Genomic DNA, 57,671 nt, shown 5'->3' on the forward strand with positions numbered 1-57,671 from the left:
TTTACCTCAAAAACGATAGGTTTTCGGTAGCAAAACGATAGGTTTAAAAATAACGGGTTTAGTCATTAAGCCGGATGTATCTAAATGTGATTGCTAATATTTTTAATATCAGACACTTATTTATTCTTTTTGCAGGCGTTCATTGAAAATGGACACTCCCTTTGAAAAAAAGAGGCTTTTTTTAGTACAAAAAGAGGCTCTTTTTGCATCAAAAACATACTCTTTTTGAGTAGAAAACATATCCTTTATTTTGGGGAGTAAAAAATTGGCAAAAATAGACATTAGCACGGAAGACCTTCTTGAAGTAACGACGTCTACCGTTGACGCAGAACCGGAAAAGCCCAAAGAACCTATAGAACAACAAGAACCATAGGCATCTTCCCCTTTCGGTTTTGAACTGATAGAATAAGAAAAATAGTATGCCTTTTAAAGGCATACTATTTTGATATTAATAATCCTTGCCACACCGGACTGCGCGAGCGACATATTTCCAGTAATCCGAACCGGCTTGCATATCAACAGAAGTACTTGTTATACATCTTTCCATCGTAGCACCTACTATATCAATACCATCTTTTTGCCATTGATAGCTTAAAAGAGTACCTGTAGCTAATAAACCAACTTGACTTGAGCGGGCACTTGGGGATAAAACCGACTGCAGGCCTTTTCGTATCCCGAGTACAGTCGGTACGCTTCGGGAAGTCAGGTAATACGGAGTTGATTCAACGAATCTCCTGCCAATTTTAGGGGAAATACTTCCGAAAAGTCATGTCGGAAAGCCACTCGTACCGGCGCGCGTCATTCATTTTGCCAACCGCCGCCGAGCGCCTTGTAGAGCTGCACTAACGCCAGATGTTCATCGCGGACGGCATTGCTCAATCCCGTCCGGGCATCGAAATAGCGGCGCTGGGCATCCAATACATTGATATAATTGATACTTCCCGCACGGTATTGAAGATTCGCCAGTTCGACATATTTCCGCGCCGCCTCGCACAAATCGGATTTCAGCCGAGCGGTTTCGCGGACACTGCGATAAGTCACGATGGCGTCATCCGCCTCCTTAAATACTTCCAAAACCTTTTGTTCATACCCCAACCGCGCCTGTTCATAGGCCGCCACGGCAGCCCGATAAGTCGCTTTTTTGCGCCCGAATCCGAATATCGGCGCCGTGAGCGTGCCTACGGTATAAGAGAACGGCGAACGCAACAATCCTTTCAGGTCATCGTTCTCCCAACCTCCCGTCAAGCTGAGCACTAATCGCGGGAACCGATCGGCATAGGCAATGCCGGCATCGGCCAATGCTGTTCGCAATCGTGCCTCGGAAGCCTGCAAATCGGGGCGTCGCTGCAACAAAACCGACGGAAGCCCCACCGGCAAATCCTCGGAGCGGATTTCGCCGATATTCATCTTTCCGCGAATCACCTGCCAATCGGGATAGCCGCCCATAAGCAGCGAAATGGCGTTCTCCGTAATCTCAATTCGCCGTTCAAGCTCGGGAATCAGCGCTGCCGTCGTCGCATATTCCACCTGTGCCTGCTGGTAGACCGTTTCCGAAGTCAGTCCGCCCTCAAAGCGGAGTTTGGCCTGCGCGATTCCTTCGCGTCGTGTTTCAAGCGTCTGCCGGACAATCGAAAGCTCGTCGTCGAGCGCCACGAGCCGGAAATAGGCCGAAGCCGTCTCCGCAACGAGTAGCATGCGCATGGCACGCTCGTCTTCCACTGAAGCCGCATAGGCAGCCTCCCCCTTGCGTTTGGCCCAACGAAGCCTGCCCCACAAGTCGGCTTCCCAACTGAGCGTGGCTTTCAAATCGAACTCCGGGTCGCGCAACGATGCTTTGCCGTCATAATCGTTCGTTTCATAATCGGCGAGCGCGGTTGCAGCCAAGGAAGGCAGGCGGTTGGCCTTATTCACGCGATAAAGCTGCCGCATCTGCTCCACACGGGCGGCAGCCGACCGGATATTCTTATTATCGGTCAGTGTGCGTTTGAGAATCCGGCAAAGCGTCGTATCGCCGTAAAACTCCCACCAGGCCAAATCGGCTATGGTCAGCGAATCGGCATATCCGGCAATCGTTTCGGGCAGATTCAACTCCGGCGGCCGGCAATGTTTCACGGTCGAACAAGAATACGACAAAACAGCCGCCATGACACACAAACAGATATAAATATACTTCATCGTTTCTGCCGGTTTTTAATTTTATAAATCCATACGAAGAAAAAAGGCACAAAGACGATGCCCACCGTGATGGCCACCAGCATGCCGAAAAAGACGCCCGTTCCGATTCCCTGCCGGCTGGCAGAACCGGGGCCGGAGGCCACCACCAGCGGCAGCAGGCCCAGAATGAAAGCCAGCGAAGTCATAACAATCGGGCGGAAGCGCAAGTGCGCCGCCGTGAGAGCTGCCGAAACCGTATCGTGACCTTTTTCCACCTCCTCCTTGGCGAACTCAACAATCAGAATAGCGTTTTTAGCCACCAGTCCCACTAACATCACCAGCCCGATTTGGAAATAGATATTATTCTCCAATCCGCACAGCCAGATGCCTAAATAAGCCCCGATTCCTGCAACCGGAAGCGAAAGAATAACGGCGATGGGAACCGTCCAGCTCTCATATTGGGCGGCGAGGAAAAGAAAGACGAAGAGAAACGCCAAGGTCAATACCACACCCGTCTGCCCTCCTTCGTGCTTCTCCTGATAAGAAAGCCCGCTCCACTCTACGCCGATGTTACTTGGCAGATGATTGCGGGCGATACGCTCCAATACGGCCATCGCCTGCCCCGAACTGTACCCGTGGGCTGCGGCACCCGTAACAGTCGCCGAATTGAACATATTGAAACGCTTGATGGTTCCTGCACCTGTCGTATATTGGGTAGAACCCAGTGACGTGATGGGAATCATGGCGCCGCCCGTACCCCGCACGAAAAAGAGATTAAGATTGTCGCGCTGCATGCGATAAGGTGCCTCGGCCTGAATATAAACGCGATAAATGCGGTTGAACAGATTGAAATCATTGACATAAATCGAGCCCGTAAAAGCTTTCATCGTCGAAAAAATATCCGACATCGCTACGCCCTGCAAGCGGGCCTTGTCCCGGTCGACATCGAAATAAAGCTGCGGAATATCGCTCTGCATCGAAGAGGCTACGCCCTCCAGCTCCGGACAGCGGGCGGCATAAAACAACAACGAATCGACAGCCCGGCGCAAATCGTCGAAAGTGGCGTCGCCGCGTGCTTCGAGAATCATCTCGAAACCGCCCGACGGGCCTAGTCCGGGAATCACGGCAGGGGTCGAAAGATAGACTTTGCTTTCCGGGTACTCCGCCAACTCGTCCCGGATTCGCTGCATCACCGTCGCGAGGTCCTCGGTACGCCGTTCGTCCCACGGTTTCAGAATCACCGTCAGCGAACTGCGCGATTGGTTGGTGCCTACGCGCGGACTCGAGCCCGTTACATTGAGCACGTATTCCACATCGGGGTCATTCGTCAGAAAAGCCATCGCCCGGTCCGTTACCGCGCGGGTCCGCTCCAGCGATGCCCCTTCGGGAAGCTCCAGCTCCACCGTAAAATAACCCTGGTCCTCCTGCGGCATAAAACTCTGCGGCAGCAGCCGGTTCATCAGCCAAATGCCGGCCAGTACGACGCCGAACAAGGCAAACATACGGCGCGACTTGCCAAGCGCACAAACAATCATACGACCGTAAAACTTATTGCCGCGCGCCAGAGCAAGGTCAATCCGGCGGAAAAAACGGTTCTTGCGGTCGTGCGACGGACGCAGAAAGAGCGAGCACATCACCGGACTCAACGTAAGAGCCACGACAGTGGAAATGATGACCGACACGGCGATTGTAATCGTAAACTGACGATAGAGTTGTCCCGTGATGCCGCCGAGGAAGCTGACCGGCACAAAAACGGCACACAGCACGAGCGACATGGCGACCAGCGCACCGCTCAATCCCTGCATCGCCTTTTTGGTCGCCTCGTAAGGCGCCAGCCCTTCCTGCTCCATAATACGATCGACATTCTCGACCACCACGATGGCATCGTCAACCACAATACCGATAGCGAGAATCAGACCCAACAACGTCAGCATATTGAGCGAAAAACCGCAGATAAGCATCACGCCGAACGTACCGATGAGCGAAATAGGCACGGCAATAATCGGAATCAACGTAGCCCGCCAGCTCTGCAACGAGAGATAGACGACCAAAATCACCAGCAGCAACGCCTCGAACAGTGTGCGGTAGACATGGTGGATTGACGCGGAAATATACTCGGTCATATCGAACGGAATATCATACGTGATACCCTCCGGAAAATTCCGGCTGATTTCTTCCATTGTTTCCTTGACGGCCTCGGCCACCTCGATGGCATTGGCACCCGGCAGCATATTGATATTCATCACGGCGGCATTCCCCCCGTTGATACCGCTCTCGGTCGTGTAGGACGAAGCCTCGAGCGAAATGCGCGCCACGTCTTTCAGGCGGATAATGGAGCCGTCGGGATTGGCGCGGACGACAATCTGCTCAAACTCGCCGACCGACGACAAACGTCCTTGCGCTGTGATGGGAACCGTGATGTCTACCCCCTCCGCCGGAGCCTGCCCCAGTACGCCGGCGGCCGACTCGCGGTTCTGGTCTCGCAATACGGACTGCAAATCCTTGACCGTAAGGCCGAAATTCGCCAGCTTGTCGGGCTGCACCCATATCTGCATGGCATAATAGCGGCTGCCGACGTTCGACACCCGGCCGACACCCGGCACGCGGCGCAACATATCCAGCACATTGAGCGTTGCATAATTCGACAGATAGATTTCATCAAACTTGGGGTCGGACGACCGGAGCGTGATAGTAAGCAGTTTGCTCGAAGCCTGCTTTTCAACGGAAAGTCCGTTTTGCACAACCTCCACCGGCAGCCGCGATTCGGCGCGCTTCAGGCGGTTCTGTATATCCACGGCCGCCAAATCGGGATCAGTCGCGATATCAAACGTAACGGACGCCGTAAAGCCTCCCGAATTGGAACTCGACGACTGCATATAAATCATCCCCGGCGTACCGTTCAGCTCCTGTTCGATGGGAGTCGCCACGGCCTGCGTTACAGTCTGCGCATCGGCTCCGGGATAAGAGGCCGAAATAGTCACCACGGGCGGCACAATCTGCGGATACTGGTCAATGGGCAACATCGCCAGACCGATACTGCCGACAATGACGATGATGACGGAAAGAACCGTTGAAAAAACCGGTCTGTCTATGAAGAAATCCGATTTCATAACTTACTTCTTTTCATTTGCGGGAACATTATCATCGATTGGTCGCACCGGCCGCACTTTCATGCCGTGTTGCAACTTGTGGAATCCTTCAACGACAATCCGTTCATCGTGGGCCAATCCGCGCTCCACGACCGTGCGGTTGTTCAACTCCGGCCCGGTCTCGATAAAACGCCGCTCCACGATACTGTCCGGACGCACCACATAGATATAGGCACCTCCTTTCTCGATGACCAGCGACTTGGTAGGAACAACCACGGCGTCTTCGCGCACGTCGAGCAGCAACCGCACCTTGGTGAACTGGCCGGGCAACAGAATATGGTCGGGATTGGGCATCTCGGCACGCACGGAGAACGTTCCCGTCTGCGGATCGACCTGCGGATCGGCAAAATCAACCAGTCCGCGGAACGGATACTTCGAGCCGTCGGCCAGCGTAACCGTAATATAGGGATCCCATTTACGGGTGGAATCGCGATGGCCGAAATTGACATTGCGTGCCTTGGCGCGCAAATAATCGAGCGCCGTCATGCTGAAATCGACACGCACCGTGTCGCTCTTGACAACCGTCGCCAGAAGCGACTTGCCGCCGGGACCGACCAGCGTACCGATATCGACGCTTCGCTCGGAGATATACCCCGAAATGGGCGAACGCACGTCGGTATAGCCCAACGTCATCTCCGCCTGTGTAAGGTCGGCCTCGTTGACCACGACATCGGCCGCAGCACTCTCGTAAATGGCTATGGCGTTGTCCAAATCGAGCTGCGAAGCAGCGTTCTGTTCATAAAGCGGACGGATACGGTTCAAATCGCGTTGGGCTTTCAGCGCCTGTGCCTTGGCCTTATTAAGCGAAGCCTTGGCGCGATTGACCCGGGCATGATAAAGTTTCGGGTCGATGACAAACAACGACTGCCCCCGTTTGACATAAGTTCCCTCGGCAAAAAGCATCCTTTCAAGGTAACCCTCCACACGGGCACGGATTTCAACAATCTGCTGGGCACGGATACGCCCCACATAATCTCCGTAAAGGCTCACGTCATCCGTAGCGACCGGCTCGACGGCAACGGTCGGCAGAAAAGGCGGAAGCGGCCGGGGACGAAGCCACCAAAAAAGAAGACCGGCAACAATGACCCCGATCGTTCCGATCACCATCCATTCCCGCCGCCCGAGCTTTATGCGGGGACGCGGAATACGGCTCGCGGCATCTTTCAGAAGCGCGATATTCAACTGTTTCAAATCGGGTTTCATCATTGGGTAAATTATTATTAGATAAAACTAAAATATTTCTAAATAAGCTGTCGATTACGGCACTCCTCTCTGCCACAACAGGACAAATATAGACAAAAAAAGTTCAAAAAGTAGAAAAGGTTCAAAAGTTCAAACCTTTAGAGAGTGAAGTGATTGTAAGTATAACAAGAGCAACTACTCTCTTTCGCTGGTGTTACATATAATGAATTACGTATAAAATAGCCTTCATCAATGCTATATTTATTCTGTAAAAATCTGTCAGAATCCAGGTGAAATGGTTATAGAGTGCTTCTCGAAGCACGTTATAAGCGCTTTATAGAATTGAAATAGCATTAATAGGAGATAAATAGTTGAAATCTGTACGGGCACCTAAAGGAATCCATGCGGGAATATTGCTGAAAGGACTTAACTATGGCGGTATATATTTTCTAAGACGATACCGGATATGACTGTCATGAAATTTGCGGATAATTTTGTATCTTTGTTCCAAAGATTTTATACCCTGAAGTTTATTTCTTCTCTGAAACCTGCAATATCGAACATCCTATGGATTCTAAAGTTATTTGTAATGTCCGGATTCTAACCATGAATGCCGGAATGGAGATAATAGAGAACGGCTATGTCCGGATAAAGAACGGCAAAATCGAATCCATTGGGCCGATGGACGGACTTCGGATAGAAAATGCGTCCGGAAAAGTGGAAGACCTGAGCGGCATGTTGGTTATGCCGGGTTTTGTCAACACCCATACCCATGTGCCGATGACCTTGTTGCGCGGGTATGCCGACGACTTGCCTTTGCACCGGTGGCTGACGGAATACATTTTCCCGGCGGAAGTCCGGTCGATGACGCCCGAGCATGTGAGGATAGCGGCCCGTCTGGCTTTTGTGGAAATGATCAAATCGGGAACGACCTGTTTCAACGACATGTATTTCTTTGAGGACGTGATAGCCGAAGAGGCGAAAGCGGCGGGAATACGGGGAGTGATGAACGAATCGCTGATAGACTTCCCGACGGTCAGTTTTAAATCGGTGGAGGAGGGTTTGGCTCGGAGCGAACGGCTGATCCGGGACTGGGAAGGGGATGCGCTCATCCATCCTTCCGTCACGGTTCATGCGCCGTATACCTGTTCGAAAGATACCTTGCTGAAAGCGAAACGCTTGGCGGATAAAGAATCCGTTCTGTTGCAGATACATGTGGCGGAAACACGGAAAGAGGTGGAGGACATAAAAGCACGGACCGGAATGCCTCCTGCGGAATATCTTTACTCCATCGGCCTGTTGGACAGCAACGTCATAGCAGCCCATTGCGTCTGGCTGAATGAAAAAGAAGCGGAACTGTTGGCCAAAACGGGAACCTCCGTCGGTCATTGCCCCAAAAGCAACCTGAAACTGGCGAGTGGAATAGCCGATACGGACGCTTACATGAAAGCGGGGATAACTGTGGGCATCGGAACGGATGGCGCTGCCAGCAACAATACGCTGGATATGGTGGAAGAAATGCGCTTTGCCGCACTATTGCCCAAAGTGGTGCATTACGATCCCGAAGCGGTGAATGCGGCGATGGCGTTGCGAATGGCGACAATCGACGGAGCAAAAGCCCTGGGACTGGGCGATATTATCGGTTCGCTTGAGGTCGGGAAACGTGCCGACCTGATAGCCGTAAACATGAATGCAAGCAACATTCAGCCGGTGTATAACGAATATTCGGCAGTAGTCTATGCCATGAACAGCAAGAACATCCGCTCTTCCATGGTAAACGGTGAATGGGTTATGTATAACCGGCAGATTCTTCACATAGACAAAGAGCAGACGATAGAAAATTTAAAAAATATCACACTGAAAAATAACGAATAAAATTTAATTTTGCACGAATTAAAAAAAAGTAACTATGAAAAAATCGATGATTCTTGGGTTGATATTGAGTGTATTATCCGTGTTTGTGTATGGAGAGGAAGAAGTAAAAAAAGATTCCAGTTGGACACTGGGGGGAATGGCGGCTCTGAATTTATCTCAGATCAATCTGAGCAATTGGGCTGCCGGAGGTGAAAATGCCGTAGGATTCGACGTATCTTTTGCTTACAGTGCGGATTACAAAAAGAACAAACACTTGTGGCAGAATCGTTTGGAATTGGCTTACGGTCTGAACCAGACGGAAACGGACGGTACAAAGAAGACCAATGACAAGATTTATTTTTCATCTAATTACGGGTATGAGTTGGCGAAAAATTTGTATTTCAGTAGCATGGTGAATTTCAATTCACAGTTTGCCAAAGGATACGATTATAAGACGGAACCGAGGGAATTGATATCCCGGTTTATGTCTCCGGGCTATCTGATGGGTGGTATCGGTTTGACGTGGAACCCCAAGAAATATTTTACGGCGACCTTCTCGGCTCTTTCCTGGAGAGGAACATTTGTTACCAGTGATGAACTGTCCGAACAGGGGGCATACGGCGTTACTCCCGGCAAGCACTTGTTCTCTGAAATGGGTGGTAACCTGAAACTGGAAGTGAACTATGAATTTCTGAAAAATATGACGATTTATTCCCGTGCGGATTTCTTTTCCAATTATCTGGAAGATACTAAGAATATTGATGTCCGTTGGGATGTGACGTTGAATATGAAAGTGAACAAATGGTTCTCTGCCAATATTTCAACCAATATGATTTATGACAATGATACCAAAATTGCTCAGAAAGACGGAAGCAAGGGACCTCGTCTGCAATTCAAAGAGGTTTTGGGAATAGGATTTCAGGTTAATTTTTAAGCAACTAAAAAGGACATGATAGAGAAGCAGAACTACGGAGGTCTGGAACAGGAATTTATCGATTATAAAAATGCAAGTATTGTTGTGTTGCCTGTTCCTTATGATGGTACGAGCACTTGGCTGAAAGGCGCAGATAAGGGACCGGAAGCTATTCTGGAGGCTTCCGCCAACATGGAGCTCTATGATATAGAAACCGACTCCGAAGTATATACGAAAGGAATTGCGACACTGGACCCGGTGATGGAAAACGCTTCTCCCGAAGCGATGTCCGATGCCGTGGAAATGAAAGTGGACGCCATATTGAACGATAAGAAATTTCCGGTAATTTTAGGGGGTGAGCACTCCGTAAGTATCGGTGTTTTCCGGGCTTTTGCCAAACATTACGAGAATTATTCCATCTTGCAATTGGATGCCCATTCGGATATGAGGGATTCTTACGAGGGTTCGGATCACAACCACGCTTGCGTGATGGCACGTGCCAAAGAGATGGCGACGGTGGCCCAGGTAGGGATACGCAGTTCCTGTATCGAAGAAAAACACAACATCGATCCCGACCGCATTTTTTATGCCCATGAAATCAAGGAATCGTCCAACTGGATGTATGACGTTTCGGAAAAATTGAAAGACGATGTTTACATTACGATAGACTTGGACGTATTCGACCCCGCTTACATGCCTTCTACCGGAACGCCCGAACCGGATGGTCTGAACTACCGGGAAGTCATTAATTTCCTGAAACTGATAAACGAACGTCACAACATCATCGGACTGGACGTCGTGGAACTCTGTCCGAACGACGTCAACAAAGCGCCTGATTTCCTTGCTTCCAAACTGATCTATCAGATCCTGAGCATGAAATTCTGCAACGCCTGACCCGAATAAAACAGATTGAGTCAGTAAGGTCCTCATAATTGTACCTTACATCGTTTAAATATAAAAATGGAAAAGAAAGATTTATTAAAAGACACGATCAAACACATCGACATCAAGTCTTACGACTCTACCCCGTTGATTGACGCTATGCGCGATATGTCATTCACCTCAAGAGATACGGCTCGCGCTGCGGATATTCTTTTGAAAATGGTGAAAGAGAAAGAGTGTACTAATATTCTTACCATTGCCGGAAGTACGAGTGCTGCCGGATGTATGCAGGTTTATGTGGATATGGTCCGCAATAAAATGGTGGATGTGGTGGTTTCTACCGGAGCATCAATCATTGACATGGACTTGTTCGAAGCCTTGGGATTCAAACACTACAAAGGACGTCAGGATATACCCGATATGCAGTTGAGGGATTTATATATCGATCGTATTTATGATACCTTTATCGACGAAGAAGAACTTCAGAAGTGCGACCATACGACTTACGAGATTGCCAATTCCCTGGAACCGCGCCCCTATTCTTCTCGAGAATTTATTTGGGAAATCGGTAAATGGCTGACGAAACATTCTGTAAAAAAAGACAGTTTGATACAGACCTGCTATGAATGTGGGGTGCCCATCTTCTGTCCTGCATTTTCCGATTGTAGTGCCGGATTCGGTATCGGCAAACACCAGTGGGAGCATCCCGACAAACATGTGTCCATCGACTCCGTGAAGGACTTTATTGAACTGACCATGATTAAAATGAATGCCCCGACGACGGGATTGTTCATGATTGGAGGAGGCACGCCGAAAAACTTTGCACAGGACACGGTCGTTTGTGCAGAAATATTGGGGCATGAAGTTCCGATGCACAAATATGCCGTACAGATTACGGTTGCAGACGTGCGTGACGGTGCTTGTTCATCTTCAACATTGAAAGAAGCCTGCTCCTGGGGAAAAGTGGATGTTACTTACGAACAGATGGTATATGCTGAAGGAACGACGGTAATTCCGTTGATTGCTAGCTATGTTTATCATACCAACGAGTGGAAAAACCGTGAATATAAAAATTGGGTGAAACTATTTGAAAAGAAATAAGTCTTTACTTCAATTCATATAAAAAGAGGTCTGTTTACAGACCTCTTTTTCATTTTATGTGTTTTGCAGATAATTAGAAATAACTAAGAAATACTTCCCATAAACGGGGATTCATAAAAAGCGGGAATATAAAGCCGTATATGGCTCCGAAAAAGTGTGCATTGTGGTTGATGTTGTCGCCTCCTCTTTTGGCCATGTATTGGCAATATATCAGATAAATGATACCAAATACAATACCGGGGACCGGAAGGGCGGCAAACAGCAGGATTTTATCCCACGGATTCAGAAATATGGATGTGAATAGAATCGCGGATACGGCACCGGAAGCCCCGATAGAGCGGTACCATTCGGCATACCGATATTTAATAAAGTCCGGAATGGAGGCTACAACCATGGCACCGAAATAGAGCAGAAGATAGTTTACCGTACCCCAACCTGTAGCTTCAAATACGTTTTCGATATAAGTGCCGAATGACCAATAGGTAAACATATTTACGAAAAGGTGTGTGGTATCGGCATGGACAAAGCCGTGTGTAATAATCCGGTACCATTCGTGGCGGTGGATAACCCGATATGGGTTTAAGGCCAGTTTTTCAAATAGTTCCCGGTTATTGAAACAGACAAAAGAAATAAGAACTGTTACGGTAATGATTGTGTATGTTATCATGGTCGGATGTCTGGGTTAGATTGTGTTTATTCCAAGTATGTGTAACCGTAAAGTCCGGAGCGATAATTGGAAAGAAATTCACGTCCTTCTGCTGCGGAGATGATACCCTTTTTGACGGAAGTGGTTACCCATACTTCCACTGTCCGAGCCATCTTTTTCGGGCTGAACTGGACGTAATCCAATACATCCGCTACGGTTTCGCCTTCAATGACTTTATCTATAACATATTCATTTCCTTTCACTTTAATGTGAACGGCGTTGGTGTCCCCGAACAGATTATGCAGGTCTCCGAGAATTTCTTGGTAGGCACCGACTAAAAAGACGCCGAAGTAATAAGGTTCTTTGTTGTTTAATTCATGTACCGGCAGGTAGTATGAAAAATTCCGTGTAGAGATAAAATTATCGATTTTCCCGTCAGAATCACACGTGATATCTTGTATGGTCGCGGATTTCGTCGGCTGTTCGTTTAATCGGGAGATGGGGATTATCGGAAATATCTGGTCAATCGCCCAAGAGTCTGGCAGAGACTGGAACAGGGAGAAATTGCAGAAGTATTTATCCGGTAACATTTTGGCGATTTTCTTCAATTCGTCCGGAGCATGCTTGGTAGTTTCCGCCATAGCATATACTTCGCGGGCTACGGACCAGAACAGGCGCTCCACTTGTGCCCGGGTACGAAGGTCGATTAACCCCAAGTTGAATAACCCCAATGCGTCTTCCCGGCATTGCACTGCATCGTGCCACGTTTCCAGCAACCGGGGCTGATTAAGATTATTCCAAAGGTCATAAAGTTCTTTCACCAGTTCGTGTGCGTCTTCTTTTATCTCTTCGGAGTCATCGAATGCCGGCAAATGGGTGCTTGCCAATGCTTCAAATACGAGTACCGAATGATGGGCAGTCAATGAGCGTCCCGATTCGGTGATAATATTAGGCTGGCTAAGGTGGTTTTTTTCACAGGCATCGACAATGGAAGATACCGCATCGTTTACATATTCCTGAATGGAGTAGTTCATGCTGTTGCCGGAAGTCGCGGAACGGGTACCGTCATAATCAACACCCAGTCCCCCCCCGATATCAACAAAGTTGATGCTGTATCCCATATTCTGTAATTGAACATAGAATTGGGAGGCTTCTTTCAGAGCCGTTTTGATTCGTCGTATATTGGTTACCTGACTGCCTATATGGAAATGTATCAATTGAAGGCAGTCCTTCATTTTGTAGTTCTCTAAAATATCCAGAGCTTCCAGCAGTTCGCTTGAATTTACACCGAATTTGCTGACATCGCCACCCGACTCTTCCCATTTTCCGCTTCCGGAGCTGGCTAATTTTATCCGGATGCCGATATTGGGGCGGATATTCATTTTTCGGGCTAATTTGGCGATATTGCGAAGCTCCATGAGTTTCTCGACGACCAGATAAATGCGTCGTCCCATTTTTTGGGCCAACAATGCCAATTCGATGTAGCTTTCGTCTTTGTAGCCGTTGCAGATAATCATGGCTTCGTCATCGATGTCGATGGAAAGCACCGCATGCAGCTCCGGTTTTGAGCCGGCTTCCAGCCCGATGTTGAACCGGTTGCCGTGGCTGACGATTTCTTCCACGACCGGCCGCATCTGATTTACTTTGATTGGATAGATAATGAAACTTTTGGAAGTATAGCCGTATTCTTTGGCTGCTAATTCAAAGCAATGGGAGATTTTTTCAATCCTGTTGTCGAGAATATCCGGAAATCTCAGGAGCACCGGAGCCTCGACATCCCGTAACTGCAATTCTTCCATTAGTTCTTTTAAATCAATGGAAGGCCCGTCTTTTTTAGGTGTTACGGCAACATGCCCTTTGGCGTTGATAGAAAAATAATTCAGTCCCCAACCTTTGATATTATACAGTTCCGCTGAATCGTCAATACTCCATTTTCTCATGCTGCTTTTTGATAATGATAGTTTTTGATTAACTTATACTTGCGCAAAACTACAATATTAATTCCATATTGATAGTAAATGGTTGGAGAAATATTTATGATAAGGTTATATTTGAGATAATCTTAATAAAGCTGGAGTTATTTCCAAGTTACGGTATTTATTTTCCAAAAGTTCATGGGAATGTGGCGTAAGAATGGAAAGATAAAATAAAAACACACTGAACATCAGTGTGTTTTTGTCGAGATGACTGGACTCGAACCAGCGGCCTCCACGTCCCGAACGTGGCGCGCTACCAACTGCGCTACATCTCGATTGCGGATGCAAATGTAATAAAATAATGAATTTAATGTAGTATATTTGTAAAAATTTTATTCATCAATTTGTTTAAAGTATGGATTCTGTAAGGCAAAATAAAGTGTCACGTCTGATTCAGAGAGATTTGAGTGAGATGTTTCAAAAAGAATGCAAGGAATATACCGAAGGAGCCATGGTGTCGGTGACAACGGTGAGAGTGAGCCCGGATCTTTCCTATGCCAAGGTGTATCTGAGTATTTTCCCGTCCGCATTGGTTGAGAAAACGATGAATACGCTGAATGAAAAAAACAAGTCCATCCGGTTCGTGTTGGGTAAAAAGGTGGGGAAACAGATGCGGATTATTCCGGAGCTTCGATTTTTTGTAGACGATAGTCTGGATTATATCGAAAAGATTGACCAGTTGTTGAAATAAGCTGTTTGTTTCCTATGCGTCTGTCCCTTTTTATTGCAAAACGGTATCTGTTTTCACGGAAGAAACAAAATGCCATTAATATCATTTCCGGCATCAGTACGGTGGGCGTGGCAATCGGTACAACTGCGCTGATTGTCATTTTGTCCGTATTCAACGGGATAGACCTGCTTTTGCAACAAAGTACGGACAACCTGACCCCCGATCTGGTCGTCTCTCCCGCCAAAGGGAAATTTATCCGTTTCGATACGTTTCATTACGCCGAAATGAACGGGATGAAGGAGATTGTCTATTATCATCCGGTAGTGGAGGAGAATGCCCTGCTGAAATATGGAGACCATCTGAAACCGGTTACGTTGAAAGGAATCGGACAGGAGTATGAAAGGCATGTCGATTTCAGTCGTAATATGATTGAGGGAAAGTTCAATCTGAAATCGGGGGATTCTTTTTTTGGGGTAATCGGATATGGAATCGCGCATGAACTGGGAATCGGACTGACGTTTCTGACGCCATTGAAGTTTTATTATCCGAACAAAAAGTCTTCTTCTGTTCAAGCGGCTTTAAATACGGAGTATCTGTTTCCTTCCGGATTCTTTTCTTCCCAGCAGGAACTGGACGCTAAACTGGTGCTGACGGACATTGATTTTGCCCGCCGTTTATTCGGAGTCGGGGATCAGATTTCAAAGATAGAGGTGAAACTGAAACCGGAGGCGGCTGTCGGGAAGGTGAAAGAAAAATTGCAGTTCCTCGTGGGACAAGATTTTAAGGTGGAAGACAAATATGAACTCAACCGTTCGTTTTATGCCATGATGAAGTCGGAGAAACTGGCTGTTTTTCTAGTGTTGCTTTTCATATTGCTGATAGCCTCGTTCAATATCGTCGGTTCTATTTCCATGCTGATTCTGGACAAGAAAGAAGACCTCGGGGTTTTCAAGGCGTTGGGGATGAATGCCCAGCGGATTGTTACGCTTTTCAAAACGGAAGGGATATTGATCACGGCTTTGGGAGCGGTCATCGGCTTGCTTGTCGGGGTCGGGGTTTGCCTGTTGCAGGAGAAATACGGTTTTATCAAGTTGGGAGACGGAAGCTATATCATAGAAGCCTATCCGGTGAAACTGGTATGGGAGGACATCATGCTGATTATGGGTACGGTTTTGCTTATAGGTTATATCGCCTCTTATTTTCCGGTAAAATACCTGGTAAATAAGCTGGTCGGTCAAAAAGGGTTGTAATTATGAAAAGATGGATGTTCTGCATAGGGTTTATGTTTCTGCTCCTGGGCACGGTATCGGCTCAGGAGAAAGAGACATTCGCTCTGATTGAAACAAATTTGGGCACGATGAAGGTGAAGTTATACAACGACACGCCTATCCACAGGGATAACTTTATACGTCTGGCGAAATCAGGCCATTATAACGGAACGTTGTTTTACCGGGTGATTAAGGATTTTATCATACAGGGAGGCTCCTCCGACAGCCGGGGAGCCCGTCCGGGACAGTTCATCGGTTTCGGCGAAGCGATAACGCTGGATGCGGAGATGAAACAACATCACTATCACAAGAAAGGAGCCCTGGCGGCTCCTCGGCAACCGGACCGGGTGAATTTTCTAAAAGAGTCGGATATTTCCCAGTTTTACATCGTACACGGCAAACAGTATACGGACGAGGAACTGGATATTATCGAAAAGTCTGTAAATATCCCGATTAAAAATGCCATTCAGCGGAAATATTACACGCCCGAAAAAAAAGTATTACTGGATTCTTTGCGGAAGCAGAAAAAGACGGCGGAATTCCGGGAGATCGCCGGAAAAATCAAGCAGGACATCGCTTTTGAATGGAATGCCAATACGGACAAGGTCTATATGCCGAAAGACAAAAGGGAGGCTTATACGACGCTGGGAGGCGTTCACCACCTGGACAAAGAATATACGGTTTTCGGAGAAGTGGTGGAAGGTCTGGAGGTTATCGACAAAATAGCAGCTTTGCAGACAGATAAAAACGACCGTCCGTTAAAAGACGTCACGATAAAAGTTAAAATACTGGATTGATATGGGAGACAAAAGGAGAACCTGGATTCTACTGGGGCGGAACATTATTTGGGCGGCTGTTATTTTCATACTGTGTACACTGCCGGGTGACAATATACCGGACCCTCATTTGAATATACCTCATTTGGATAAAGTCGTGCATTTCGGCATGTTTTTTATCATGGCGGTCCTGCTTTGCAATGAATTGGAATATCAAACCCGGTTCCGTCTGCGGAAAATCTATATGATAACGGTCGTTATCGCCTTTCTGTACGGCGGGGCGATAGAAATACTGCAGCAGCATTGTTTCAGCCGCAGCGGAGACGTGTGGGATTTAGTTGCGGATGTCTTCGGGGCTGTGACGGGATGCGGGGTGTATCCGCAGTTAAAACGGATTGTGGGTAGGATCAGAAGGGGAAAGAAAAAATAGCAGGCCTGTTTTTCAAATATATTTTTTCTACCTTTGTCCTCTGGTAACCAAAAGACGAGAAGATGTTAGACAAAATCAAACAGTTGATTGCAGAAATTTCCGGTTTTTCCGCCCAGACGCCGGAAGAAGTGGAACAATTTCGGATTAAGCATTTGAGTAAGAAAGGAATAATTGCACTTTTGTTTGAAGATTTTAAGAATGTTCCGGTCGAGCAGAAAAAAGATATAGGCAAAGCTTTGAACGACTTAAAGACAGCCGCCCAAACGAAAATAAACGACCTGAAAGAGCAGCTCTGCGATGCGGACAGCGGCGCATCCGGAACAGACCTGATGCTGCCGGGCGACCCGCTGAAACTGGGAAGCCGTCATCCGTTGTCCATCGTGAGGAATGAAATTCTGTCCATTTTCGACAAGCTGGGATTTACCATTTCGGAAGGTCCTGAAATAGAAGACGACTGGCACAATTTCTCTGCGTTGAATTTCCCAGAAGAACATCCTGCCCGGGATATGCAGGATACGTTCTTTATTGAAAAGCATCCGGATATCGTTTTGCATACCCATACTTCATCGGTACAGGTCAGAGACATGGAAACCCACCAACTGCCCATCCGCTTGGTTACTCCGGGACGGGTATTCCGGAACGAGGCCATTTCGGCGCGGGCCCACTGTATTTTCCACCAGATAGAGGCTTTGTATATCGATGAAAATGTATCGTTTGCCGATTTGAAGCAGACGTTGACTTATTTTGCTAAAGAGCTGTTCGGCCCCGATACGCAAATCCGTCTGCGTCCGTCCTATTTCCCTTTTACGGAACCTTCCGCCGAGATGGATGTCTCCTGTACTCTTTGCCACGGCAAAGGATGCAATGTGTGCAAAGGCACCGGCTGGCTTGAAATCCTCGGATGCGGGATGGTTGATCCCAATGTGTTGGAATTGAACGGTATTGATAAGGAGAAATACACGGGATTTGCTCTCGGTATGGGCATCGAACGTATTACCATGCTTAAATTCGGCATTAAGGATTTACGCCTTTTCTTTGAAAATGACCTGCGTTTCCTTGAGCAATTCGCAGCGGTAGTTTAATAAAAGACATCTATGTACAGAACAGAGAAAACAGGTACGAATCGCCGGTTTTCTCTGTTTATTTTTTATATTTGAAACGGATTCCGAATGTTCAAAAAGTAATCATGCAGGAAATTGAACGGAAATTCCTAGTCAAAGGAGAGGATTTTAAACGGTTGGCCACTGCTGTTGTGCCGATATTGCAGGGGTATTTATCATCCGTGCCGGAAAGAAGTGTGCGGGTGCGGGTGTGGGGAGAGAAGGCATTTCTGACCGTAAAGGGCAGGGCAAGCCGTGACGGGGTGTCTCGGTTTGAATGGGAGAAGGAAATTGCTCCGCACGAGGCAGAAGAACTGATAAAACTGTGTGAACCGGGTGCCGTTGAAAAACTGCGTTATCTTGTTCCGGTGGGGAAACATACTTATGAAGTGGATGAATTCCAAGGTGATAACGCGGGGTTGGTCGTAGCGGAAATAGAGCTCTCCGTTGAGGATGAAGATTTCGTAAAACCGGATTGGTTGGGGAAAGAGGTTACCGGAGATATCCGGTATTATAATTCATCCTTAACCAAAAATCCGTATAAAAATTGGTGTGGCGATGAATAGTGTCAAATTTATTTTACTGTGGGTATGTTTATTTTGTCTTTTCTCCTCGGGGAAAGGACTTCCTGTAATAAAAGCGGACAGCGTCATTTTAAAGCAATTCGGGGAATATGCCGCACAAAAAAGGTTGGGAGAACTTTCCATGGATAAGCGTATTGAGATGATTGGAAGGTTCTTTTTGGGGAAGCCCTATAAGTCGGGTACGTTGAATGAAGTTCAGGCAGAAATGCCGGTGATTAACCTGCGGGAATTGGATTGCGTGACTTTTGTCGAGAATGTATTGGCGCTGGCATTATTGGATAATTATAATGTGATTTCCGTACGGGAATTTGTGAATAATATTGTGAGATTGAGGTATCGGAACGGAAAGATTACGGATTATACCTCCCGGCTTCATTATTCTACGGACTGGCTGTACGAAATGGAACGCCTCCATTATCTAAATGATGTTACAGAATCTCTTGGGGGGAACTCTTATCTCCCGAATGTCGGATTTATGTCGAAGCATCCGTCGAAATACCCGCCTTTGGCTGCCGACAAACAGTTGGTAAAGAAGATGCGGGATATTGAAATGTCCATCAACAAACGGACATATTACTACATTCCAAAATCAGAAATAAAAGCCGTAGCGAATAAAATACATACAGGAGACATTCTTTTGATAACGACGAACATTCAGGGGCTGGATACATCTCACTTGGGGATTGCCGTAAAAAAGGGGAGAAAAATCTACCTGATGCACGCATCGAGTACAGGTAAGAAAGTTGTTATTTCGACAGTCCCTCTGGAGACTTATATGGCTGATATTTCTTCCCAGACAGGAATTATCGTAGCCCGCCCCAATCTTGTGTTAAGCGAGGATTGGTTGGAAATGCCGTAAAACGGGGAAGGAAACTTTATCTGTATTTCTCTCCGTTTTCTTCCATCATGCTCAGATAACTCCAATACCTGCTTTCGCTGATATCGCCTTTTTGTACGGCTTCTATTACGGCACAGCCGGGTTCGTGGGTATGGGTACAGTTGTAGAACCGACAATTGTCCGAAACATTGAAGAGTTCCGGAAAAAAATGCGAAATTTCCTCCTTGGCAATATCGATGATGCCGAAACTTCTCAAGCCGGGCGTGTCGATAATATAACTATTCTCCCCCAACGAGAATATCTCTGCGAAAGTCGTGGTATGTTTGCCCGTGTCGTGACTGTCCGATATGGCACCGACTTTCAGCTGGAGAGAAGGCTCTATCCTGTTGATAAGCGTGGATTTCCCGACACCCGACATGCCCGATAAAACGGTTGTCTTGTTCGCCAACAGCGCCTTAAAAGGAACCAGACTTTCGGGTTCCTCGGCAGACAAAGCATGGCACGGATAACCGACCGAAGTGTAAATGGCTATCAATTCCTGCATCCGAGCCAAATCAGACTCATTGTATAAATCCGTTTTATTGAAAACAATAACGGCAGGGATATTATAGGCCTCGACCGTCATCAGAAAGCGGTCGATGAAAACAGTCGGCGTCTGCGGATGGTTGATGGTAGCGACAAGCAAAGCCTGGTCAACATTCGTAGCGATAATATGTGCCTCTTTCGAAAGATTCGTGGACCTGCGTATGATATAATTCCGTCGCTCATGAATACGGGTAATGACATACTCTTCCCGGTCATATTCCATATCTACCCTGTCTCCGACGGCAACGGGATTCGTTGTACGACTGCCTTTCAGACGCAACTTGCCGCGCATCCGGCATTCCACCTGCTCCCCGTTCTCTTTTCGGACAATATACCAGCTTCCTGTCGATTTAGTGACAACCCCCGTTTCCATAGCATTCTTTTTCTTTTACAAACATACTACTTTTATCTTCTTTTCCGAATATATTTTATCAGCTTTTCTAACATAGGATCGCCGCCTTGCATGTACTCCGCTGCGATATAAGGGATTTCAATATCCGGGTATATCTGCCCGTCCGGACTTTTTGTGTATTCTTCGGTTTCTACCGTTGATAGTATTCGGATATTGGATTTGCTTTTCCAGCCGAATCGAAGAACTTCTCCGTATTTCAGGGCATTATGGGACAATGCTTCTCCGCAAAGTGTTGCAAATCCATTTGTTTGTAAAACATTAACGAATGAGGATGCCATGGACTGGGTATTGTGGCTCATTAAAACATAGTAATTCATCTGTCCCAGATATTTTTTGGGTTTTAACGGGATTCGCGGATGAGCTTCTTTGGCCGGCAGGTCTGCCAATATACCGATACTATCTTCTGGGAATCCGTAATCGAGGGTGTATTCTGAAACCCGCACGCGCTCCCTTTTGGCATAATATAAAGAATCTGCCGACGTGAAAAGTGAAATTAAATGGTCGAAATTGTGGCCTGACCCGCCGGTATTTTTTCGTACGTCGATAATAACATCTTTATAACCTGCTTTTTGAACTGTTTTTACAAACTTTGCTAATTGATTTATAACAAGTGAATTATTGGGATAGAAAGCATCCATCTCAATATAGCCGATTTGATGTTCATGCAATAATTCTTTTTTCCATTTACTGGCGGATAACCTGAAAAGAGCGTCATTATAGCCGATTCCATTTGTAGAAAGTTGTAATCTTTTGCCATTTCGCTCCACCTCTACAATGTAGTGGGGAGAATAAGCGAAATAGTTGAATTGTTGAAGGATAGCGCATGGTATATACCGAAGGCAATTTATATTCAGAAAATTTTCGATAGGCTCATTGTTAATCGCCACAATCCGGTCTCCGACATGAAAAATGGTGTCACAAGTTCTATCGACGATGGCAGTGTCGTTAATTATCAACAAATTAACTGGTACGACATGAATGTCATTCTGTTTGAATTTCTTATCCGTAAAATCAACCAAAGGCCATACCCAATAATGCGGGTCTTCATAATTCAATCGTTCAATAAGAGGCAGCCAAAGGAAAAAGTGTTCAGAAACAGTAATGGAGTCCCCTTCATATTTTTGTTTACGCTCATGTATCAATTTTCTAAAAGAATCCCGCTCTTGTCGAGTAAGGCTTTCAAAAAGATGAGGATGAATATTGTCTTTATCCTGAATATAGACGGAATCCTTATTAATAAAAACTTTGGGATAGATGATAAACTGACTGTAGTCTTTACCGGACTGTTTTTTATTTACAGGTTTCTGAGCTGAAGCATGAGTTAAAAGCGATAGGAATACGAAGAGTAGAGTAAATCTCATAAATTGTAATTGTACATGATTAATATTGATAAAGATATAAATAAAACTTAAAAAGGGTTCCCTTTTCAATTCTTTAATTTTTCTGCCGGATTGCATTTTGTGATTACATATTTCCTATTATATTTGTTGTACCGTTTGGGGTACACAAAATTCAAATAACATCGAGAGAATTCAGGGAAAAGCAGGCGTCCATGTTTGCTCTTGCCGATAAAGGGGAACAGGTGGTTATCAGACGCAGAGGAAAAGTTTCTTATATGCTTACGCCTGTTTATGAAAACGATTTTATCCTTTCTCCGGAGCTTGAAAACAGACTTGAAGAAGGGCGCAGACAGTACAGGGCGAGGAATGTTACGCCCTGTACCACCAAGGAAGAACTCAATAAATTCTTAGAGTCGTTATGAGTTTAATTTGAACGGAAAAATGAAATTGGTATTTGCGACGAACAACAAGCACAAGCTGGAAGAGATTTCCCGGATGTTGGGCGACAGATTTGAAATCGTTTCCCTGGAGGAAATCGGATGCCATGACGATATTCCCGAAGATTACGAAACCTTGCAGGAAAATGCGCTGGAGAAAGCCCGGTATGTGAAAGAGCATTACGGCTACGACTGTTTTGCCGATGATACTGGTTTGGAAATAGCGGCGCTCGGAAACCGTCCCGGAGTATATTCCGCCCGTTATGCGGGTCCGGAAAAGGACACCCAGGCGAATATGCGGAAAGTATTGCAGGAAATGGAGGGACAGACTGATCGCAGGGCGCGTTTCCGTACTGTCATTGCTCTCCTGCTGGAAGGGCGGGAATATTGTTTCGAAGGAGAAGTCCGCGGAGAAATACTGACAGCCCGGCAGGGAGAGACGGGTTTCGGTTATGACCCTATTTTCCGACCGGAGGGATATGCCGAAAGTTTCGCCGAGATGCCGATGGACGAAAAAAATAAAATCAGCCACCGCGGGAGAGCCGTAAGCAAATTAGTCGATTTTCTGGCGGATAAATGGAAACGGTAACAGGCGTCATATTAAAAACCCAGGATTACACGGACAGTCAGAAAATTGTCTGCGTCTTTTCCAAAGAAAGAGGCTACCTCACGCTGATTTCCCCTTCGTTTGTCTTTAAGCGGAACAACAACAGCCGGACGGCGGTCTGCATGCAGATCGCGGAAATAGAACTGTACGAAAATCTCCGTGGCGGCTTCCACAAGCTCAGGACGCTCTCCCCGTTGGTAAATAATGCTGCCGTCTGCCTGAATGTCTACAAAATGAACATCGCTCTTTTATGGAGCGAAATACTGAATCTTCTTTTAAGAAAAGAACCGAAAAACGATGCGCTTTTCGATTTCATCCGCTATTCGGTGGAGTACCTCAACACCACGGATGGGGATATCGCCAACTTTAACCTGTTTTTCCTGTATCGCTTGGCGGCTTTGATGGGCTTCCGCATCAATACCGAGACATACGCCGAAGGGGCGCTGTTCAATATTAATGACGGCAATTTTGTCGCACCCGGTACCGGTGCCGCCTCCATTTCCGGTCCCAATGCCGCAAAGGCCATATACAGGCTGTGCACCTGCCAGGTGGAGGAATTGAAAGCAATTCCGCTCGACCGCCAGAGCCGGAGTATGCTTTTGGACATCGTTCTGCTCTTTTTCGGTATTCATCTTAACCTGGATTTTAATGTGAAAAGTATTAAAGTCCTTCGTGAGATATTCAATTGAAAAATCTTTATTGTCAATAATTCACTTATTATTTTGCATTCTTCTTTTCCTCCGGATGGACATGGGGTATTTTGACATCTTTCATCCGTCAGAAAATGGTCCGTTCGTTGTCGAAACGGGAAATACGGCATGAATTTTGCTTTTTTATTGAAACATATTACCTTTATGGCTTTCAAAGTGTTGCGATGCGATGAGAATACAAATCAAGAACCTGAGCAAGATTTATCAGGACGGACATAAGGCGCTGGACGGGTTGAGTCTGGACATAGAGCCGGGCATGTTCGGTCTGCTGGGGCCGAACGGGGCTGGAAAGACTACGTTGATGAGGATAATGACCTTGTTGCAGGGAGCTACTTCCGGGACGATTTATTTCGACGATTACGATATAACCAAAGACCGCAAGGCGATTCGTTCAATCTTGGGCTACTTACCCCAAGATTTTCGTTTTTTTGAGAAATTGAAAGTGTGGGAGTTTTTGGATTACGGGGCGGCTTTGGCGGGTCTGAAGGGAACCCGTCACCGGGGGGAAGCGGTGGACGAGATGCTGCGCAAGGTAGGTCTGTTCGAAGTGCGTGACCGTTGGGCGAACAAACTGTCGGGAGGTATGAAACGCCGTCTGGGAATCGCACAGGCGATTATCGGGAATCCCAAAGTGATTATCGTGGATGAACCGACCACCGGACTGGACCCCGAGGAGCGCATCCGCTTCCGCAATATCCTGTCGGATGTCAGCGAACGGGATGTGATTATCATTCTTTCCACCCACATTGTCGGAGATATTTCCAGTACGTGCAAGAAGCTGGCGCTGCTGAACCGGGGCAAACTGAAATTCGAAGGCTCGCCTGACGATATGATCGATCTGGCAAGAGGAAAAGTGTGGGAAGTGTTTGTGACGGATGCCGAATTTAAGGAGGTGAAAGAGAAATATCCGATTATTTCGACCATTCCCTCCAACGGAGGATGGGATATTCAGATTGTGGCGGAAAATTTGCCGGGGCTTTCGGCGAAAACGATTACTCCCAATATCGAGCATGCGTATGTCTATTTTATGGATTATCTGTTGCAGGACAAGATGGATATGTATGCGGATAAGTCGGTTACGGGCGATTTATTCAAATAGAACTTTAATGATTGAAGTATGAATATACACAACATAAATACGATTGCCCGCTATGAAGTGAAGCTGTTGAAAAGGAGCTGGCTTTTCAGAATATTTGCGATTCTGGTACTGCTGATTCTGACCCTGATGCAGTTGAGCAATCTGTCATTCGTATTCTGGAAATATTCGGAGACGTGGAACTATACGGGGGTATCTTCGCTGGTGCCGTTTTTTACCGTTTATCTTTACAGCGTCGCCCAGTCGGTCATCGTGATTTTTCTGGCGGGCAACTTTCTGAAACGGGACAAGAAACTGGATACCGCGGAGGTGATTTATGTGCGGCCCATGAGCAATGCGGATTACATTATCGGGAAGGTGTGGGGGATTGTCCGCACGTTTCTGGGGTTGAATCTGATTCCGTTCGCGGTGGCGATGTTCATCACGCTGGTGCTCAACCGCTCGCCGTTCAGTCTGTATCCTTATCTGCTGTATCTGTTCACGATTTCCCTGCCTTCCCTTCTGTTTGTGCTGGGGCTGTCTTTTACGGCCATGTGTTTGCTGAAAAACCAGGCGGTGACGTTTATCGTGATGTTGGGAATCATCGGGACGATATTTATTTATTTGCCGGAGAAATGGTACGGGATTTTCGATTTCTTCGGCGTGAACATGCCTTCGATATTGTCGGATGTGACCGGCCATGCGGATATGGGGCTTTTTTTGTGGCAGCGTCTGATTTATCTGTTGCTGGGAATAGGTTTCGTCTGTCTGACGATTACGTTGGTCAAACGGTTGCCCCACCGGCCGTGGAAAACGAAGCTGCTTGCCGCGGGTGCCGTGGTGATTATCGGCGCGGCGGTCGGGATAGGATGGCTGTATTTGCTTCGTTTTGAGAAACTTGCCGGACAGCGTGCGGTGATTGCCGAAAGTTTTAACGCGTATGCGGAGTATCCGAAAGTGAATGTACTTTCGCATGCGATTCGGATTGAGCAGAACGGAAATCACATGACCGGACGCAGCGAGCTGCGTGTGCGCAACAATCAGCCGGCAGGAATAGAGCGGCTGGTTTTTTATCTGAATCCGGCGCTGCAGGTTTCGGAAGTGAAGGTCGAGGGTGAGAATGCGGTGTATAGGCGGGAGAACCAGGTGCTGGTTATCGAGAAGGCGCTGGAGCCTGCTGCGGAATTGTCATTGACTGTCGGCTATGAAGGAGGGATCGACGAAAACAGTTGCTATACGGATATCGAGGATAAAGATTTTTTCGCCAATCCGCTGGCGAATACATTTAAATTCCGTTACGGGAAGCGCTATGCGTACCTCGGCGACGACTACACCTTGCTGACACCGGAATGTATGTGGTATCCGGTGGCGGAAGCGCCTGTCTATCCGGCGGCGCCCTATAAAATCAAGCGGGATTTTACGCTTTATTCGCTCACCGTTTCCGCAAAGCCTGGAAAGACGGTCATTTCCCAGGGCAAAGCCGAAGAGCGTGACGGGGAAGTTGGTTTTACGAATGAGATTCCTCTTCCGGGAATCAGTCTGACTATCGGGGATTATGAGAAAAAATCGCTTCGGGTGGATTCGACGGATTATGAGATTTATAACTTCCGGGGACACGATTTCTATTCGAAGTATTTTACCGAATTGCAGGATACGCTGCCGAACGTCGTCCGGGAGATAAGAAATACCATCGAGGTGGCGAAAAACAGGGCTTATCCTTTCCCGAAGTTTTGTATTGTGGAGACTCCGTTGCATTTTACCGGATATATCCGCAACTGGAAAGGCTACACCGAGCAGGTGATGCCTGAGATTGTCTTTATCTCGGAGCGGGGGCTGCTGACATCGAGCGATTTCCGTTCCCAGCATTTGCGGATGAAAGACTGGAAGCGGCGGGACGAGGTGGTGGAAGAACAGGATATTCAGATCCGTATGCTGCGGGATTTTATCCAGAACGCGTTTCTTAAGGAGTCATCGTCCGACGGAGACATGCGGTGGAGCGAGTCGCCGGAAATGAACAAGTTGAATATGGCGGCAATGTTTTTCGCGTTTACGGGTTTTATTCATTCGCTGGATTATCCCGTGATAGACGTGGCGATAAACACGCTTCAGAATATGACGGCGGAGCGTACCCGGATGTGGTGGTTCGGAGGAGGGAGAAGCGCCATTAACGACAAGCAGAAAGCGAATATATACCTGCAGACCAAGAGTTTTGAGGAGGCGACAGGGGACCGGACGATGAAACCGGAGATTTTTTACGAACTGCTGAAATTGAAAAGCAGTTTTCTGAAATACCATATTGTTTCCCAGGTATCGGTGAAAGAACTGGATGCTTTCCTGAAAGAGCTCCGGGACAGTCATAATTTCGAGATCGTGTCGTTCGATGTTTTCGCGGAGAGTTTTACGAAGCGTTTCGGAATTGATCTCCGGGCGTTTGTCGAGGATTGGTACAAGGTGGACCACTCTCCGGTGATTCAGTTGATGGAGGTGGATGCGAACAAAGTGGTACTGGAGGATTATACGAAATATCAGATCCGTTTCAAGGCTTACAACAGTTCGGACCTGGATGGCATTGTTTCCGTGAAAGTGGAAGAGGGAGGCAACAGGTGGGGAGGTTTCCGGCAGGGAGGAACGACCACACAGGAGGACAATACGCAGTATTATGTGCTGCCGCCCCGCAGTGCACGGGAGATAAAAATCATCAACGACGACCGTCCGGCGCGGCTGATAATCAATACGAATATTTCCCACAACCTGCCGAATGAGTTTACCTATAATTTCTCGAAAGTCGATAACGAGATTTCGGACACGACGCGGGGAAGTTTCCCGATAGATACGATGCTTTTTGCAAAAACCCCGGATGAAATTATCGTGGATAACGAGGATGCGGGTTTCCGGATTATCGAACCGGAAAGGAAGCGTAAACTGAAAGATTATTTCCGGAAGGAAGACGAAGAGAAGTACAAGAATTTTTTCCCGTGGAGATTTCCGTCGCAATGGACGGCGGTAATCAACAATACGTGTTACGGTCTGCCTGTCCATTCGGCTCTCCACAAGAAGAAAGGGGCCGGTGTGCACCGGGTGGAATGGACGGCGGAGTTGCCGGAGAACAGCCTGTATGAGATATTTGTCTGGAATCCCAAGTTTGAATCGTGGTGGTTCAGAAGGGAAAGGTACCGCAGCGAGCAGAATCATACCTATACTATCAAATACGATGATGAGGAGGAGACGGTGACGGTCGATCTGAGCCAGGGCGAGAACGGCTGGTTGTCGCTGGGAACTTTTTATCTGCCCAAAGGGAAAGTTTCCGTTATCCTGTCGGACAAGACGGGAGGACAGTTCGTGGTGGCGGATGCTGTTCGCTTTAGCCGGATAAAGTAAAGAATGAGAACGGATTAGAAATGATAAAAAATAAGAGTACGATGCGAAAAATTACCTTGTTGGCGGCCCTTTTGTTTTTGTGGGGGGTGCCGGACGGTTTTACACAGGAGATACTGACATTGGACAAGGCTCTGAAGATTGCTTTTGAAAACAGTCCCTCCTTGATTCAGAGTAAATTGAGTCTGCAACAGAATGAGTTGAACCTGAAAGCGCAAAAAGCTTCGTTGAAGTCGCAGTTTGCTTTGGAGGTGAATCCGTTCCGGTTTTCGCGGACGAGCCAGTATGACAGTTACAACAGCAAGTGGTACGACAGCAAGTCGATGGGTGCCGATGCATCTTTGGCCATTCGCCAGCCGATCAAGTGGACGGACGGAACGGTTTCGCTGGTGAACGATTTCTCCTGGCAGGATGCCAGTAACCGGACGTCGGGAGGGAAAAGTACGGCGTTTACGCACAATCTTTCGCTGATGATCGACCAGCCGATTTTTACATACAACCGGACCAAGATGCAGCTGAAGGAGCTGGAACTGGCACTGGAAAATGCGCAACTGAGCTATGCGATGCAGCAGCTGACCATTGAAAGGAATGTGACGACCAATTTTTATTCCGTGTACCAGCGCCAGAAGGATTTGAGCATTGCCCGCGACGAGTATGAAAATCAGCGGCAGAATTACGAGATTATCAGGAACAAAGTGGATGCGGGACTGGTGGCAAAGGAGGAGCTTTATCAGGCGGAAGTGAATTTGGCGACGAGTCAGTCTTCGGTATATACGGCGGAAATCAACTATGAGAATGCGAAGGACGATTTTCGTTTGCTGCTGGGTATTTCGCTCGATGAAGAGATTGCGGTGCTGCCGAATACGGAGGTGCAGCCCATTTCCGTGAATACGGCCGAAGCGGTGCGGCACGGCTTGGAGCAGCGCATGGAGTTGCGGCAGAAGCAGATTACGCTGGAGCGGGATGCGTTTGCCATTGTCCGGGCAAAATCGGAGAGTGAGTTCAGGGGAAGCATCACGGCGCGCGTGGGATTGAATGCCTTGGGGGACAAAGTGGCGAATATGTATGATAATCCGACGGACAACGAGGAGTTCGGTATTTCCTTGAATATTCCTATTTTCGACTGGGGAGCCAAGAAGGCGAGAGTGCAGTCCAGCAAGTTGGCGATGGAGTCGGACGAGGTGGATCTGGACGAGCAGAAAAAAGAGATTACGATCAATATCCGTCAGGTATGCCGGAATCTGCCCACGCTGATAAATCAGATCAATATCCGGAAGAAGAGCATCGAGAATGCGGAACGGACCTATGATATCAATCTGGAGAAGTACCGGAACGGGGACTTGACGGGTATGGAGCTGCAGCAGTACCAGACGCAGCTGACGACGGCGAAGCAGGAATATACGAATGCGATTATCAGTTACAAGCTGGAGCTGCTGAATCTGAAAATCCAGACGCTGTGGGATTTCGAGACGTCGCAGTCTTATTTGCCGGTGGAGGTTTCCGGCGGGAAAGGGAGAAAGTAATCAGGAATTGTAAATTTTATAAATCGATATATCATGAACAGTTATTTAAAGGTCATCGGATTGTTTTTCGGAGGAGTGCTTTTGTGTGCCTGCGGAAGAAATCAGGATAATTCTTCTTCTGAAACGACGACTCCGGTATGGATTGAGGAGGTGAAACCCCGCACGATTGAAGAGTATGTAACCGCGACGGGAACGGCAAAGGCTACCCAGACGACGGAAATGAAGTCGGAAATGGATGGAAAGTATGTGCTGCAACGCAATCCGAAAACGGGGAAGCCGTATCAGCTGGGGGATGCGGTGGAGAAAGGTACGGTTATTATCCGCTTGGAAAACAAGCAGTATGAGAACGACGTACAGCTGGAAAGCAAGAAGTTGCAGGTAGAGATTGCGGAGAAGGAGTGGGAAGGCCAGAAAACGCTGTTGGAAAAGGGTGGGGCTACCCAAAAGGATGTGAATACGGCCGAGACGTCCTATATCAATGCCAAGCTGGCACTGGAGAATGCCTATATCACGCTGGGCAAGATGGAAATCAAGGCTCCTTTCGCCGGGGTGATTGTAAGTCTGCCTTATTATACACCGAATGTGGAGGTGGCTTCCGGGCAGACGATGGCGGGGATTATGGATTACAGCAAGATGTATGTGGAAACGCAGTTCCCGGAAAATTCGATGCCGAAACTGAAAGTCGGCCAGCGGGTGCATATCACGAACTACAACATCAAGTCGGATACGCTGAAAGGAGAATTGACGCAGCTGTCTCCGGTGATCAACGAGGATACCCGTACCTTTCTGGGCTATATTCTGATCGATAATCCGAAGTTAAAACTGCGTCCGGGTATGTTTGCGAAAGCGGATGTGGTGACGGTGAGGAAAGATTCCGTGCTTTCCGTTCCGAAAGATATTATCACGAGACGGAGAGGGAATCAGATTGTCTTTACGGTAGACCGTTCGGCAGCCGTGGAGAAAACTATCAAGACGGGAATCAATGATGACAAATATATTGAAGTGAAGAGCGGTTTGGAGAAAGGAGACCGTGTGGTGGTGAAAGGTTACGAGTGGCTGAGGGACAGAAGCAGGGTAAAGGTGATGAAATGATGATTTTAGTATCGGTGGCATGAATCAGATAACAAAATTTGCGGTAAAGTTTCCGGTGACCGTATTGATGCTCACTCTTGCAATCTGTTTGCTCGGAGTGATCTCGTACAATAAGCTGGGGACGGATTTGTTCCCGGATTTGAAGAATCCGGCTCTGTATGTGGAATTGAAGGCCGGAGAGCGTCCGCCGGAGGAGATGGAGAAACAGTTCGTCAAGAATATCGAAGCACTGGCGGCGCGTCAGGATGGCGTGAAGAATGTGTCGAGCAGTTGTCGGGCGGGAGCTGCGACGATTACGGTGGAGTACGATTGGGACCAGGATATGGATGCGGCTTTTCTGGATTTGCAGCGGAATCTGTCGCAGATAGCCCAGAACAGTGAGGTGACGTCGCTGAATGTATCCCGCTACGATGCGAATGCGACACCGGTGATGGTGATAGCTTTGAGGCACAGTGAAATTCAGGATATGAACGAACTCCGTAAGATCGCAGAGAATTATATGCGGAGCGAATTGGTGCGTTTGGACGGGGTAGCGGATATTCAGTTGAACGGGCAGGAAGATGCTTACATTGAGGTGCAAACGGATCCTTATCTGCTGGAAGCCTTTAATCTGACAGTGGCGGATGTCGCATCGAAAATCGAGAGTGTGAACCGGAATGTTTCGGGGGGAACGATCGTCAATGAAGACATTCAGTATACCGTAAAAGGGGTGAGTCTGATAAAAAATATCGAGGATATCGAAAATATTATCGTTGCTTTCAAGGAAGCGACGGGCACTTCCAATGAAACGGAGACGGCCTCTTCTGTAAATGGGGCTTCCAATGTAAAAGCACCTGTGTATCTGAGAGATATTGGGCGTGTGCAACAGCTGAACAAAGAGCCGGACAACATTGCCCGGTTTAACGGCGACCGTTGTCTGGGATTGAGTATCTATAAGGAGAATAAATACAATACCGTGAAGGCGGTGGACAACATCCGGAAGAAACTGGAGGAGCTGCAGAAGAGTATGCCGGGGTATTACTTCGATGTCATCAGCGACCAGGGGGAATTTATCGGTGCTTCCATAGGCGAGGTAAAGGATTCGGCAGTGATGGGCATTCTTTTGGCGGTGATTATTCTGTATATATTCCTGCGGCGCATCAATACGACGCTGATTGTAAGTGTTTCGATACCGATTTCAATTATAGCGACGTTTAATTTAATGTATTTTAACGGGCTGACCCTGAACATTATGACGTTGGGCGGTCTGGCATTGGGAGCGGGGATGCTGGTGGACAATGCGATCGTGGTGATGGAGAATATTTTCCGGAATCTGGAAAACGGGCTTTCGGCGAAGGAGGCAGCCATACGCGGAGCCTCGGAAGTGTCGGGTGCGATTACCTCTTCCACATTGACGACAATAGTGGTCTTCTTACCGATTGTGTATGTACAAGGTGCAGCAGGAGAGTTGTTTAAGGAACAGGCATGGACAGTGACATTTTCGCTGTTGTCTTCCCTTTTTGTGGCGATTCTTTTTATCCCGATGCTCTCGTCCAAGTTTGTGCAGCAGAGCAAGACGGAAAAGAAATCCGTACAGATAAAGGGGTATGGCCGGTTTGTGGGACGTTTGCTGCGTCACCGCTATGCGGTTGTGTTGGTAGCCTTTTTACTGGTGGTTTTTTCTTATCTGATGGTTCCGTTTATCGGTATGGAGTTTATGCCGAAGGCGGAGTCGCGGGAGTTTAGCGTGAATATTGCGCTGGAGGCGGGGACGAAACTGAAGACGACGGATTACGCCGCCGCTTCGATAGAAAATATGATTCGGGATATCGGCGGGGAGAATATAGAGTGGATGTATACACTGGTGGGACCTTCCAATACGGATACGCAGCAGGACGGGAAAGCCGGGGAGGACAACCAGGCGGTGGTGCAGGTGAAGTTGAAGAAAGGGGCGAAGATGGATGCGGACTATCTGATTGCCGCTTTGAATGCGAATGCTGACATGCCGAAGGAAGTGGAGATTACTTACGAGAAGGAGCAGTCCGCCCTGCAAAGCGCTCTGGGAACGGAGGGCGCTCCTTTGGTCGTGGAGATTAAAGGAGAGGAAATCGAAGTGCTCGAGGAGCTTTGCGAGGAGGTGAAGGAGAAAATGGCGGGTATAGCGGGAGTTTATGATATCAGTACGTCTATGGAGAAGGGCGCGCCGGAGGTGGATATTTCCATTGACCGCCTGCGGAGCGGCATATACGGTGTGGATATTTCTACCGTGGCGCAGCAGGTGAGCGAGAAACTCAACGGGAAGGTGGCAGGCAGCTATGAAACGCAGGGGGAACCGATAGACATTGAGATCAAAGTGCCGGAGGTGTCTTTGAGCGATTTGCAGGATGTGGAGATTGTGCAGGGGGACAAGAAGTATCGTTTGGGCGAGGTGGCGGAGGTGAAAGTGACTTCCGCACCGCGAGAGATCAGCCGGAATAATCAGAACCGGGTGGGACAGGTGACGGCGATGTTGCAGAAGGGATATTCTTTGGGCGAGGTGACTCCGGCTGTGAATGCGGTGCTGGAGGGCGTGGAGTTCCCGGCGAAGTATTCCGCCAAGATTACGGGAGAGGAGGAAAAACGGGCGGAATCTTTCGGCGGTCTGAGTTTCGCATTGATACTTTCCGTGATACTGGTCTACATGGTCATGGCTTCCCAGTTTGAATCGCTGCGCCATCCGTTTACCATTCTGCTGACGATACCGCTGGCGGGAGTGGGGAGCATCCTGGCGTTTCTGCTTCTCGGAGAGACGCTGAACATGATGGCGTTTATCGGATTGATCATGCTGGCGGGTATAGCCGTGAACAGTTCGATCATACTGGTGGATCGCATCAATCAGCTGAAAGCGCAGGGTGTGGAGTTGCACGAAGCGATAATGGGGGCGGCGCAGCAGCGTATCCGTCCGATTATCATGACGAGCCTGACGACGATACTGGCCCTGCTGCCGATGTGTTTCGGTTTCGGGGAGGGCGCTTCTTTGCGCTCGCCGATGGCCCTGGCCGTCATTGGCGGTCTGCTCACTTCGACGATATTGACATTGGTAGTAATACCTTGTGTGTATTGTATTTTTGACAAGAGGTTGAAAAGTTGAAAGGGTTGAAAAAGTTGAAAGAGTTTAAAAAGTTGAAAAAGTTGAAAAGGTTTAATGGTTAAAGGGATGAAAAGATGGGGACGGTGAAGTATTTTGAGGAGTTTAAGATATGGCAGGATGCCAGGGAGTTGGTGGGGGAGATTTATGCTTTTACCGGAGGGGTGAGGGATTACGGATTTAATGATCAGATTCAGCGGGCGGCAGTATCCGTTATGAATAATATTGCGGAGGGGGCGGAAGCTGGTTCTGTTTCTATGTTTAAGAGATTTTTATTAATAGCGAAGGGAAGTTGCGGGGAGGTGAGGAGTATGTTATATATTGCGTCGGATTTAAATTATATGGAGAAATTGAAAGTAGAAAAGTTGCAGGAAAAATGTAAAATGCTTTCTGTCGGTATTTATAATTTACTGAATTATTTAGACCGAAAGCAGGATTAGCTTTTCAACGTTTTAACTTTTTCAACTTCTTCAACATAAGTTATCATGAATAGATTAATTAAACGCCGGGTTCTCATATCGATGTTATTCATCGGATTGACATTGATGGGGTATTTTTCATACAGTTATTTGCCGATGGAGTTGTATCCCAATGCGGAGTTGCCGGTGTTGAGCGTGAATATCGGGGCGACGACCGAGCTGGACCCGAAGTATATAGAGAATCAGGCGGCTATCCCGGTGGAGGGCGTGATCAGCACGCTGGAGGGAGTGGAGAAGATCGAGACCCGCATTTCGACGCGGAATGCCCGGATTACGGTTTCTTTTGTGAAGGGAACGGATGTGAAGTATGCGTACCTGAAACTGGACGAGAAGATAAAGGCGATGGCTTCCAATATACCGGACGAGTTTCAGGTGGTGGTGAACAAGGCGCCGACGGGAATGGTCAATTCCCAGTTTATGACGCTTTTCGTGTTGAGCGATGACGATATTGATTATGTGAGGAGTATCACGGATGCGGATATTGTTCCGGAGCTGGAGAATGTGGAAGGGGTAGCGGGAGTTATCGTGATGGGTGGACGCCAGAAGAGCATAGAGGTGATTCTGGATGAGAATAAATGCGATGCCCTGAATCTGACGCGTTCTCAGATCAGCATGATGATCAGCCGGAATATGGCGGAAAAGAGTTTTGCCGGTTCAGTGTACGAAAATAACAGGCGCTTTTTTGTGAATGTGACGGCGGAGTATCTTAAAACGGAAGATATCGGAAATATCGTCGTTGCCCAGGGGCCGGTGCTGCTGAGAGACATTGCGGAGATAAATTTCGGCATCAAGGAGGAAGAATCGTATTCGCGGGTGAACGGGAAAGAGGTGATTACGTGCGTGGTATCGAAATCGCCCCAGGTGAATGTGATCGATTTGTCGGAGAGGGTGCGGGAGGAAATCGACAAATTGAACCGGGAGCTGGCGGTCAAGAATGTGGAAATCAAGGTGGATACGGATGTGGCCGAGACGATGAGCAGCAATATCGATACGATAGTGAACTTGGGTCTGACGGGGGCGGTGCTGGCTATTTTCATACTTTATCTGTTTCTCCGCAATTTCAGGATAGTCACGATTATCGCGTTTGCGATACCGATATCGGTATTTTCATCGTTTTACTTTTTTTACCTTTCCGACATCAGCATCAATACGCTGACGCTGACGGGCATCGCGCTGGCGGTGGGGATGCTGCTGGACAATTCGGTGGTGGTGATGGAGAATATTTTCCGGCACCGGTCGCTGGGGGAATCCGGCGACGAGGCGGCGGTACGGGGTACGCAGGAGGTGTGGAAGTCCATTTTTGCGGCGACACTGACGACGATTACCGTGTTTTTGCCGTTTTTGTTTGCCGATAATTTTATGATCAAGCTGATCGGGGAGCATGTCGGGGTGTCTATTATATCCACTTTGACCATATCGCTGGTGGTTGCGCTGCTGCTGGTGCCGATGGCGGTGAATTATTTCATGACGAAGAAGGAGAGCGATGTGGATTTCCGGGTGCCGTCTCTGCACAGCCGCCCGGTGCAGATGTATATTGCCGTATTGAAGATGTGTCTGCGCAAGCCGGCGCAGGTGGTGGTGGGCACGCTGCTGTTGCTGGTGGTGACGGTGGCGCTGTCGCTGACGCTCTCTTTGAATACGCTGAAAGAGGTGGAGACGGATTCGTTCAATGTATATATCACTTCGCCGTCGGGATATACGCTGGAGCGGACGGACGAGATGGTGCGGCGTTATGAGGAGGTGCTGCAGGGCATCGAGGAGGTGGAACAGATTACGTCGAAGGTGTATGCGGCGGATGCGAATGTGACGGTGAAATTGAAAAAGAATTATGAGAAACTGAATCATAAGACGATACAGCAGATGAAGAATGAGGTTCTTTCGTGTGCGTATCGGTTGCGGATATGGGACATCAGTCTGGAGGCGAGGTCGAGCAGCGAGAATTTCCAGGGCGGGGGCGGCGATGCGTTGATGGGCAGCTCGGAAGAGCTGTTGAAGCTCATGGGGATGGGAAATCAACGGGAGCGGATTGTGATCAAGGGGCAGGATTATGAGAAGATGAGGAATCTGGCGGAGTATCTGCAGTATCAGCTGCAGGACCTGGAGAATATCAACTATGCGTGGGTGAGCAGTTCGCGGGGAAAACCGGAGGCGCGCGTCCAGTTTGACGGTTATCTGATGGGAATTTACGATGTGACGCCTTCCAATGTGGTGACGGAGCTGACGAATTTTGCCCCGGAGAATACGACGCAAATCAAGTATAAGGCGGGAGACGAGGAGTATGACATTATCATCAAGGACAAGAGTTATGCGGAAGCGGCGGATGACGAGAAGAAACCGGTGAGGAATCTGGAGGATTTGCGCAATCTGGATGTGACGAACGACAAAGGGTCTTTGGTGGATCTGCGGAGTTTCAGTACGATCAATCTGACATCGGGACAGGGAGAGATTAACCGGGTGAATCAGGACAAGACGATAGAGGTGAGTTATCGTTTTATCTCGGATGTGAACGAGTCGAAAGAGTTTTTGGAAACGGCGAGGAGAGAAATCGACGAACTGGTGCAGAAGGTGGATATTCCTTCGGGGCTTGCCGTGGAGGTGATACATGAAGAGGATACGACATCGGATTTCGCGTTTTTGATCCTGGCGGCGTTCGTGATCATTTATATGATCCTGGCGTCGGTGTTCGAGTCGTTGAGTGCGCCGGTGGTGCTGATGTTCGCGATACCGCTGGCAGCGATAGGCTCTTTGCTGGCGCTGCTTCTTACGGGCTATTCTCTGATGAATGCCAATGTGATGATCGGGTTTATTATCCTGATAGGGATTGTGGTCAATAACAGTATTATTCTGATCGATTATACGTCGATATTGAGAAGGAGGGGGAACCGGAAACAGCGTGCGCTGATTGTGGCGGGCGTATCCCGTTTGCGGCCGATACTGATTACGGCGATTACGACGATTGTGGCGATGGTGCCGCTGGCCATGGGAAAAGGCGAGTTTGTGGCGGGGCTGGGTGCTCCGTTTGCGATTACGGTGATCGGCGGCCTGTCCATGAGTACGTTGCTGACGCTGGTGATTATTCCGACGCTGTATTCCGGCATGGAGGACGCGCTGAAGCGGCTGCGTACGCAGAGCCTGTTCATGAAGGTGTTGCAGATCGTTTTGATGGCGGGGGCGGCGGTATGTATCGCTTTGTTTGTGGATTCGATACTTTGGAAGGTGGGCTATCTGATCGGAGCGGTGATATTGATTCCGGGAGTAACGTGGTTTATGGAAGGCAATCTGCGCCAGGCGAGTCGGGAGATTATTCCTGCGGACGAGGAGATTGTGATACAGATACAGAATCTGGTGAAGATTTACGGACAGCCTTCCGAGTTTATGCAGGAGTGGATGTCGGGCTTGCGGATACGGGAGCGTCTGGGTCTGAAGGAAGTGTACGGGCACTGGAAGGATTTGCGGGTGCTGCTTTGGCTGGTGCCGTTGGTGGTGTTCCTGTTTTATTTCGTCTATATGTATCAGGAATCCGCGTTCTGGGCGTATCTTTTCGGCGTGCTGTTCTGGATATTGGGTGTAAAGGTGCTGGATATCGTGCGGGAGTTTGCTGAGAACCGCGGCAGGCGTTTCTGGACGAAGGTATTGAAAAAGGTGCGTTGGGTCGTGTATTATTTTACGCCTCTGCTGACGCTGGTATGGGGAGAGATCGCGCTATACAGCGGAGGGCTTGTTGTGTTGTTCACGCTGCTGTGGTATCTGGGTATTCAGGTGAAATACCTGTCCGACCGGATACACAAGTACAATATCAATATAGACTTGATAGACGGACGTTTCCGCGGTATCCGCAAGGGGTTCTACCGTCTGGCGACTAAGATTCCGCTTATCGGGTACAGGAAAAAGCCGTTTAAGGCGCTGAATGCCGTGTCGCTGGATATTCATACGGGTATGTTCGGTCTGCTGGGGCCGAACGGTGCGGGGAAAACGACGCTGATGCGTATTATCTGCGGCGTGTTCGAGCAGAGTTACGGCAAGATTTTTATCAATGGCATCGATACGCAGGAGAAGCGGGAGGAGCTGCAGGGGCTGATAGGCTATCTTCCGCAGGAGTTCGGTACGTATGAGAATCTGACGTCCTGGCAGTTCCTGGAGTATCAGGCGCTTCTGAAAGGTATTTATGAAAAAGAGACGCGTCGCCGGCGGATTCGCGAAGTATTGGAAGCGGTACACATGTATGAGAATAAGGACCGGAAAATCGGCGGTTTTTCAGGCGGTATGAAGCAGCGTATTGGTATCGCCCAGACACTGCTGAATCTGCCGCGCATATTGGTGGTGGACGAGCCGACGGCAGGTCTGGACCCCCGGGAGCGTATCCGTTTCCGGAATCTGCTGGTGGAATTGTCCCGCAACCGGATTGTGATATTTTCCACGCATATTATCGAGGATATTGCCAGCTCCTGTAACCAGGTGGGAGTTATCAACAAGGGGTCGGTGAAATACCTGGGCACGCCCTCCGATATGGCGAATATAGCGCAGAATGTGACGTGGGTGTTTGAAATCCCGGCGGATGAATTCGACACGCTGCCTTCCGATTTGTTGATAGTCCATCATATCCGGATCGGAGAGAATATCCGGGTAAGGTGTTTGTCGGAAACGCAGCCTGTGCCCCATGCGGAGCGGACGAATCCGGTACTGGAGGATTCGTATCTGTGGCTGCTGCGCGGAGTGAAGCTGGCAGGTAATGAACAGATTATTACACAATAAAGGTTATGAAACGTTTCTTCGATATAGTATTGCGGTTGTCCCATTATAACGTAAAGATCGTTTTCGGGAATAAGTTCGTCTATTTTGTATTGAGTGCGGTGCTGTTCTATATATTGACGGTGGTGATCAACCTCTTTTCCGATTCGGAAATCATGGAATCCGACGCTTACGGCATGCTGCTGGTACCTTCGATACTGCTGATATTTTATCCGATGTGCTTCGGAATACAGAACGACCAGGACGCCAAGATTATCGAGATTATTTTCGGTATTCCCGACTACCGCTACAAGGTGTGGTTGTTCCGTTTGCTGATAGCATATGTCATCTGTTTCGCCATTACGCTGGTGTTGGCGCTGCTGACCGACTGGCTGCTGGTGGAGGTGCCTCCGGTGAAACTGACGTACCAGGTGATGATGCCGGTGCTTTTTGTCGGTACGCTGTGTTTCATGCTGAGTACCATCGTCAAGAACGGCAGCGGAACGGCGGTGGTTTTTACGCTAATAGGGCTGGTGCTTTTTATTATGAGCAGCGTACTGGAGGAGAGCAAATGGAATCTTTTCCTCAATCCCTTCGATGTGCCGCTGGATAAAAATCCGGAGCTGTTTTATACCACTCTTTTGTACAACCGGATTATATTGCTCGTCGGCACCGTCATTTTCGTTTTGTCGGGCCTCTACAAAACCCAGAACCGGGAGAAGTTTATTTGAATTATTTGTTTGGATTTTGTCAGATTTTGGTAAATTATTTGTTTGGATTTTAGCGGATTTTGATGAATTATTTGTTTGGATTTTAGCAAAATTCAAAAATAATCCATTGAATTTCAGGTGATTTTGCATATCTTTGTCGGCGAAAGAAAAACGTTGAAATACCAATGGCTTATTACGAAAGAAATATAGATGGTGAATTGCTGAAATGGAAAGCAAGTGTTCATCATAAACCCATTTTGCTTCGTGGTGCAAGACAGGTGGGAAAATCTTCTTCCGTCAGAAGATTGGGGGAATGTTTTGAGCATTTTGTCGAAATCAATTTTGAACGGCAACCCCAGATGGCACAATTGTTCAAAAGCGATTTGAGTGCCCTGCCTATTGTTTCCTCTATAGCTTCCCTTGTCGGAAAACCTATTGTGGCGGGTAAGACATTGTTATTTTTTGATGAGATACAGCAATGCCCCGAAGCGGTAAGCGCATTGCGTTATTTTTGGGAAGATATGCCGGATTTGCATGTTATAGCCGCCGGTTCGTTGCTTGAATTTACGTTGCAGGATATATCTTCATTCGGCGTGGGGCGTATTCATTCGTTGTTTATGTATCCTCTTTCGTTTGATGAATTTATTCGGGCACAAGGTTTTGATAATTTGTCGGAAGCGAAGAGGGGAGCTTCTGCCGATAATCCTTTGCCGGAATTATTGCATGAAAAATTAGTGGATTTATTTCGGACTTACATCATGGTGGGCGGGATGCCGGAAGCGGTTGCGACGTGGATCGATACTCATGATTACCTCAGTTGTCAGAAAGTTCATGCCGAAATAGTCCAGGCCTATGAAGTGGATTTCGGAAAATACGGCAAAAAGGTAAATCCTTCTCTTTTGCGTCAGACGCTTCGCAGCGTGGTGCATCAAATCGGTTCGAAATTTGTTTATAGTCATGTCGGCCAGGATATTAGAAGCAGTGTTGTAAAAGAAGCGCTCGATTTGTTGCGATTGGCAGGATTGATTATACCGGTGTATGCTACGACGGGAAACGGATTTCCTTTGGGGACAGGGGTCAATGGAAATATTGTCAAGTACCTGTATATTGACAGCGGGCTGCTGTTGGCTATTCTTAGTCTGGATATGGGTGATATTTCGGAACTCACGGAACAGATACTTTTGGGAACGGCGCCGGATTTGGTGAATAAGGGGAGTCTTACGGAAATGATTGCCGGATTGGAAATGATCAAATATATGTCGCCGGATCGGCGACCGGAACTGTATTATTGGGTAAAAGAAGCGCGTAATTCGTTGGCGGAAGTGGATTATGTGATGATGAAAAGTATGAAAATACTGCCTATTGAAGTAAAAGCAGGTAGACAGGGTGGTATGAAAAGCCTTTATGCTTTTATGGAATTGAAAAATATAACCGGTGCCGTACGCACCTCTTTGGAAAATTTCGGAGTAATTTTACGGGATAAGTGTCGAATAGAGATATTTCCATTGTATGCGTTGGCAAATCTTTGGGATTAACTTTTCAACTTTTTTTTCTTACCTTTGTTCCGTTACGATGCGAATAAGCGTATTCCATCGCAGCGTACATATTTATTTGAAGCGTTTAGCTTTATCCTTATCGGGGAAACGACCAATTTTCAATATCGAAGGATAAGCAGACAAACGCTCACGTTTGCCGTATATACACATTATATACCCGGCTAAGCGTGGGTAACTGTTTATTTCGATATGGGTGCTTGGTCGTACCTCCTGATAGATAAACTAAAGTTCCCACGCTTTTTTTGTTATTAATCAGCCTTTCCGGGGACTTTTCAAGGTGCTAAATAATTTTCGGAATGAAGAAATTATTTGGATGTGTATGTGTGTGTCGTTTATTATTACCCGTGTTTCTTTTGTTGTGCAGTGTCACGGGCGTCAATGCGAACAACATCCGTGTGGACGGCAAAACGCGCGTGGTGAATGTGGCGGGAGATACTGCCGTTATTGAAGTGACTCTCCGCTGGGATAATTCCTGGCGCGACGATTTCAACTGGGATGCCGCCTGGGTGTTTTTCAAGTTTAAAAAGAGGGGGATTTCTGAACTCTGGAAGCATGTCTATCTCGGCAGAGAAGGACATCATGCCTTTCCCCAAAGCGGGAATGAGGGGAGCGATTATATGTTTATGTCGGGCGAAACTTCTGGTAAGGTGACGGGATTGTTCGTTATGCGGAAAGCGATAGCGGAAGGGAATGTAAATGTACGTTTGCAAGTAAAATGGCCTTTGTCGGGAACCGGTTTAAGCAGAGATGATTTCGGGAATAATTACGACCGGATATATGTCGCCGTGCATGCCGTGGAAATGGTGTATGTGCCTTATGGCGGATATTATTTGGGAGACAATTTTTCCCGGTACAGTTTTACTGCGGGTGATACGTCTGCCCTGTTGATGGATTCGGAAGATGCGTTTGTATTGTCTTCTCGGCACGGGAAGCCCGCTGTCTCGTTGGCGACCTCTTATCCGAAAGGGTATGCGGGCTTTTATGTGATGAAGTATGAAACGAGTCAGGAGCAGTATGTGGAGTTCCTTAATTCACTGACCTTGGAGCAGCAGAAAGCCAGGGTGGAGAATAATGATTTTTCCCATATGAAGCGGGGAGATTACGTTTTCGGGGATATATCGCAGCCGAGTTGCCGGAACGGGATCGTGTTTATCGAGCAGCGGCAGCCGAATACGCCTGCGGTATTCGGAAACGATCTGAATCCGGACAATGACTTCTTTGCTGCCGATGACGGTCAGACGCTGGCCTGCAATTACATGAGTCCGAATGACATGCTGGCTTATTGCGACTGGAGCGGTTTGCGTCCGATGAGTGAGCTGGAATATGAAAAAGCGTGTCGCCGTCCTTTTCCTCAAATACCGGACAGAGGGGAGTATGCCTGGAATACGAATAGCGGTGTCAACCGCCTGACCGGATTGGGCGATTTGAACTTCCGGGGAGATGAACGCGAGCAGGCGATAAACGGGGCAAAAAATGTAAATAGCGGCGGGGGGCTTAACGGACCTGTTCGTTGCGGATTGTTTGCAACGTCCGGAACGAATCAGCTGCAGTCCGGAGCTACGTATTGGGGCGTGATGGATATGAGCGGCAATCTGTGGGAGATGTGTTATAATGCGACGGCTGCCGGAGTGAAATTCGTTGCTGACAATGTCGATTATTCTCATGGCAACGGAGAACTGAATGCAGGCGGGGCGACCGATATTGCCAGCGGTTATTGGCCGGTATCGGTGGGGACTGTCGGAGTACGCGGCGGCAGTTTTACCAGTGCGGACAGTCTGTTGCGGACTTCCGACCGGACAAATGCTTTCGGGACTTATTTTGCTGCGATGACGCAGCGGGACAGTACGGTCGGTTTTCGGGGAGTCTGTTCGGCATTCGGAGTGGACGGCTTTAAAACCGGACGGATATATTGTGAAAACGGTCTGGAACAGGATACGGTGTGCAGCGGCGTGGAGTTTATGATACAGGGCGATTCCGTGGAAAATGCCATGGGGAAAGTCGCGTATTCCTGGTATATCAGTGAGGACAAAGGGGCGACGTGGACGATGATGCCGAATGAAAGCCGGTATCAGTTGTTCAGTTATAGTATGGAAAATCATGCGGGAGTAAAAGAATATTATTTTAAGAGAAAGGTCGTTTGTCCGATAGGCGAAGCCGTTTCTACGGTAAAGATTGTACTGAACCCTGCCGGGACGGATGCTCCTTGTGTGAAATCCGTTTATTACGGACAGGCTGGCATACCGTTGAAGTTGCATTGTCTCTCGGGCGAGTCGGATGTCTCGGCTGTATGGAAAGATATGTCGGGTGCAAAAGTGGCGGAGGGATATCATGTGCAGCTCAATAGTTTTGTGAGCGGAGGAATCTACAAGGTGCACTATGTGAATCAGTACGGCTGTCTGGGAGAGGCGACGGAATTCCGGATAGTGCAGCCCGCACAGAAGATAACGATTGTGCAGCATCCCGACGGTTACCGGATGTGGAGCAACGGCACTTATGCGGCTTCCGCCGAGGAATACAGGCATCCCCAGCCGCCTTATTACTATGAAGGCGATACGGGGAACGGGGTTTACAGAATAGAAATAAACTGTTCGAAATATGCGCCTTTCGACATTTATTGCGATATGACGAACAATGACGGCGGATGGATGCGCATCATGGGGAAAGTGGGTTCCACCGGTATGCGGAATTACCAGATTTCGGCCGACGTGATGCGCTATCTGTTTGAAGATTCGAAGAAAGAGATTGCCGTCAGTGCGGAGGAGACCAACAGCATCACGGAACCTGCCTGGCGTCTTTCCGATGTGAGTTGGAGTTTGAGTTTGGATAATAGCGTGAGTGTATGGCAGGCGGCGTCCAATGTCGCCAACGGATTGACTCCGAGAGGTTACAATTGGGGCAATACGACAAAAGGTTATTTTGTGATGGACTTTCAGTTGGATAAAACGGCTTCGGGCTATAATTACATTATTGACGGATGCTATAAGAAAACGTATGTGGGAGGGAGAGCTTCATTAAGATGGGGAAGTGCGAATGACAATATGCATAACAACGAATGGTCCCATGAATCTTGCAATAGGTATGATTGCGGTGCTATGTCTGTTTCCAGCAAATACAATTATTGCGCTCAGACCCGTATTTTTTGGTTGAAATAGAGTATTTTTCCCGAAAACAGTATTTCCGGCTGTTGCTGTTACAGGCAGTAGCCGGAAATTACCAGTTAAAATGTATCCATTGCATTCAATTTATCTAAAATTCAAAACAATTGAACTAAATTTGCTTTGTGAATAAAACGGCATTTCTATTTCAATGCCTGTTTCGCGCCAGATATGGCTGCACACCTAAAGCAATAAGAGATGAAGTGTATTAAAAATATAATTTTCGATTTCGACGGAACGCTGGTAGATACCGCCCCTCTGATTATAGCTACGATGCAGGCTGCGACAGGTCTGTTACAACTTCCTCAGAAAACGGATGACGAATGCAGGGCGACTATCGGCATCAGACTTGAAGATGTTCCGGAGATATTATGGCCCGGCAATGATGTCGCAAAGCATGATTTCCCCGATACGTACAGACGTGTTTTTGAAGAGCTCAGGAGACCGCTGAGCGTGAGATGTTTTCCCGGTGTCATGGAGGTGCTTAAGAAGTTGCACAGCGACGGGTATAGAATGGCTATAGCCAGCAGCCGTGGCCGTGCCTCTTTACAGGAATATGTGACACAGTTCGGAATATCGGGGTATTTTTCCATGCTTGTGGGCGGAAATGATGTCGAGCACGGAAAGCCGTCGGCTGATCCGGTTTTGAAGATACTGAACACCTGTGGGTGGACGGCTGACGAGACGCTTACCGTAGGTGATGCCCCGGTTGATATTCTAATGGGGCGTGCCGCCGGAACATATACCTGTGCTGTCACTTACGGCAACGGGAGGCGTGACGAGCTGACAGCAGTCGGTCCGACTGTTATTGCTGATACCTTTTATGCGCTTGAACCGATATTATCTTAAAAGTCATGAATATAGAATCGCTTAGAGAATATTGCCTGTCATTGCCGATGGTGAGCGAGGATATGGCCTTCGGCGACGAGTATCTGTTGTTCAGGGTATGCGACAAGATATTCGCCTGCTACGGATTCGTACGTCAGGATTATTTCGTATTGAAGACCGATCCTGATTATGCGCTGATTTTGCGTGACCGGTATTCTGAGATAGAGCCGGCATGGCATTGGAACAAAAAGTATTGGAGCCAGGTTAGTCTCAATGGCGGTCTGCCGGATGAATTTATCAAATCTTTGATTTGTCACAGCTATGCCGAGGTCGTGAAGAAATTACCCAAACGCATAAAAAGCCAATACCCTGAAATATCTGAAGTTCGATGAATAGGAAAATATGTTCAGACGTTTCGAAATTTTAAACCTGCGCATTGTAGGGTATTTTAGCTATTCCAAACCTGCGCATTGTAGGGTATAATCCATGTATTATAGTTGCGCATTATTGATTTTATTCTTATTTTTGCATTGTAATTCGCTATAAATAAGAATGAAATGATGTTCAGACGTAAAATATATAATCGGTTGCTTGATTGGAAAAAAAGCAGTGCAGGCAATAAAGCTCTTTTAATTGAGGGGGCGCGTCGAATAGGTAAATCTACGATTGTCGAAGAATTTGCGAAAAGGGAGTACAAATCCTATATTTTGATTGATTTTAATACGGTAAGCGAGGCTGTCATATCGGCATTTAACAATTATATGACAGATCTTGACACGTTCTTTATGATATTGTCATCTGAATATAATATAAAACTTTACCGGAGGGAGTCTATAATAATTTTTGATGAAGTCCAGCAATTTCCCAAAGCTCGTCAGGCTGTAAAATATCTGGTTGCCGATGGCCGGTATGACTACATTGAAACAGGCTCATTGATTTCTATAAAAGAAAAAGTCAAAGGTATCACAATACCTTCCGAAGAGAGAAGACTCTCGATGTATCCGATGGATTTCGAGGAATTCGGTTGGGCAATGGGAGAAAATGGTATGATGGAATATATAAGGAATTGTTTTGTTGCCGGGAAACCGCTTGAGCAAAACCTTCATGCCAAAGCCATGCTGTTGTTCCGGCAATATATGATAGTCGGAGGTATGCCCAAGAGCGTGTCCGCATATATTGAAAATGACCGTAGTTTTGAAAAAGCGGACATGGAAAAACGTGATATACTTGCATTGTATCGCAATGACATAATGAAAATCGATTCCGGCTACCGTTCAAGCGTTATCTCAATCTTTGATCAGATTCCGGCATTCCTTTCGAAATCGGAACGCCGGGTGATGATGAACCGAATAGAAAAAGGGGCGACTTTTCCCAAATATCATGATACATTCTTTTGGTTGGCAGACTCAATGATTGTAAACGAATGTTTTAATTGTTCTGATCCGAATGTAGGGCTGTCATTGAATGAGGACCGGACTTACGTAAAATGCTATATGGGTGATACCGGTCTGCTGTTAAGCCATACGTTTGACGAAAATGAGATTTTTAATGGTAAATTGTACAATGAGATTCTTTTCGGAAAGCTTTCCACGAATGAAGGGATGTTATATGAGAATGCCATAGCTCAGATACTTGTTGCCTCCGGGCATAAGCTTTATTTTTATATAAGATATAATAAAGAAAAACATCGGAACGACATAGAAATAGACTTTATGCTTTCTAATAACAGTAAGCTCAAATATAAGATTTTCCCTGTTGAAGTTAAATCCGGAGACCGATATACCACGAAATCTCTTACTCGATTTTCTGATGTATTCCATGAGCGGATAGGAGGTTGTTATGTGATACATCCGAAAAATCTCAAAGTAGAGGATGATATTGTTTACCTTCCGGCGTATATGGCATTTTGCTTGTAGGGAGCGGAATGGAGCAGGAAGAAAAAAATATGTTATATTTGTGAAGATAATCGGTTGAGGTGTAATATAATGTCATAAAGATATGAAAAGAGTTTGGGTTGTCAGTGTACTGCTGTGTATGCAGTTTTCTTTGTCCGCTCAGAATTACCGGGTGGATAAGGAGGGGGTGCTGCGTGCTCCCGACGGGAAGGAAGCGGTTTTCTTCGGGTTTAATTACTGTATGCCGTTTGCTCACGGTTTCCGTAGTCACGGGAAGCTGGGGGCGGACCGTAAAGAAGCCATCGGGCGCGATGTCTATCATATGAGCCGTTTGGGTATCAATGCTTACCGCATTCACGTGTGGGATGTGGAAATCAGTGACGGAGAGGGGAATCTGCTGGAAAACGAGCATCTCGATTTACTGGATTATACGATTGCGACTTTCGCCAAACGGGGAGCGAAAACGTTGATTACAGCGATTGCCTTCTGGGGCAACGGATGGCCGGAGAGTGACGATAAATCTTTGCCGGGATTCTCCAACCGATTGGGCAAACGGGAGGCGACAGTCGACAAACACTGTGTTGGGGCGCAGGAGCGTTATTTGAAACAGTTGTTGAACCACCGCAACCCTTATACGGGATATGCCTATAAGGACGACCCGAATATCGTGGCGGTGGAGTTGAACAACGAACCCGACCATACGGCGGAGGTACCGGACAAAGAGGTCACCGCTTATATCAATACGTTGGCCAAAGCGGCGAGAGCGACGGGGTGTCGCAAACCGATACTGTACAACATCGCGCAAAATCCTGAACGGGCGCGTGCCGTAACTGCCGCCCGGATAGACGGTGTGACCTGCCAGTGGTATCCTTCCGGACTCGTAAGCGGGAAAGCCCGGAAAGAGAACTTTTTGCCGGCAGTGGCGCATTACAATCTGCCTTACGATACCAAAGGGAAAGCCCGCATCGTGTATGAATTCGACGCTGCGGATATTGACGGAGCCTATATGTATCCCGCCATGGCGCGCAGCTTCCGGGAGGCCGGTTTCCAGTGGGCGACGCAGTTCGCTTACGACCCGTTGGCGATGGCGGCTTATAATACCGACTACCAGACGCACTGGATGAATCTGGTGTACACGCCGGCAAAAGCGGTTTCGTTGCGTATTGCTGCCGAAGCATTTAAAAGTTTGCCCAAGGGGGACGGCTACGGTCAGTATCCCGCCAGCAACCGTTTCGGTGATTTTCGGGTGAGCTATCGGGAGAACCTGTCGCTGTTAAACCGCGATACGTTGTATTGTTATTCCAACGCAACGGAAGAGGCGCCGGTGGCTCCCGAACGTTTGCGGCACATTGTCGGGCACGGCAGTTCTCCGGTAGTGGAATACAGCGGGAACGGGGCTTATTTTTTGGATAAAACGGATGACGGCGGTTGGCGGATAGAAGTGTATCCGGATGTCGTAGAGACGACGGATGCCTATGCCCGGCATAATGCGCTGAACCGAAAGGTCGCGCTGGTACAGTCGGCTTCCCGGAAAATGCAGGTCGAGTTGCCCGGAATACGGGCATCGTTTGAGGTGAAACCCGGTGTATATTTATGGAAAGACGGCCGGTTGGAAGAAATTACCGCACGGACCGATTATCCCTTGCTGGCGGACGATGTAAAGGAACCGGCTGTTTATCATACACCTGTGGTGGAATTACCGGCAGGAGAAGCGGCGGTTGTACGTGCCGGGGTGGTCGCTCCCGAAAAGATAGACAGCGTTGTCCTTTATGGTGAAATGCAGTACGGGCGGTCGTTTGTAGTACCGATGGCACCGGAAAACGGTTTCACTTATGCGGCTGCCATACCGGCGGTTGTACTTCGGCATGGTATTTTCCGTTATCGGATAGGGGTTTACACATCGGGCGACACGCGGCTCTTTCCGGGGGATTGTGCCGCCGCACCGGGCGCATGGGATGATTATTGTCAGGCCTATTACCGGACTCGTATCATTACGGAGCAGACACCTGCCGTACTGTTGGATGCACAAAACAATACGGACGCCGTGGAACTGAACTGGCAACCGGGAATCCGGTTCGCCTACCTGCCGGAAGGCATTGCGATGGAGGCAACGGAAAGCTATCGTGGCGGGGCGGCATTGTCTGCCGATGTGGTGCTGGCGGGTCGGGAACTTGGCCGGATGAAGCTTGAAACGGGGGAAACGGCTCCCGGTACGGAACTTGTGCTTGAGTTGATAGACCGTGACGGTTATTTCCGGAGCACGGCCGTGACCTTGCAACACGGCGGCAGTCATGAAATTCCTTTGTCTGCCTTTCGGCCCTCGGAAGTACAGCCTGTACGGGAAATGTACCCCGGATTCTCTTTTGCCGGCGGGATAACGGCAGACAAGACCGCTTGTCCGGTGGAAGAAATTGTTTCCGTGCGTGCGGTATTAAAGAAAGGCAGTACGGTAGTGCAAAAAATAACCTTGGAAAAATAAATGGCGATGAAACGGTATTGTTTATACTTATCCTTTTTCTTGCTGGGATTGTTTTCGGCATGTAGCAGCGACAGCAATGACGAACCCGAATTGATTATAGACCCGGTGGAGACGGCAACTTTTGCCAAAGGGGCGGATGTCAGCTGGGTGACTGAAATGGAAAAGAAGGGCGTGAAGTTTTACAACGCAAAGGGCGAGGAAACCGAATGTATGCGTCTGATGTGTGATCTCGGAATGAACACCATCCGTTTGCGGGTATGGGTGAATCCTGCCGACGGCTGGTGCAACAAAGCTGATGTGCTTGCGAAAGCGGAGCGGGCGCACAAGCTGGGCATGCGTCTCATGATAGATTTTCATTACAGCGATACGTGGGCGGATCCGGAAAAACAGATGAAACCGGTAGCTTGGAATACGTTGTCTTTTAGTAAATTAAAAACCGCTGTAGCAGACCATACCAAAGATATATTGAATGCGCTGAAAGGTAAAGGGATTGCTCCGGAATGGGTGCAGGTGGGCAATGAAACCGGCAACGGCATGCTCTGGCCCGACGGACAGGCGGATAAAAGCATGGCAAACTATGCCGCTCTCAATAATGCCGGCTACGATGCGGTGAAATCCGTTTTCCCGGAGGCGAAAGTGATAGTCCATTTGCAGAACGGACAGGACAACGGTCTTTATCGCTGGCTGTTCGACGGATTAAAAGCCAACGGCGGCAAATGGGATTTGATAGGGATGTCCCTCTATCCCAAAAAAAACAATTGGCAGAGTATGGTGAATGATTGTATCGCCAATATACAGGATGTCACCAAGCGTTACGGCACTGATGTTATCATCTGTGAAACCGGTATGCCGTGGGATGAGGCTGCTGTTGCCAAAGCCTTTCTGACCGCTCTTTTCACGCGGACACAAGCCCTTGGCAACGTGCACGGAATCCTTTACTGGGAGCCCGAAGCCTATAACAAATGGAACGGATATACCTTAGGCGCATTTGACGCATCGGGCAAGCCGACGGAAGCATTGGACGCTTTTAGGTAAAATATTCCTCTTCTGAATGCTACCACTTTACGGGAGCGTTCAGAAGCTCACCATCGGCAGCATCTTCTGCGGTGAATGTAGCACCCCGGTATTGTACGCAAAGCATGACCAACGGTTCATTTCCATTGTTGCGTACAGAACGTTTGCCGGCGGGAGCGACACGTACTACGCTACCTTCATTAACGGGAAACACCTGGCCGTCTACTTGAAATTCTCCCTTCCCTTGCAGGAAAAAATAAAGTTCCTCATGATTTTTGTGTGTATGCAGGAATCCCGTTTCCGTACCCGGTTGGAAAACCTGAAAAGAAAACTCCCCGCCGGTTGCCCCTACGGCACTGCCGCCGAACACCTTGCCCGGAATTTTTATTTCGGGAGAAAGTTCCAATACGTAATTTCCCAGCTCATTTAATTTCCCAACGTTTATTGCGCTGAAATTTTCAGCCGTTGCAATCTTTTCAATCTGTTTCATCATTGTAAAATTTAGGGTTTGTATCAATTCTTATGGAAAACAAAAATACGATTGTTGATAATGTCAGTCAATAACTTACATTCATGATACATAGTTACCTCTTCCTCACTTTTACAGAAAAACAGTTAGTTGTGAGAAGAAAAAAAGGATAAAAATTTTTCTGTGAGTGATTTCGTTGTACCTGCAAATGCAAATTGCTAACTTTGCTATGGAAATTAACTAACTTTTAAACAGTATAAATATCAGTATGCTCCAAAAAGCAGAAAAATATTCGGTTATTGAAATGTGTCCTATCCGTAATGTAGTAGCACGTTTTGGAAATAAATGGTCACTGATAGTCATTTTGATATTGAGTGAAAACGAAGTAGTGCGATTCAATGAACTTTGTCGTATCATTCCCGATGTTTCATCCAAAGTTTTGTCGGGGACGCTTAAAGCCTTAGAAGCGGACGGACTAGTTATTCGGAAAGTTTATCCGGTCGTACCTCCCAAAGTGGAATACAGCTTGACGGAAATGGGAACTTCTTTAGTGCCTTTCATCGTTCAATTGACGGAATGGGCACAAGCCAACATGAACTCCATTTTAAAACACCGCGAGCAATATACCGGATAAAATTCGTTACTGAAACCTAATTGTTTTTTTTGCAGGAATATTTTTTCTAGCTTGTTTTTAATTGCGTAAGTAAAGCGTTGAAAGAATCGAAAGTTTGTGTTCCGTTTTCGTTTGTTAGCACTAATTGATTGGGAGTTATGGCTTGCAGGCGAGGAAGCGAAGCGTTTTCCTCCGATACGGAAAGACATTGGTAATGCCGGCGGTTAAGGGCGTTGATTGTCCAATGCAACAAGGTTTCGTCTTCCGATTCCACCACTATTTTTTGCTCTCCATTGACAATCGGGTAATAAACTCCGTGGGCATAGTCGAAGCAGATACCGGAACGGTTGAAAAGGGTGTCCATACGGCGGTGGAGTATCAGGTCCTCCGTTACGCCGCATTGCAATCCGTTTTCCGCCGACAGCAACCAGAGCTTGTCTGCAAGCACCAGTGCCTGTTCGATGTTGTGGGTGGAGAGTAAGATCGCTTTGTTCTGCTCAACAGCCAAACGGTGCAACAGACCGAAAACTTCCGTGCGACTGACTACGTCGAGAAAAGCCGTTGGTTCATCCAACAGGATAACGGGGCATTGCTGCACCAACGCCTTGGCAATCATCGCCTTCTGACGTTCGCCGTCCGACAATTCGGCGGTATAGCTTTTCGCCTTGTGGGTAATGCCCACGGCTTCCAGGGCTTCCGCTATCAAGGCGTGGTCCTTGGCGTGCAAGCGTCCGAAAAATCCGGTGTGGGGCTGACGTCCCAGGGCGACCAGTTCCTCAACTTTCAAGCCTCCCGCCATAGTCTTGTCCGTCAACACCATACCGATGTGCCGGGAGCGTTCTTTTTCCGAATAAGCCACCAGTGGTCTGTTTTCGAGCAACAGTTCCCCGCCGAGTGCCGGCTGGGATGCCGACAAGGTACGCAACAAGGTGGATTTTCCCGCACCGTTCGCGCCCAACAAGCAGGTCAGTTCACCGGGATACAACCGAAAAGAGAGATTATGGTGCACGATACTCGTTCGTCTGCCCGTTCGGTAGCCGATGCTCAGGTCGGAGGCGGTTATCACAGGACTGGTTTTCATTAATGAAAATATTGGATTTTGCGTTGATTGACGATGACGTAAATAATCACAGGAGCACCGAGCACTGGTGTTATCGCGTTGAGCGGAATGACGCCTGCCGTTCCCGGCAACACGCTGATGAGATTGCACAACAGCGCTGTCATGGCTCCGCACAGCAAGGTCAATGGCAATAAAAGGTTATGGTTGGAAGACCCCAACAACAGCCGGGCAACGTGCGGCACCGCCAGTCCGATGAAAGCAATCGGTCCGCAGAAAGCGGTGGCTACGGCAGTTAGCAGTCCCGTACTGAGCAGCAACAGAATTCGGATGCGTTTGACATTGACACCGAGGTTTTCGGCATAGCGTTCACCCAATAAAAGGGCATTCAGCGGTTTTATCAGCAACAAAGCAAGCAACAAGCCGGCAAGCAACAGTCCGCAAAAGAAAGGCAGTTGAGCGACCGACACGCCGGAGAAATCTCCCATCCCCCACATCACATAAGAAAATACACCTTCCGCCGTGGCGAAAAAATTCAATAGGGAAATGGCGGAAGAGGTGATATACCCCATCATAATGCCGATAATCAGCAACATCACATTGCTACGCACCAAGGTGGAAAAAAAGATAATCAATCCCAGAATCAAGGTGGCGCCGATGAATGCGCCCGTGATGACCGCCATATAACCGGAGACGGACAGTCCCGCCGTAATTCTGCCCACCGAACCGCCAAACAAGAGCATCACCAACGCGACTCCCAGACTTGCCCCCGAATCGATGCCCAAGATAGAAGGACCCGCCAACGGATTGGCGAAGACCGTCTGCAACATCAAACCGGCAACCGCCAGAGACGCCCCCGCAAACAGGGCGGTTATCGCCTGCGGCAAACGGGTCTGCAATACAATGTACGTCCACGTGGCTTTCTCCTCCTCCCCCAACAGAATGGAGAGCACGGAACGGAATGGAATCCGCACCGACCCCCAAAACAGATTGGCGGCGAACAAGACGCACAACAGCGATACGATATACCAGAAAATGCGACACTTCATCTGTAAAACATTAAATAATTCCCTGTCATTCCATCGGGCGGTAGTAGCGCAACCGGTAATCCGGCAACACCTCGGGATGAAATATCTTCACCAAGTCTTTCAACAAATAATCGGGACGTATCGGCACCTCCTCATAGTAAGGCACGATGCCCGTATTGCAGGTAAAGATACGCCGATTTTTCCAAGCGGCAAAATTGGCGTAAGGCGCATACTCGCTTTTCAAATCGGAATACCCCATTTCCTGCGCGCGGTTATACTTCATCAGCCAATAATCCGCCTCTCCGCCCTGTTCGAAGACCGTTTCAAACGCCAGCGGAAACGAGCCGGCGTGCGGGTCGTCCTTCCAGCAATAATCCGCTCCCGCGTCTTTCAGCAGGCTGCCCATATAACTGTTGCCTCCGGAAACGTACCACACGGCTCCGTATTTCTTTTCAAGGACGACCGTCGGACGTGCCTGCACGTCTTTCACCAAGGCTTTCACGTCCTCGTAAGCCTTTACGGTCTCCGCAAACAGCGAATCCGCCAATGTCTCCCGGTCGAAAAAGAGTGCCAGCAGGCGAATCCATTCCGCCCGTCCCAGCGGGGTCGGCTCCATATAATCCACGCATTTCACCTGCGGAATTCCCGTCTTCTCCACCCGCCCGTAAGGCGCGTTACTCAAAGGCGAAGTGACCATTCCGTCAAGATTCAGCTCAACCAGTCGCTCCACATCGGGCGCCGCCGCTTCGCCGACATCGACAATGCGTCCCGCTTTCAATCCCTCCTGCACAAAAGGCACGTCAATATAACGGGACTCGCACACGCCGACAATCTCCTCCCGGACACCCAACATATCCAGCCAACCGCAATGCACCGACGTTGCCGCCGCAATCCGCTTCAACGGCGTACGCACCAGCACCCCCTCGGGCAAACCGGCAGGCAGTTCCTTTCCACGCTCCACCAACACATAGCGCTGCAACAACTTGGTCGTATCCCACGGGTCCCGGATGCGGACTTCCGTGTATTCCGGCGTCCGGCGCACCGTGAAGCCGGTGGCGTATTCCACCCGCATCCCCTGACTTCCCTGGTCTCCGGAAACAGAAGAATTCTTTTGCTTGCAAGCTGCAAGCAAAAGAATCACAGTCAAATAAATTACGGCGCGCATATTATTTCACATAAACCACTTTCAGCGGATTCAGTCCTGCGCCAAACTTCGTCACCAAAGTTCCGTCCGTTTTATAAACATACACGTCTCCGTCATTTTTGTAATCGGAAGAGGTCAGATACAGATATTCGGTGACAGGTTCATAAGAAAGTTTGTAAGGTTTTACGATAGCGGAAGCATCCTTCACCCATTCTCCGGACAGCATTTCTCCTTTCTCAGTGTCGTACACCGGATAGGAAATTGTCTGATTCCAGTTGGCATCGTATTGGGAAAGCATCAGATAGAGCTTTTTACCGTCCGTTGCCATTTCGGTCGCATTTCCGACGGCGGTCACGGTATAATCCTTCGGGTTTATCTTCTGAAGCGTATTGGGAACATCGCCGTAATTTCCCATAGAAATACAATAAACATCACCATTGTCCACGGTTTTTAAAACTGTGGGATTAATTTCCACAGTTATTGTCTTTTCTACCTCAAACTTCTTCAGGTTGATGACGGAAACCGTCTTGTCATATCCCACCGGCGTATTGTAGTCCATTCCACCGGAGTTCGCCACAAACAATTTTCCATTGGAAACGGCCAGTCCTTCCGGATTCCGTCCCACTTCCACCTGTGCTTCCACGGTAAAATTAGAAGTATTGATTTTGGCTACATAGCCGTCATACAGACTAACATACAACTTATTGTCGGCATACGCCAGTGAACGCGGAGACTGTGGCTGTCCCTCACGTACCAAGGGAATGGAGGCAACTTCCACGAAATCGCGGGTCATCACCGAAATGCGGTTAGAACCGTAAATAGCTAAAAAAATATACTTTCCTCCGCAAAGAATGTCTTGTCCGCTGTCACCTAATCCTTTTGAGTTTTGAGCGGCATATACATCATTATTGTCGTAAGTCTGGGCAACAGGGTCATAATAGGTAATCGTTGAATTATTACTTTTGTATTTCCCATTGTTTAGTACATAGATACCTTCTTCTACGGTAATATCGTCACCATCATCATCACTGCACGATGCAAGGGTAAACGCACACAGGATAAACATCCACAAAGTCAGATAAAAACTTCTTGATTTCATTTCACTACATTTTAAATTAAACTATATCAAAAAACAACACTTGCACTCAGACGGTACGAACGTCCCGGCATCGGGTAGTACTGAATGACACTGTACTGCTCGTTCGTTAAATTGACCAAATCCGCTTGCAGGCGGAAACGGGTTCTGCCACGTTCAAACTCCCGGTTCATCGACAGCGTATGTTCCGCATAACGGTCTATGCGGTTAGCTCTGATGTTTTGCGGCAGGGCGTACCGTTCCCCGCAAACCACAGCGGTATAGCTGACATTGACCCAAGGCATAAGCAACGACGCCGACAACGAGCCTGAATGCCGGGGAGTATAAGGAATCTGGTGTTTGTAATTCTTTTCGTTCCTATCGGTCACGTCAACGGCTTTCTGCCACGTGTAAGCGCCGCTTACCTGACAGGTCATCCGATTCGCCACCCGAAATTCCATACCTCCCTTCACATCGCTTCCCCATATATCAACCCTGCCCATATTCATCATCTTCCACACGTACATCATCGGCAAAGCTACGATTTTGTCATCTACCCGATTGTAATAGACATCCGCCGTCAGATTCACATAATCCACCCCTTTCCATTGCCCCGACCAGGTAACGCCCGCATTATACTGCACGGCGGTTTCCGGTTTCAGATTCCGGTTGCCCATTCTTAGATAATACAAATCGTTGAATGTCGGCACCCGGAACACGTGCTTGTAAAACAAGCGGACATACAAATTCCGGTCAAGCCAGGGTTGCAGGGAAAGGCTCACGCCCGGAGAAAGTTTGCACTTGTCTTCCGGACAATCGCCGTTTGTCACCTTCTCCTTCACGTAAGTTGCCAGCAACACGCCGTTTACCGTGATCCTCTGATGCCGGTAGCGAGCGGTAAGAACCGTTTGGGAAGTATACCGTTCCGGATGAGGATTGTCCGTAAAATTGTTCGTCAATCGATTATAGGCAAAATCGCTCGCCAAAGCATAGGACATTCGTCCCCCGGGAGTGTACAGACCGCTCAGGGTGGCATAATACTCCTGCTGGATGTTCCGGTCAATCTGCTTTCCGCTTGCGTACTTATTATTCACATCCAAATAACGATTCCACGAATAATTATACTTCAACGCCCCTTTCAGCGCCCATTGCGGATTGAAACGCTTCTCGTAGCCGGTCTGGGCAAAGAAATTCCGGTCCCACAAACGCTCCCTGTTATAAGGATTATAAAAAATCACTCCGCCCGGCAGTCCCCGTTCCGACTGGAAATAATAAGCCTTTGCCGTCAGTGCGCTGCTGTCCCGGAGGGTAGTGTAAAGATTGGCTTCCGTGTGCCAGGAAAGAATATCCGAATTGTACCGCTTCTCCCGGGTAACCAGTTTCCCGTTCTTCAAAGTAAAAGGATAAGCGCCGTCCGCCCTCAAAAAGTCCCCGTCCACGGCAACGCGGGTTCGTTGCGTCAGCTTCCGGGCATACCGCAGATTCGGATTGACGAAGCCGAAAGAACCGCCTTTTATTCGGAACTGCCAACTGTCCCTCCGGTTTTCTCCGAATGACGGCTGTTGCGTCCGGATGCTTAACACCCCTGCCGAAGCGAACATCCGTGCCGACTGGAAAATGTCGTCCTCCTGTCCGACGGCGAGACTGACCTGCGAT

At 48.0% G+C, this 57,671-nt stretch carries 43 protein-coding genes and 1 tRNA gene (1 of these 44 running past the window's edge); 30 read left to right on the top strand and 14 right to left on the bottom strand.

The features are described 5' to 3' along the window. Nucleotides 1-798: 798 nt before the first annotated feature. From NFR61_RS01505 to NFR61_RS01515, 3 genes are read right to left on the bottom strand one after another with little or no spacing between them, the layout of a single operon-like run. On the bottom strand, nt 799-2,175 hold the full coding sequence (locus NFR61_RS01505; protein WP_251619983.1) for an efflux transporter outer membrane subunit: 1,377 nt from the start codon (nt 2,173-2,175) through the stop codon (nt 799-801). Further along, the gene (locus NFR61_RS01510; protein ID WP_251619984.1) at nt 2,172-5,264 is read right to left on the bottom strand and encodes an efflux RND transporter permease subunit; all 3,093 of its coding nucleotides are present in this window, start codon (nt 5,262-5,264) and stop codon (nt 2,172-2,174) included. The genes NFR61_RS01505 and NFR61_RS01510 overlap by 4 nt, the downstream gene beginning before the upstream one ends. Nucleotides 5,265-5,267: 3 nt before the next feature. Next, the gene (locus tag NFR61_RS01515) at nt 5,268-6,410 is read right to left on the bottom strand and encodes an efflux RND transporter periplasmic adaptor subunit (RefSeq protein ID WP_251620175.1); all 1,143 of its coding nucleotides are present in this window, start codon (nt 6,408-6,410) and stop codon (nt 5,268-5,270) included. 642 nt (nt 6,411-7,052) lie between these two features. On the opposite strand from NFR61_RS01515, the gene NFR61_RS01520 reads away from it, so the two are divergent. From NFR61_RS01520 to NFR61_RS01535, 4 genes are all read left to right on the top strand, one after another. Then, the gene (locus NFR61_RS01520; RefSeq protein WP_251619985.1) at nt 7,053-8,360 is read left to right on the top strand and encodes an amidohydrolase family protein; all 1,308 of its coding nucleotides are present in this window, start codon (nt 7,053-7,055) and stop codon (nt 8,358-8,360) included. A 34-nt stretch (nt 8,361-8,394) separates the two neighbouring features. After that, nucleotides 8,395-9,273, top strand: a complete 879-nt coding sequence (locus NFR61_RS01525) for a DUF3078 domain-containing protein (protein WP_251619986.1) — start codon at nt 8,395-8,397, stop codon at nt 9,271-9,273. Nucleotides 9,274-9,288: 15 nt separating this feature from the next. Then, complete coding sequence (speB, locus tag NFR61_RS01530) at nt 9,289-10,146, top strand: agmatinase (RefSeq protein WP_251619987.1); 858 nt, start codon at nt 9,289-9,291, stop codon at nt 10,144-10,146. Nucleotides 10,147-10,212: 66 nt separating this feature from the next. Beyond that, nucleotides 10,213-11,235, top strand: coding sequence for a 1,9-bis(guanidino)-5-aza-nonane synthase (locus tag NFR61_RS01535; RefSeq protein ID WP_251619988.1), 1,023 nt, complete (start codon nt 10,213-10,215; stop codon nt 11,233-11,235). 73 nt (nt 11,236-11,308) lie between these two features. Here NFR61_RS01535 and NFR61_RS01540 read toward each other — a convergent pair whose 3' ends face one another. The 3 genes from NFR61_RS01540 to NFR61_RS01550 form a co-directional block, all read right to left on the bottom strand. After that, on the bottom strand, nt 11,309-11,902 hold the full coding sequence (locus NFR61_RS01540) for a rhomboid family intramembrane serine protease (RefSeq protein WP_251619989.1): 594 nt from the start codon (nt 11,900-11,902) through the stop codon (nt 11,309-11,311). Between the two features lie 26 nt (nt 11,903-11,928). Next, a complete protein-coding gene (gene speA, locus NFR61_RS01545) occupies nt 11,929-13,821 on the bottom strand; it encodes a biosynthetic arginine decarboxylase (RefSeq protein WP_251619990.1) in 1,893 nt (630 codons plus the stop codon). A gap of 238 nt (nt 13,822-14,059) precedes the next feature. After that, a tRNA-Pro gene (locus NFR61_RS01550) sits at nt 14,060-14,132 on the bottom strand. 80 nt (nt 14,133-14,212) lie between these two features. Here NFR61_RS01550 and rbfA point away from each other — a divergent pair. The 7 genes from rbfA (at nt 14,213) to NFR61_RS01585 (ending at nt 19,544) form a co-directional block, all read left to right on the top strand. Further along, complete coding sequence (rbfA, locus tag NFR61_RS01555) at nt 14,213-14,548, top strand: 30S ribosome-binding factor RbfA (protein WP_251619991.1); 336 nt, start codon at nt 14,213-14,215, stop codon at nt 14,546-14,548. A 14-nt stretch (nt 14,549-14,562) separates the two neighbouring features. Continuing rightward, on the top strand, nt 14,563-15,777 hold the full coding sequence (locus tag NFR61_RS01560; protein ID WP_251619992.1) for an ABC transporter permease: 1,215 nt from the start codon (nt 14,563-14,565) through the stop codon (nt 15,775-15,777). Between the two features lie 2 nt (nt 15,778-15,779). Next, a complete protein-coding gene (locus NFR61_RS01565) occupies nt 15,780-16,592 on the top strand; it encodes a peptidylprolyl isomerase (RefSeq protein WP_251619993.1) in 813 nt (270 codons plus the stop codon). A 1-nt stretch (nt 16,593) separates the two neighbouring features. Next, the gene (locus NFR61_RS01570) at nt 16,594-17,001 is read left to right on the top strand and encodes a VanZ family protein (protein ID WP_251619994.1); all 408 of its coding nucleotides are present in this window, start codon (nt 16,594-16,596) and stop codon (nt 16,999-17,001) included. Between the two features lie 62 nt (nt 17,002-17,063). After that, complete coding sequence (gene pheS / locus NFR61_RS01575; protein WP_251619995.1) at nt 17,064-18,083, top strand: phenylalanine--tRNA ligase subunit alpha; 1,020 nt, start codon at nt 17,064-17,066, stop codon at nt 18,081-18,083. Nucleotides 18,084-18,187: 104 nt separating this feature from the next. Further along, nucleotides 18,188-18,667 carry a CYTH domain-containing protein gene (locus NFR61_RS01580; protein ID WP_420910089.1) on the top strand — a complete coding sequence of 160 codons (480 nt, stop codon included), beginning with the start codon at nt 18,188-18,190 and terminating at the stop codon, nt 18,665-18,667. Beyond that, complete coding sequence (locus NFR61_RS01585) at nt 18,660-19,544, top strand: N-acetylmuramoyl-L-alanine amidase-like domain-containing protein (protein WP_251619996.1); 885 nt, start codon at nt 18,660-18,662, stop codon at nt 19,542-19,544. Before NFR61_RS01580 ends, NFR61_RS01585 begins: the two co-directional genes overlap by 8 nt. A 16-nt stretch (nt 19,545-19,560) precedes the next feature. On the opposite strand, the gene rsgA is transcribed toward NFR61_RS01585, so the two are convergent. Both rsgA and NFR61_RS01595 read right to left on the bottom strand, forming a co-directional pair. Next, entirely contained in the window at nt 19,561-20,481 is a 921-nt protein-coding gene (gene rsgA, locus NFR61_RS01590; RefSeq protein WP_251619997.1) for a ribosome small subunit-dependent GTPase A, read from the bottom strand. A 32-nt stretch (nt 20,482-20,513) separates the two neighbouring features. After that, the gene (locus NFR61_RS01595; RefSeq protein ID WP_251619998.1) at nt 20,514-21,881 is read right to left on the bottom strand and encodes a S41 family peptidase; all 1,368 of its coding nucleotides are present in this window, start codon (nt 21,879-21,881) and stop codon (nt 20,514-20,516) included. Between the two features lie 191 nt (nt 21,882-22,072). Here NFR61_RS01595 and NFR61_RS01600 point away from each other — a divergent pair, with 191 nt between their 5' ends. The 18 genes from NFR61_RS01600 to NFR61_RS01685 all read left to right on the top strand — a co-directional run bounded on the left by NFR61_RS01600 (nt 22,073) and on the right by NFR61_RS01685 (nt 50,650). Beyond that, entirely contained in the window at nt 22,073-22,282 is a 210-nt protein-coding gene (locus NFR61_RS01600; RefSeq protein WP_251619999.1) for a hypothetical protein, read from the top strand. A gap of 19 nt (nt 22,283-22,301) precedes the next feature. Further along, nucleotides 22,302-22,886 (top strand): non-canonical purine NTP diphosphatase, encoded by a 585-nt coding sequence (locus NFR61_RS01605; protein WP_251620000.1) that lies wholly within the window; start codon nt 22,302-22,304, stop codon nt 22,884-22,886. Beyond that, nucleotides 22,874-23,593, top strand: a complete 720-nt coding sequence (gene recO, locus NFR61_RS01610) for a DNA repair protein RecO (RefSeq protein ID WP_251620001.1) — start codon at nt 22,874-22,876, stop codon at nt 23,591-23,593. The genes NFR61_RS01605 and recO overlap by 13 nt, the downstream gene beginning before the upstream one ends. A gap of 190 nt (nt 23,594-23,783) precedes the next feature. Next, nucleotides 23,784-24,713: an ABC transporter ATP-binding protein gene (locus NFR61_RS01615; RefSeq protein ID WP_251620002.1), complete on the top strand. Its 930-nt coding sequence runs from the start codon at nt 23,784-23,786 to the stop codon at nt 24,711-24,713. An 18-nt stretch (nt 24,714-24,731) separates the two neighbouring features. Then, nucleotides 24,732-28,067, top strand: a complete 3,336-nt coding sequence (locus NFR61_RS01620; RefSeq protein WP_251620003.1) for a golvesin C-terminal-like domain-containing protein — start codon at nt 24,732-24,734, stop codon at nt 28,065-28,067. Between the two features lie 41 nt (nt 28,068-28,108). Next, complete coding sequence (locus NFR61_RS01625; RefSeq protein ID WP_251620004.1) at nt 28,109-29,587, top strand: TolC family protein; 1,479 nt, start codon at nt 28,109-28,111, stop codon at nt 29,585-29,587. A 33-nt stretch (nt 29,588-29,620) separates the two neighbouring features. Next, entirely contained in the window at nt 29,621-30,679 is a 1,059-nt protein-coding gene (locus NFR61_RS01630) for an efflux RND transporter periplasmic adaptor subunit (RefSeq protein WP_251620005.1), read from the top strand. A 19-nt stretch (nt 30,680-30,698) separates the two neighbouring features. Next, nucleotides 30,699-33,788, top strand: coding sequence for an efflux RND transporter permease subunit (locus NFR61_RS01635; protein ID WP_251620006.1), 3,090 nt, complete (start codon nt 30,699-30,701; stop codon nt 33,786-33,788). Between the two features lie 74 nt (nt 33,789-33,862). Further along, nucleotides 33,863-34,225: a four helix bundle protein gene (locus NFR61_RS01640; RefSeq protein ID WP_251620007.1), complete on the top strand. Its 363-nt coding sequence runs from the start codon at nt 33,863-33,865 to the stop codon at nt 34,223-34,225. A 45-nt stretch (nt 34,226-34,270) separates the two neighbouring features. Continuing rightward, nucleotides 34,271-39,016 (top strand): efflux RND transporter permease subunit, encoded by a 4,746-nt coding sequence (locus NFR61_RS01645; RefSeq protein ID WP_251620008.1) that lies wholly within the window; start codon nt 34,271-34,273, stop codon nt 39,014-39,016. Nucleotides 39,017-39,021: 5 nt separating this feature from the next. After that, on the top strand, nt 39,022-39,723 hold the full coding sequence (locus NFR61_RS01650; protein WP_251620009.1) for a hypothetical protein: 702 nt from the start codon (nt 39,022-39,024) through the stop codon (nt 39,721-39,723). Between the two features lie 164 nt (nt 39,724-39,887). After that, nucleotides 39,888-41,237 (top strand): ATP-binding protein, encoded by a 1,350-nt coding sequence (locus tag NFR61_RS01655; protein ID WP_251620010.1) that lies wholly within the window; start codon nt 39,888-39,890, stop codon nt 41,235-41,237. A gap of 317 nt (nt 41,238-41,554) precedes the next feature. After that, on the top strand, nt 41,555-44,410 hold the full coding sequence (locus tag NFR61_RS01660; RefSeq protein WP_251620011.1) for an SUMF1/EgtB/PvdO family nonheme iron enzyme: 2,856 nt from the start codon (nt 41,555-41,557) through the stop codon (nt 44,408-44,410). A gap of 201 nt (nt 44,411-44,611) precedes the next feature. Then, entirely contained in the window at nt 44,612-45,262 is a 651-nt protein-coding gene (locus NFR61_RS01665; protein WP_251620012.1) for an HAD family hydrolase, read from the top strand. A gap of 5 nt (nt 45,263-45,267) precedes the next feature. Further along, nucleotides 45,268-45,633 carry an MmcQ/YjbR family DNA-binding protein gene (locus NFR61_RS01670; protein ID WP_251620013.1) on the top strand — a complete coding sequence of 122 codons (366 nt, stop codon included), beginning with the start codon at nt 45,268-45,270 and terminating at the stop codon, nt 45,631-45,633. Nucleotides 45,634-45,798: 165 nt separating this feature from the next. Then, nucleotides 45,799-47,157: an ATP-binding protein gene (locus tag NFR61_RS01675; RefSeq protein WP_251620014.1), complete on the top strand. Its 1,359-nt coding sequence runs from the start codon at nt 45,799-45,801 to the stop codon at nt 47,155-47,157. An 82-nt stretch (nt 47,158-47,239) separates the two neighbouring features. After that, nucleotides 47,240-49,615 (top strand): glycoside hydrolase 5 family protein, encoded by a 2,376-nt coding sequence (locus tag NFR61_RS01680; RefSeq protein WP_251620015.1) that lies wholly within the window; start codon nt 47,240-47,242, stop codon nt 49,613-49,615. 6 nt (nt 49,616-49,621) lie between these two features. Beyond that, complete coding sequence (locus NFR61_RS01685) at nt 49,622-50,650, top strand: glycoside hydrolase family 53 protein (RefSeq protein ID WP_251620016.1); 1,029 nt, start codon at nt 49,622-49,624, stop codon at nt 50,648-50,650. A 19-nt stretch (nt 50,651-50,669) separates the two neighbouring features. On the opposite strand, the gene NFR61_RS01690 is transcribed toward NFR61_RS01685, so the two are convergent. Beyond that, nucleotides 50,670-51,119, bottom strand: coding sequence for a cupin domain-containing protein (locus tag NFR61_RS01690; protein WP_251620178.1), 450 nt, complete (start codon nt 51,117-51,119; stop codon nt 50,670-50,672). A 247-nt stretch (nt 51,120-51,366) separates the two neighbouring features. On the opposite strand from NFR61_RS01690, the gene NFR61_RS01695 reads away from it, so the two are divergent. Next, nucleotides 51,367-51,732, top strand: a complete 366-nt coding sequence (locus tag NFR61_RS01695) for a winged helix-turn-helix transcriptional regulator (protein WP_251620017.1) — start codon at nt 51,367-51,369, stop codon at nt 51,730-51,732. Nucleotides 51,733-51,778: 46 nt separating this feature from the next. Here the strand turns inward: NFR61_RS01695 and NFR61_RS01700 are convergent, their stop codons facing one another. The 5 genes in view from NFR61_RS01700 to NFR61_RS01720 are tightly spaced (at most 26 nt apart) and all read right to left on the bottom strand, a layout consistent with a single transcriptional unit that may run on beyond the window. Next, entirely contained in the window at nt 51,779-52,792 is a 1,014-nt protein-coding gene (locus NFR61_RS01700; RefSeq protein ID WP_251620018.1) for an ABC transporter ATP-binding protein, read from the bottom strand. Continuing rightward, nucleotides 52,792-53,817 carry an iron ABC transporter permease gene (locus NFR61_RS01705; RefSeq protein WP_251620019.1) on the bottom strand — a complete coding sequence of 342 codons (1,026 nt, stop codon included), beginning with the start codon at nt 53,815-53,817 and terminating at the stop codon, nt 52,792-52,794. The genes NFR61_RS01700 and NFR61_RS01705 overlap by 1 nt, the downstream gene beginning before the upstream one ends. A 25-nt stretch (nt 53,818-53,842) precedes the next feature. Further along, on the bottom strand, nt 53,843-54,961 hold the full coding sequence (locus NFR61_RS01710) for an ABC transporter substrate-binding protein (protein WP_251620020.1): 1,119 nt from the start codon (nt 54,959-54,961) through the stop codon (nt 53,843-53,845). Nucleotide 54,962: 1 nt separating this feature from the next. Then, entirely contained in the window at nt 54,963-56,039 is a 1,077-nt protein-coding gene (locus NFR61_RS01715; RefSeq protein ID WP_251620021.1) for a YncE family protein, read from the bottom strand. A 26-nt stretch (nt 56,040-56,065) separates the two neighbouring features. Next, nucleotides 56,066-57,671, bottom strand: the 3' portion of a protein-coding gene (locus NFR61_RS01720; protein WP_251620180.1) for a TonB-dependent receptor plug domain-containing protein. 395 nt of this gene lie beyond the right edge of the window; the window shows 1,606 of its 2,001 coding nt (coding positions 396-2,001); its start codon lies off the right edge, out of view; the stop codon is at nt 56,066-56,068.

The organism is Odoribacter lunatus (assembly GCF_943193135.1).
Lineage (GTDB): Bacteria > Bacteroidota > Bacteroidia > Bacteroidales > Marinifilaceae > Culturomica > Culturomica lunata.

Excerpts from the sequence above, each read along its gene's own strand:
- NFR61_RS01560 (WP_251619992.1), top strand. The coding sequence starts at position 14,563 with ATGCGTCTGTCCCTTTTTATTGCAAAACGGTATCTGTTTTCACGGAAG.
- NFR61_RS01520 (WP_251619985.1), top strand. The coding sequence starts at position 7,053 with ATGGATTCTAAAGTTATTTGTAATGTCCGGATTCTAACCATGAATGCC.
- NFR61_RS01540 (WP_251619989.1), bottom strand. The coding sequence starts at position 11,902 with ATGATAACATACACAATCATTACCGTAACAGTTCTTATTTCTTTTGTC.
- NFR61_RS01600 (WP_251619999.1), top strand. The coding sequence starts at position 22,073 with ATGTTTGCTCTTGCCGATAAAGGGGAACAGGTGGTTATCAGACGCAGA.
- NFR61_RS01675 (WP_251620014.1), top strand. The coding sequence starts at position 45,799 with ATGATGTTCAGACGTAAAATATATAATCGGTTGCTTGATTGGAAAAAA.
- NFR61_RS01655 (WP_251620010.1), top strand. The coding sequence starts at position 39,888 with ATGGCTTATTACGAAAGAAATATAGATGGTGAATTGCTGAAATGGAAA.
- speA (WP_251619990.1), bottom strand. The coding sequence starts at position 13,821 with ATGAGAAAATGGAGTATTGACGATTCAGCGGAACTGTATAATATCAAA.
- NFR61_RS01705 (WP_251620019.1), bottom strand. The coding sequence starts at position 53,817 with ATGAAGTGTCGCATTTTCTGGTATATCGTATCGCTGTTGTGCGTCTTG.
- NFR61_RS01695 (WP_251620017.1), top strand. The coding sequence starts at position 51,367 with ATGCTCCAAAAAGCAGAAAAATATTCGGTTATTGAAATGTGTCCTATC.
- NFR61_RS01605 (WP_251620000.1), top strand. The coding sequence starts at position 22,302 with ATGAAATTGGTATTTGCGACGAACAACAAGCACAAGCTGGAAGAGATT.
- NFR61_RS01630 (WP_251620005.1), top strand. The coding sequence starts at position 29,621 with ATGAACAGTTATTTAAAGGTCATCGGATTGTTTTTCGGAGGAGTGCTT.
- NFR61_RS01535 (WP_251619988.1), top strand. The coding sequence starts at position 10,213 with ATGGAAAAGAAAGATTTATTAAAAGACACGATCAAACACATCGACATC.
- NFR61_RS01570 (WP_251619994.1), top strand. The coding sequence starts at position 16,594 with ATGGGAGACAAAAGGAGAACCTGGATTCTACTGGGGCGGAACATTATT.
- NFR61_RS01635 (WP_251620006.1), top strand. The coding sequence starts at position 30,699 with ATGAATCAGATAACAAAATTTGCGGTAAAGTTTCCGGTGACCGTATTG.
- NFR61_RS01625 (WP_251620004.1), top strand. The coding sequence starts at position 28,109 with ATGCGAAAAATTACCTTGTTGGCGGCCCTTTTGTTTTTGTGGGGGGTG.
- NFR61_RS01680 (WP_251620015.1), top strand. The coding sequence starts at position 47,240 with ATGAAAAGAGTTTGGGTTGTCAGTGTACTGCTGTGTATGCAGTTTTCT.
- NFR61_RS01505 (WP_251619983.1), bottom strand. The coding sequence starts at position 2,175 with ATGAAGTATATTTATATCTGTTTGTGTGTCATGGCGGCTGTTTTGTCG.
- NFR61_RS01660 (WP_251620011.1), top strand. The coding sequence starts at position 41,555 with ATGAAGAAATTATTTGGATGTGTATGTGTGTGTCGTTTATTATTACCC.
- NFR61_RS01615 (WP_251620002.1), top strand. The coding sequence starts at position 23,784 with ATGAGAATACAAATCAAGAACCTGAGCAAGATTTATCAGGACGGACAT.
- NFR61_RS01710 (WP_251620020.1), bottom strand. The coding sequence starts at position 54,961 with ATGCGCGCCGTAATTTATTTGACTGTGATTCTTTTGCTTGCAGCTTGC.
- pheS (WP_251619995.1), top strand. The coding sequence starts at position 17,064 with ATGTTAGACAAAATCAAACAGTTGATTGCAGAAATTTCCGGTTTTTCC.
- speB (WP_251619987.1), top strand. The coding sequence starts at position 9,289 with ATGATAGAGAAGCAGAACTACGGAGGTCTGGAACAGGAATTTATCGAT.
- NFR61_RS01640 (WP_251620007.1), top strand. The coding sequence starts at position 33,863 with ATGGGGACGGTGAAGTATTTTGAGGAGTTTAAGATATGGCAGGATGCC.
- NFR61_RS01580 (WP_420910089.1), top strand. The coding sequence starts at position 18,188 with ATGCAGGAAATTGAACGGAAATTCCTAGTCAAAGGAGAGGATTTTAAA.
- NFR61_RS01645 (WP_251620008.1), top strand. The coding sequence starts at position 34,271 with ATGAATAGATTAATTAAACGCCGGGTTCTCATATCGATGTTATTCATC.
- NFR61_RS01620 (WP_251620003.1), top strand. The coding sequence starts at position 24,732 with ATGAATATACACAACATAAATACGATTGCCCGCTATGAAGTGAAGCTG.
- NFR61_RS01585 (WP_251619996.1), top strand. The coding sequence starts at position 18,660 with ATGAATAGTGTCAAATTTATTTTACTGTGGGTATGTTTATTTTGTCTT.
- NFR61_RS01510 (WP_251619984.1), bottom strand. The coding sequence starts at position 5,264 with ATGAAATCGGATTTCTTCATAGACAGACCGGTTTTTTCAACGGTTCTT.
- NFR61_RS01690 (WP_251620178.1), bottom strand. The coding sequence starts at position 51,119 with ATGAAACAGATTGAAAAGATTGCAACGGCTGAAAATTTCAGCGCAATA.
- NFR61_RS01665 (WP_251620012.1), top strand. The coding sequence starts at position 44,612 with ATGAAGTGTATTAAAAATATAATTTTCGATTTCGACGGAACGCTGGTA.
- NFR61_RS01565 (WP_251619993.1), top strand. The coding sequence starts at position 15,780 with ATGAAAAGATGGATGTTCTGCATAGGGTTTATGTTTCTGCTCCTGGGC.
- NFR61_RS01515 (WP_251620175.1), bottom strand. The coding sequence starts at position 6,410 with ATGGTGATCGGAACGATCGGGGTCATTGTTGCCGGTCTTCTTTTTTGG.
- rsgA (WP_251619997.1), bottom strand. The coding sequence starts at position 20,481 with ATGGAAACGGGGGTTGTCACTAAATCGACAGGAAGCTGGTATATTGTC.
- NFR61_RS01525 (WP_251619986.1), top strand. The coding sequence starts at position 8,395 with ATGAAAAAATCGATGATTCTTGGGTTGATATTGAGTGTATTATCCGTG.
- NFR61_RS01650 (WP_251620009.1), top strand. The coding sequence starts at position 39,022 with ATGAAACGTTTCTTCGATATAGTATTGCGGTTGTCCCATTATAACGTA.
- NFR61_RS01700 (WP_251620018.1), bottom strand. The coding sequence starts at position 52,792 with ATGAAAACCAGTCCTGTGATAACCGCCTCCGACCTGAGCATCGGCTAC.
- NFR61_RS01670 (WP_251620013.1), top strand. The coding sequence starts at position 45,268 with ATGAATATAGAATCGCTTAGAGAATATTGCCTGTCATTGCCGATGGTG.
- recO (WP_251620001.1), top strand. The coding sequence starts at position 22,874 with ATGGAAACGGTAACAGGCGTCATATTAAAAACCCAGGATTACACGGAC.
- NFR61_RS01715 (WP_251620021.1), bottom strand. The coding sequence starts at position 56,039 with ATGAAATCAAGAAGTTTTTATCTGACTTTGTGGATGTTTATCCTGTGT.
- NFR61_RS01685 (WP_251620016.1), top strand. The coding sequence starts at position 49,622 with ATGAAACGGTATTGTTTATACTTATCCTTTTTCTTGCTGGGATTGTTT.
- rbfA (WP_251619991.1), top strand. The coding sequence starts at position 14,213 with ATGGATTCTGTAAGGCAAAATAAAGTGTCACGTCTGATTCAGAGAGAT.
- NFR61_RS01595 (WP_251619998.1), bottom strand. The coding sequence starts at position 21,881 with ATGAGATTTACTCTACTCTTCGTATTCCTATCGCTTTTAACTCATGCT.